The organism is Waltera acetigignens (assembly GCF_025567015.1).
Taxonomy (GTDB): Bacteria; Bacillota; Clostridia; order Lachnospirales; family Lachnospiraceae; genus Acetatifactor; species Acetatifactor acetigignens.
Genome location: NZ_JAOQJO010000004.1, coordinates 115,343 through 166,748, shown reverse-complemented (window position 1 = coordinate 166,748; position 51,406 = coordinate 115,343). Strand labels below are relative to the sequence as shown.

General features: G+C 42.6%; 45 protein-coding genes (1 of these 45 only partly in view). 43 read left to right on the top strand and 2 right to left on the bottom strand.

Features of this window, described 5'->3' with window-relative positions; translation table 11 throughout:
- Positions 1-104: 104 nt before the first annotated feature.
- The 36 genes from flgM to OCV96_RS06165 all read left to right on the top strand — a co-directional run bounded on the left by flgM (position 105) and on the right by OCV96_RS06165 (position 40,141).
- Positions 105-380 (top strand): flagellar biosynthesis anti-sigma factor FlgM, encoded by a 276-nt coding sequence (gene flgM / locus OCV96_RS06340; RefSeq protein WP_022312249.1) that lies wholly within the window; start codon positions 105-107, stop codon positions 378-380.
- Positions 381-384: 4 nt separating this feature from the next.
- A complete protein-coding gene (locus OCV96_RS06335; protein WP_022312250.1) occupies positions 385-903 on the top strand; it encodes a flagellar protein FlgN in 519 nt (172 codons plus the stop codon).
- A gap of 49 nt (positions 904-952) precedes the next feature.
- The gene (gene flgK / locus OCV96_RS06330) at positions 953-2,692 is read left to right on the top strand and encodes a flagellar hook-associated protein FlgK (protein ID WP_262593867.1); all 1,740 of its coding nucleotides are present in this window, start codon (positions 953-955) and stop codon (positions 2,690-2,692) included.
- A gap of 24 nt (positions 2,693-2,716) precedes the next feature.
- The gene (gene flgK / locus OCV96_RS06325) at positions 2,717-4,636 is read left to right on the top strand and encodes a flagellar hook-associated protein FlgK (protein WP_262593866.1); all 1,920 of its coding nucleotides are present in this window, start codon (positions 2,717-2,719) and stop codon (positions 4,634-4,636) included.
- 206 nt (positions 4,637-4,842) lie between these two features.
- Positions 4,843-6,414, top strand: a complete 1,572-nt coding sequence (flgL, locus tag OCV96_RS06320) for a flagellar hook-associated protein FlgL (RefSeq protein ID WP_262593865.1) — start codon at positions 4,843-4,845, stop codon at positions 6,412-6,414.
- 32 nt (positions 6,415-6,446) lie between these two features.
- The gene (fliW, locus tag OCV96_RS06315) at positions 6,447-6,905 is read left to right on the top strand and encodes a flagellar assembly protein FliW (protein WP_022313086.1); all 459 of its coding nucleotides are present in this window, start codon (positions 6,447-6,449) and stop codon (positions 6,903-6,905) included.
- 1 nt (position 6,906) lies between these two features.
- Positions 6,907-7,125, top strand: coding sequence for a carbon storage regulator CsrA (gene csrA, locus OCV96_RS06310; RefSeq protein WP_117464631.1), 219 nt, complete (start codon positions 6,907-6,909; stop codon positions 7,123-7,125).
- 341 nt (positions 7,126-7,466) lie between these two features.
- Positions 7,467-8,390: an RpnC/YadD family protein gene (locus OCV96_RS06305; RefSeq protein ID WP_022313087.1), complete on the top strand. Its 924-nt coding sequence runs from the start codon at positions 7,467-7,469 to the stop codon at positions 8,388-8,390.
- Positions 8,391-8,538: 148 nt separating this feature from the next.
- The gene (locus OCV96_RS06300) at positions 8,539-8,991 is read left to right on the top strand and encodes a flagellar protein FlaG (protein ID WP_262593864.1); all 453 of its coding nucleotides are present in this window, start codon (positions 8,539-8,541) and stop codon (positions 8,989-8,991) included.
- A gap of 12 nt (positions 8,992-9,003) precedes the next feature.
- On the top strand, positions 9,004-10,557 hold the full coding sequence (gene fliD / locus OCV96_RS06295; RefSeq protein ID WP_262593863.1) for a flagellar filament capping protein FliD: 1,554 nt from the start codon (positions 9,004-9,006) through the stop codon (positions 10,555-10,557).
- A 1-nt stretch (position 10,558) separates the two neighbouring features.
- Positions 10,559-10,945: a flagellar export chaperone FliS gene (gene fliS, locus OCV96_RS06290; RefSeq protein WP_178049957.1), complete on the top strand. Its 387-nt coding sequence runs from the start codon at positions 10,559-10,561 to the stop codon at positions 10,943-10,945.
- Positions 10,945-11,418 carry a flagellar protein FliT gene (locus OCV96_RS06285; protein WP_262593861.1) on the top strand — a complete coding sequence of 158 codons (474 nt, stop codon included), beginning with the start codon at positions 10,945-10,947 and terminating at the stop codon, positions 11,416-11,418. Before fliS ends, OCV96_RS06285 begins: the two co-directional genes overlap by 1 nt.
- 132 nt (positions 11,419-11,550) lie before the next feature.
- On the top strand, positions 11,551-12,774 hold the full coding sequence (locus tag OCV96_RS06280) for an ATP-binding protein (RefSeq protein ID WP_262593860.1): 1,224 nt from the start codon (positions 11,551-11,553) through the stop codon (positions 12,772-12,774).
- A gap of 524 nt (positions 12,775-13,298) precedes the next feature.
- Positions 13,299-13,823 carry a hypothetical protein gene (locus OCV96_RS06275; protein WP_262593859.1) on the top strand — a complete coding sequence of 175 codons (525 nt, stop codon included), beginning with the start codon at positions 13,299-13,301 and terminating at the stop codon, positions 13,821-13,823.
- A gap of 297 nt (positions 13,824-14,120) precedes the next feature.
- Positions 14,121-15,554, top strand: coding sequence for a flagellin N-terminal helical domain-containing protein (locus OCV96_RS06270; RefSeq protein WP_262593858.1), 1,434 nt, complete (start codon positions 14,121-14,123; stop codon positions 15,552-15,554).
- Positions 15,555-15,655: 101 nt separating this feature from the next.
- Positions 15,656-17,839, top strand: coding sequence for a glycosyltransferase (locus OCV96_RS06265; protein WP_262593857.1), 2,184 nt, complete (start codon positions 15,656-15,658; stop codon positions 17,837-17,839).
- Positions 17,840-17,863: 24 nt separating this feature from the next.
- On the top strand, positions 17,864-19,462 hold the full coding sequence (locus tag OCV96_RS06260; protein WP_262593856.1) for a glycosyltransferase family 2 protein: 1,599 nt from the start codon (positions 17,864-17,866) through the stop codon (positions 19,460-19,462).
- Between the two features lie 15 nt (positions 19,463-19,477).
- A complete protein-coding gene (locus tag OCV96_RS06255; protein ID WP_262593855.1) occupies positions 19,478-20,302 on the top strand; it encodes an N-acetylneuraminate synthase family protein in 825 nt (274 codons plus the stop codon).
- Positions 20,303-20,314: 12 nt separating this feature from the next.
- Entirely contained in the window at positions 20,315-21,376 is a 1,062-nt protein-coding gene (locus OCV96_RS06250) for an SIS domain-containing protein (RefSeq protein ID WP_262593854.1), read from the top strand.
- Positions 21,373-23,136: a thiamine pyrophosphate-binding protein gene (locus OCV96_RS06245; RefSeq protein ID WP_262593851.1), complete on the top strand. Its 1,764-nt coding sequence runs from the start codon at positions 21,373-21,375 to the stop codon at positions 23,134-23,136. Before OCV96_RS06250 ends, OCV96_RS06245 begins: the two co-directional genes overlap by 4 nt.
- A gap of 19 nt (positions 23,137-23,155) precedes the next feature.
- Positions 23,156-24,346: a class I SAM-dependent methyltransferase gene (locus tag OCV96_RS06240; protein WP_262593850.1), complete on the top strand. Its 1,191-nt coding sequence runs from the start codon at positions 23,156-23,158 to the stop codon at positions 24,344-24,346.
- A gap of 16 nt (positions 24,347-24,362) precedes the next feature.
- On the top strand, positions 24,363-25,640 hold the full coding sequence (locus tag OCV96_RS06235; protein WP_262593849.1) for a polysaccharide pyruvyl transferase family protein: 1,278 nt from the start codon (positions 24,363-24,365) through the stop codon (positions 25,638-25,640).
- A gap of 8 nt (positions 25,641-25,648) precedes the next feature.
- A complete protein-coding gene (locus OCV96_RS06230) occupies positions 25,649-26,818 on the top strand; it encodes a radical SAM family protein (RefSeq protein ID WP_262593847.1) in 1,170 nt (389 codons plus the stop codon).
- Positions 26,819-26,823: 5 nt separating this feature from the next.
- The gene (locus OCV96_RS06225) at positions 26,824-27,822 is read left to right on the top strand and encodes a radical SAM/SPASM domain-containing protein (protein WP_262593846.1); all 999 of its coding nucleotides are present in this window, start codon (positions 26,824-26,826) and stop codon (positions 27,820-27,822) included.
- Between the two features lie 81 nt (positions 27,823-27,903).
- Positions 27,904-28,620: an alpha/beta hydrolase gene (locus tag OCV96_RS06220; protein WP_262593845.1), complete on the top strand. Its 717-nt coding sequence runs from the start codon at positions 27,904-27,906 to the stop codon at positions 28,618-28,620.
- A gap of 145 nt (positions 28,621-28,765) precedes the next feature.
- Positions 28,766-29,065: a hypothetical protein gene (locus tag OCV96_RS06215; RefSeq protein WP_262593844.1), complete on the top strand. Its 300-nt coding sequence runs from the start codon at positions 28,766-28,768 to the stop codon at positions 29,063-29,065.
- On the top strand, positions 29,058-30,122 hold the full coding sequence (locus OCV96_RS06210; protein WP_262593843.1) for a polysaccharide pyruvyl transferase family protein: 1,065 nt from the start codon (positions 29,058-29,060) through the stop codon (positions 30,120-30,122). Before OCV96_RS06215 ends, OCV96_RS06210 begins: the two co-directional genes overlap by 8 nt.
- Entirely contained in the window at positions 30,115-30,516 is a 402-nt protein-coding gene (locus OCV96_RS06205; protein WP_262593842.1) for a nucleoside-diphosphate sugar epimerase/dehydratase, read from the top strand. The genes OCV96_RS06210 and OCV96_RS06205 overlap by 8 nt, the downstream gene beginning before the upstream one ends.
- A 1-nt stretch (position 30,517) precedes the next feature.
- Positions 30,518-31,867, top strand: coding sequence for a radical SAM protein (locus OCV96_RS06200; protein WP_262593841.1), 1,350 nt, complete (start codon positions 30,518-30,520; stop codon positions 31,865-31,867).
- Entirely contained in the window at positions 31,854-34,013 is a 2,160-nt protein-coding gene (locus tag OCV96_RS06195; RefSeq protein ID WP_262593840.1) for an HAD-IA family hydrolase, read from the top strand. Before OCV96_RS06200 ends, OCV96_RS06195 begins: the two co-directional genes overlap by 14 nt.
- 1 nt (position 34,014) lies before the next feature.
- On the top strand, positions 34,015-34,887 hold the full coding sequence (locus OCV96_RS06190; protein WP_262593839.1) for an NAD-dependent epimerase/dehydratase family protein: 873 nt from the start codon (positions 34,015-34,017) through the stop codon (positions 34,885-34,887).
- A 72-nt stretch (positions 34,888-34,959) separates the two neighbouring features.
- On the top strand, positions 34,960-35,736 hold the full coding sequence (rfbF, locus tag OCV96_RS06185) for a glucose-1-phosphate cytidylyltransferase (RefSeq protein WP_262593838.1): 777 nt from the start codon (positions 34,960-34,962) through the stop codon (positions 35,734-35,736).
- 6 nt (positions 35,737-35,742) lie between these two features.
- Positions 35,743-37,104, top strand: a complete 1,362-nt coding sequence (gene rfbH, locus OCV96_RS06180; protein ID WP_330672160.1) for a lipopolysaccharide biosynthesis protein RfbH — start codon at positions 35,743-35,745, stop codon at positions 37,102-37,104.
- A gap of 18 nt (positions 37,105-37,122) precedes the next feature.
- Positions 37,123-38,226, top strand: a complete 1,104-nt coding sequence (rfbG, locus tag OCV96_RS06175) for a CDP-glucose 4,6-dehydratase (RefSeq protein ID WP_262593837.1) — start codon at positions 37,123-37,125, stop codon at positions 38,224-38,226.
- Entirely contained in the window at positions 38,223-38,615 is a 393-nt protein-coding gene (locus tag OCV96_RS06170; protein WP_262593836.1) for a hypothetical protein, read from the top strand. The genes rfbG and OCV96_RS06170 overlap by 4 nt, the downstream gene beginning before the upstream one ends.
- 98 nt (positions 38,616-38,713) lie before the next feature.
- The gene (locus OCV96_RS06165) at positions 38,714-40,141 is read left to right on the top strand and encodes an ATP-binding protein (RefSeq protein ID WP_262593835.1); all 1,428 of its coding nucleotides are present in this window, start codon (positions 38,714-38,716) and stop codon (positions 40,139-40,141) included.
- Positions 40,142-40,302: 161 nt separating this feature from the next.
- On the opposite strand, the gene OCV96_RS06160 is transcribed toward OCV96_RS06165, so the two are convergent.
- A complete protein-coding gene (locus tag OCV96_RS06160) occupies positions 40,303-41,019 on the bottom strand; it encodes a hypothetical protein (RefSeq protein WP_262593833.1) in 717 nt (238 codons plus the stop codon).
- A gap of 196 nt (positions 41,020-41,215) precedes the next feature.
- On the opposite strand from OCV96_RS06160, the gene glnA reads away from it, so the two are divergent.
- From glnA to OCV96_RS06135, 5 genes are all read left to right on the top strand, one after another.
- Entirely contained in the window at positions 41,216-42,550 is a 1,335-nt protein-coding gene (gene glnA, locus OCV96_RS06155; RefSeq protein WP_262593831.1) for a type I glutamate--ammonia ligase, read from the top strand.
- A 57-nt stretch (positions 42,551-42,607) separates the two neighbouring features.
- Complete coding sequence (locus OCV96_RS06150; protein ID WP_022312869.1) at positions 42,608-43,156, top strand: ANTAR domain-containing response regulator; 549 nt, start codon at positions 42,608-42,610, stop codon at positions 43,154-43,156.
- An 84-nt stretch (positions 43,157-43,240) separates the two neighbouring features.
- Positions 43,241-44,128, top strand: a complete 888-nt coding sequence (gene dapF, locus OCV96_RS06145) for a diaminopimelate epimerase (protein ID WP_118537393.1) — start codon at positions 43,241-43,243, stop codon at positions 44,126-44,128.
- Positions 44,129-44,344: 216 nt separating this feature from the next.
- The gene (locus OCV96_RS06140; RefSeq protein ID WP_262593827.1) at positions 44,345-45,565 is read left to right on the top strand and encodes an LL-diaminopimelate aminotransferase; all 1,221 of its coding nucleotides are present in this window, start codon (positions 44,345-44,347) and stop codon (positions 45,563-45,565) included.
- A 38-nt stretch (positions 45,566-45,603) separates the two neighbouring features.
- Entirely contained in the window at positions 45,604-46,719 is a 1,116-nt protein-coding gene (locus tag OCV96_RS06135) for a DUF6056 family protein (protein ID WP_118537392.1), read from the top strand.
- A 76-nt stretch (positions 46,720-46,795) separates the two neighbouring features.
- Here OCV96_RS06135 and OCV96_RS06130 read toward each other — a convergent pair whose 3' ends face one another.
- Positions 46,796-47,644, bottom strand: coding sequence for a helix-turn-helix domain-containing protein (locus tag OCV96_RS06130; protein WP_262593826.1), 849 nt, complete (start codon positions 47,642-47,644; stop codon positions 46,796-46,798).
- Between the two features lie 309 nt (positions 47,645-47,953).
- On the opposite strand from OCV96_RS06130, the gene gnpA reads away from it, so the two are divergent.
- Positions 47,954-50,113 (top strand): 1,3-beta-galactosyl-N-acetylhexosamine phosphorylase, encoded by a 2,160-nt coding sequence (gnpA, locus tag OCV96_RS06125; protein WP_262593825.1) that lies wholly within the window; start codon positions 47,954-47,956, stop codon positions 50,111-50,113.
- A 70-nt stretch (positions 50,114-50,183) separates the two neighbouring features.
- Positions 50,184-51,406: the 5' portion of an ABC transporter substrate-binding protein gene (locus tag OCV96_RS06120; protein WP_262593824.1), read on the top strand. The gene runs 133 nt beyond the window's last position; the window shows 1,223 of its 1,356 coding nt (coding positions 1-1,223); its start codon is at positions 50,184-50,186; the stop codon falls past the right edge of the window.

Sequence of the window (51,406 nt, the reverse complement as noted above, 5' to 3'; positions counted from 1 at the left end):
GCGGTCCGGATCGTTACTTTTTTTCCATGAGGGCTAAAGTAATTGCAAATCCGTCCGATACATATTGTGAAACATCAAAAGACATTCGGGAAGGAGGAGTCGACATGCGTATTGAAGCGTATACACAGGTACAGCAGCTGTATCAGTCACAGAAGGTCAGCAGAACTCAGAAGACTCAGACAGCGTCACACACGGACAGACTGCAGATCAGCAGCCAGGGCAAGGATTTCCAGACCGCTAAGGCAGCAGTGGCAGCAGCACCTGACATCAGGGAAGAGTTAACGGCTCCCATTAAAGCAAGAATCCAGAACGGTACTTATGGAGTGGATAATGCAAGCTTTGCGGAGAAGCTGCTTCAAAAGCAGGAAGAAATGAGGTAGTTCCTTGGCTAGTTTAATGGAAAACCTGATAGATGTACTGGACAGAGAGAGTACGGAGTACGAAGCTCTGCTTCAGCTATCACAGCGCAAGACACCGATTATTGCAGGTGGTGATCTTGCAGAGTTACAAAAGATCACGGACGAGGAGCAGGAGCTGGTCAGCAGGATCCACAATCTGGACAAGCAGAGAGCGGGAGTGACTGCGGACATAGCCGATGTATTGAACAGGGATGTTAACGACTTGAAATTGCCGAATCTGATCACTATGTTATCTGCACGGCCTGCGGAACAGCAGGCACTGGCGGATTCCCACGACAGATTACAGGCAGCGGTCCGGGGACTGAAGCGCGTGAACGAGCAGAACAGTGAACTGTTAAACAGCGCGCTGGAGATGGTGGAATTCGAGATGAATCTCCTCCAGGCATCCAAGGCTGCACCCGAGACAGCGAATTACAACCGGGGAGCTTACAATGCAGGCAATACCATGGGGGTCATTGACCATGGATTCGATGCCAAGCAGTAAGACCGGATCCCGGGGATCTGAGGATCCCCTGATACAGAGGTGAAAGTTTATGCCATTAATGGGTAGTTTATATATAGGTTCGTCCGGATTACAGACAAGTCAGAATGCGCTGAATACCACAGCGCATAATCTTTCTAATGTGGACACCACCGGCTATACCAGACAACAGGTACAGCAGTCTAACAGAGCTTATGTCACATTATCGACAGACCCTAAGTCTATTTCCAACAAACAGACAGGTCTGGGTGTCACATATTCCCGCGTAAAACAGGTCAGAGATTATTTCCTGGACAAGACATACCGCAAGGAATCCGGACGTAGTATGTTCTATGAAGTGTCCACAGAAGTCATGGAAGAGGTAGAGAGCCAGCTGGGAGAATTGAACGGCGAGGCATTCCAGACCACCATGACAGACTTCTGGACCGCTATTCAGGAGCTTTCCAAGGATCCCAGCAGTTCTGTAACACAGGGCATGCTGGTGCAGAGAGCGGCGGAATTCGTACAGAGAGCCGGAGCAGTATACAGCGGATTGAGCTCCTACCAGAACAACCTGAACACACAGATTAAGCAGAATGTAGATAAAATCAATAAATACGGCAACCAGTTATTAACGCTGAACGATCAGATCCGTGCCATTGAGAGTGGCGGCATTGAACATGCCAACGACCTGAGAGACGCGAGAAATCAGATTCTGGATGAACTGGCAGAGCTGACCAACATGACCTTTTCCGAAGATCGATACGGCAGTGTATCCGTACAGATCGAGGGCGTGGATTTCGTAAAGGACGGAACCTGTTATGAGATCGCTCTGAAGACGGATGAAGCCACCGGCTTCTACACTCCGTTCTGGCCGCAGGATGCCACCTACACCGTCAGAGCTGACGGCACCAGAGATTATAATATTGACGGCGCAGAGGTATTTGATCTCTCCGTGGAGATTTCTTCCGACCTGAACACAGATATCGGCGGCCTGAAGGCAATGCTTCTGGCCAGAGGTGATCACAGAGCCAATTATACAGATCTGGCGGAAGGAAAATACGACAGTGTCTCCCAGTCCGTTGTCATGAATATTCAGGGTGAGTTCGACCAGATGATCCACAATGTGGTGACGAAGGTGAACGATATTCTGGCGAAGGCTGCAGGAGTACAGACCGGAGATCTGGAGTTGGCAGACGGTACTAAATTAGAAAATGCCCGTTACTGCACGGTAGACCCGGACGGTTACATGCGCATGGAGGATGGCAGCCCCATCCAGCTGTTCACCAAGGTTACAACGGATGGGTATGAGAAAGTAAGTGTGAAGGAAGCGGACGGATCACTTAAGGACTACTGGGTCATGAAGAAAGAAGATCCGGACAGCCCTGAGAGCCTGTATACCATCGGCAATCTTCAGGTAAATCCGGCGCTGACGAAGGAGCCTTCCAAGCTTGGATTCCGTTTGGCAGACGGTTCCGAGGATAAGGAGACCGCAGATGCTTTGAAAGCGGCATTTACCGAGGAAGCCTACACGCTGAATCCTAATGTACAGAAAAAGACTACTTTTGTAGATTATTATACCGACCTGGTATCGCAGGTATCCAATTCCGGCTATGTATTCCGGAGTATTTATGAGAATCAGGTCAGCACCGTGGAAGCTACACAGAGCGCCAGAGAACAGGTTATCGGTGTATCCACGGACGAGGAACTGTCCAATATGATCAAGTTCCAGAACGCATACAACGCATCCAGCCGTTATATCAACGTGATCAGTGAAATGTTGGAACACATTCTTTCCACGCTGGGTGTGTAATGTGTAAGAAATAGGAGGTAAGTTATGCCCTCACAGTTTTTTGGATTAAATATTGCATATACGGGACTTCTGGCCAGTAATGCTGCCATGAATACCACTTCCAATAATATCGCCAATGTACAGACGGAAGGCTACAGCAGACAGCAGGTAACACAGCAGGCATCCAATGCCCTGCGTGTATTCCAGACCTACGGCTGTGCCGGTGCCGGTGTAGAGACACTGGCCATTGAGCGTATCCGGGATGAATTCTATGACGGAAGATTCTGGGATAACAATGCACAGCTGGGCGAATACGATATGAAGCAGTATTACATGCAGCAGCTGGAGACGTATTTTGATGATGACGGCAAGAGTACCGGATTCAAGACTATCTTCGATCAGCTGATGATCACCGGTATGCAGGCTCTTTTAAAAGATCCCAACAGTGCCACAGCCAAATCCCAGTTCGTAGGCTATGCCGGAGCTTTGACAGAGTATTTCAACGGTATGGCGGGCAATCTGGAAAAAGTACAGAAGGATATCAACCAAGAGATCAAACTGAAGGTGGATCAGATCAATTCCCTTGCCGGTGAGATCGCCTCCCTGAATAAACAGATCAACACCATTGAACTGGCTGGAACAAAGGCCAATGAGCTGCGTGACCGCAGAACCCTGCTGATCGATGAATTATCCAAGATCGTGGATGTGGAAGTCAAGGAGACTCCGATCATCGATGCCAACAACGAGAACCGTGAGACTGGAGCCAACAGATACATGGTCAAGATCGCCGGAGGCCAGATGCTGGTAGACGGCAGTGATTACAACGGTCTCGAATGTGTGGCAAGAACCTCCTATGAGAAAGTAAACCAGACCGATATCGACGGTCTCTATGAAGTCTACTGGGCGGACGGGCAGAAGTTCAACCTGTACAATGCATCCATGGGCGGTGATCTGGCGGGACTGATCCAGATGCGTGACGGTAACAACGGCGAGAATTTCACCGGACAGGTGACCGCCACCGGCACGACGACCACGGCAGACGGCAAGACCCACGATACCGTAACCGTAAAAGTAACCAAGGCTTATCTGCAGGACCTGAATAAATGTAATCTGTCGGATCAGGGCGGTATCATCGATCTGGGCAATCAGGAATTCTATTATGATTCCTGGGAATATACCTGCGAATATGATGCGAACGGCAACGCCACTTATACGTATACTTTTACCTTATCGGACAGTGAGAAGAATCCCCGGGGAATTACCAATGACCGTGTAGGGAAAAAGGCAGAGATCGGTACCGACCTGTCCTATCAGGGCATCCCTTATTACATGAACCAGATGAATGAGTGGATCCGTACCTTCTCTCAGAAATTCAACGATATTCTCACCTCCGGCTACAGCGGAAACGGAGATCCCGGCGTGAAGATGTTCACCGGCAATAAGGCAACCAGCAGTGAGCAGTTTCTGTTGGATGATGCAGCCAAGAGATATGACAAGCAGGAGAAGAAAAACAGTAAAGTTACGGTAAAAGTCAACGATGACAGCTACTATCGTCTGACAGCGAAGAATTTCGATATTCTGGATGCCATGGAGCAGGATCCCAGCCTGATGGCAAACCGAAAAAATGCATCTGACGGCGTGGAACAGAATGACCTGTTGAACGATCTGAAGAATCTGGCTACGGATAAGAGCAAGATGAGCTTCCGCGGATGTAATGCTTCCGAATTTTTACAGTGTATCTTATCGGATGTGGCATTGAATGCTTCCAGAGCCAATACCTTCTATGCAAGCTTTAAAGACATTTCCAATACCATCGACAACCAGAGAATCTCCATCTCCGGTGTGGATGAGGATGAAGAAGCTGTGAATCTGGTAAAATACCAGAATGGATATAACCTGGCTTCCAAGATGATCCAGACACTGACGGAGATTTATGACAGACTGATTCTGGAGACCGGAGTCTAAACTAGAAAGGAGGCAGCTATTCGGATTCCCACATATGTTCGCAAAAACGCACGTATCCGTGCTTTCTCGCTGCTACGCAGCTAATTTTGCTCACGTGTGTGGTGACTCTATTCGAGTCACCATTCGAATCAGAAAACTGTTACTTATATGCAAGCATAACGTACCAGTTATTCTGATTTTTAGAATCCTGAATAGTTACGGAGAAAATGAGAATTACGAACAAGATCATGCAGCGTAATAATCTGTCCAATATCAATACGAACAAAGTATATCAGGATAAGCTGAGCACCCAGATGTCTACCCAGAAGAAGGTCAGCCGTCCTTCCGATGATCCTGTGGTATCCATTCGTGCCCTGCGTTTACGCAGCAATGTGACCGAGGTGACGCAGTATTACAGCAAGAACATTCCGGATGCGGAGAGCTGGCTGGACGTAACCGAGGATGCACTGAAGAACCTGACAGAGATCATCACGAATATGATCAGACAGTGCACCAAGGCATCTAACGGAGATCTGAAATCCGCGGACCGCCAGATCATTCTGGAGCAGCTGAAGGCACTGGGAGATGAAGTGTACAGCACCGGCGATGCAGACTATGCGGGCCGTTATGTGTTTACCGGATATCGTACCGATACTTCTCTGAGTTTTGATAAAGAATACAATACGAAATATGAGATCACCGAGCAGCTGGACAACAGCTCCATCACACAGCTGACAAAGGTGAATACCGGAAAACTGCTGGATATTACGGCGAATAACTATAATGATCAGAATCAGGACTACAAGGATATTACGGAAAATTCAGTCAGCTCCATAGATGTGTATCGTATCCGGCTGGCTTATGATGACTGCAGAGATGTGGATGCGAAACCTTCGATTTCTTTCTGGGAGAAAGATGCAAACGGTGCCTATAAAAAGGATATGACGACATGGGATTCCAAGATGTTCCAGACGGTCTCCTCTACCGCGGATCCTTATTCTATGGCAGCAAAGGATGATGATGCACTGATCTATGTACCGGATACCGGTGAGGTCCTGCTTGGTAAGAACCGTTATGAAAAGCTGATGTCCTGCAAGGACGATCCGTCCACTTCTGGCAAGAACGAAGGCGAGATCCGTGTGACCTACCAGAAGGATCATTGGGTCAAAGGTGATCTGAGACCTGAGCATTATTTTGCATGTACCAGTACGGATGCGGATCAGAAAGTAACGAAATATAATCAGGAATACCTCAAGGGTGATGCGGCAAAACAGGTCATCGAATATGATGTAGGCTTCAACCAGACCATTCAGGTGAATTCCACTGCAGATGAGTGCTTCCAGCACGGTATCGGACGTACGGTGGACGATCTGGTACAGGCCATGCAGGATGTAGTGGATCTGGAGAATGTGAAGACCAAGATCGAGGGACTGCAGGAGACTGCTACCGGTACGGATGCAGAGACCCTGACGAAGCAGATGGAAGCAGTAGAAAAAGCACTGACTCTGGCCAAGGACAAATGCCAGAAGATGTTCGAAAGCGGCATTACTACGTTCCAGGGATATCTGGATGATGCCAACCTGTGCGTTACCAACTGCGGTACCAGAAGCAGCAAACTGGAACTGATCGATAACCGCATGAAGAGCCAGAAGACCACCTTTGAGACCTTAAAGAGTGAAAACGAGGATATCGATGTTACCGAGACCGCCATTGATCTGAAGAGTGCGGAAATGACCTATGAAGCGGCACTGATGGCTACCGGTAAAGTAATGCAGACCACACTGTTGAATTTCATCTAGAACAACAGGTTACGGAAAGGCGTAGGTATTTTATGAAGATCAATACAAAATTTTTTGGAGAAGTTGAGATTGCGGATGACAAGATCATCACTTTTGACAAAGGTATTATCGGATTCCCGGAACTGAAGCATTTTACCATGCTCCACGATGAGGAGAAGGGCAGCAACGTAGGAATCCGCTATTTACAGTCTCTGGAAGAACCCGGATTCGCCATGCCGGTCATGGATCCGCTGCTGGTCAACCCTCAGTATGATCCGGAAGTGGATGACGAACTGCTCACTAGTGTAGGCAATCTGACTCCTGAGAACATTCTGGTCATGGTTACTGTGACGGTGCCTGCTGACCTGACGAAGATGACGGTGAACCTGCAGGGTCCCTTTGTGATCAACGTGGAAGAACGCAAGGCCTGCCAGATCATCCTTGAGGGAGATAAATACCCGGTAAAATATCCGGTATACGACATCCTGAAATCCGGAAAGGCGGGTGAGTAAGATGCTGGCATTGTCCCGTAAGAAGAACGAAGCAATCGTCATCAACAACGATATCGAGATCACCGTTCTGGAGGTCAAAGGTGATCAGGTCAAGATCGGCATCACCGCACCCAAGGAAGTGCCCATCTACCGCAAGGAAGTCTACCTCCAGATCCAGGAGGCCAACAAGGCCGCTGTGGATGCCGAAGGTATGGCAGCACTGAAGAACCTGTTGGGGTAAAAATAAATAAAAATAGGAAACGAAAGAGGCTCCGGATGCATAAATCCGGAGCTTTTATCCATTGTTGAAAAATAAGGGCACATTTTCCTGAAACTGCAAATATACGCATTGATACACCTTCGGAAAAAAGAACTTGAAAAGACGATAGGGTTATGCTATAGTTACAACATCTAAAGAATTCTTTATGACAATTTCTGACAATATCTTTTGTGTGTATTTCGGGCTTTTCGCCAAGAATTCAAACAAAATGACAAAACATAAGCAGGCGGAAAGGGAAATAGTGCATGGAACGGTTTCAGTTTTCCTGCTTAGGTAAGTTTAGTGTGCTTAAGGGAGAAAAAATGAGGGAAAACAGAGAGAAAAATGACCTTGTTACAAAGAATTTCGAGACATTTCCAGATGTTGCTGCAGACATTATTAATGCGTTGCTGCATAATGGAAAGCTTGTTGTGACCAAAGAAAATCTGTTGCCGGCACCGACGGAAAGTATTTATACGAGCGGAGAAAACAGGCTGCGAAACCAGTTACAGGATGTGGTGAAATACGAGATGGCAGGGGAACGGATCAGGGCACAATATATGATTGCCAACCAGACAACCACGGATGCTAAAATCGTATTGCGTAAGGCTGGTTATACTGGAGGGGGATACAGGGAGCAGTATGAAGGAAAAACAATAGATACCTTCCCTATTATAGAAATGATACTATACTGGGGAAGGGAGCATTGGGAGAAACAACCGGGAATCCATGAATTATGCTGTGGAAAAGTGCCGGAAGAACTTCGAAAATATGTGGATGATATCAAGGTACATATCTGGGAAATGCGTTACCTGCCCCAAGAGGTGCGGGAGAGATTTCATAGCGATATGAGAATTGTGCTGGATTATCTGGCAGAGGGCAATAATCTTCGTTCCGACCAGAAGGTGATACACAAAGCGGCATTGATCAGAATGATCAATGTATTATCCGGTGAAGAGGATTCCACAACAGAATCTGCTATTTTAAAGGAAATGAATATCAGAGAGGAGGATGAGATCACTATGTGTGAATTATTTGAGCAATATATAAGGATGGGAAAGCGCGAAGGGAGACAAGAAGGAAGACAAGAAGGAAGACAAGAAGAACGGCAGAGTGGTATTAAGGCATTGATCATAACATGCATTGAATTGGGGGCGGATTATAATACTACGGCTGAGAAAGTAAAGACTCGATTTCAACTGTCAGAAGAAAGCGTTACAGAGAATATGAACCTGTATTGGAATTAGAAAATAGAAAAATAGGAAATTAGGCATAGGAGGTGCAAATTTTTGCATCTTCTATTAATTTTTCGGGAGAATTTACCGATACAGTCCTTAGAGAAGCAAGGTCGTGCGCCCACGGAAGGCGCCTGTTTATCACACGGAGGTGACCATTATGACCATAGAACCGATTTCCAGTGTCATGACAGTGCAGGCACAGAATACAGCCGCTGCCAGGAACACTGCGACAAAAGTAACTACAGAGGAGAATCCCTCAGAATACAATCCTGCCAATGTAAAAGCAGCAGATAAACTTGACCAGACCACCGCAGTTGTTGAAAATGCGCAGAGCAAGGATCAGAATAATACTTCTGCCGATGCTAATAGCGAACAGCAACAGCAGGTGACCAACGAGCAGATCAAGAAAGCAGTAGAGAAGCTGAATAAGAACATGATGTCCCATTCAGAAGCTGTTTTCGGTATTCATGAGGCGACAAACCGCATAACGATCAAAATCATAGACAAGGATACCAAGAAAGTCATCAAAGAGCTTCCACCTGAGAAGACTTTGGACATGATCGCCAAAGTATGGGAGATGGCAGGCATCCTGGTGGATGAGAAGAGATAGGAGGATAACGATATGGCATCATCAACAATGAGATTATCCGGACTGATCTCCGGAATGGACACAGAGAGCATTATCCAGCAACTGGTGTCTGCGAAGCAGACCAAGGTGGACGATGCGAAAAAGGCACAGACCAAACAGGAATGGAAGCAGACCGCATGGAAAGAGCTGAATACCAAGATTAAAAATCTGCAGTCCAAGTTTGTTAATAATATGCGTTTTGAATCCGCATATAGCAAGAGAGTGACCAAAGTATCCGACAGCAATGCAGTCAGTGTCATCACCGGTGATGGCGCAATGACCGGTGTACAGAACCTCAAGGTATCACAGCTGGCCAAGACCGCCTATATGACCGGCGGCAAGCTGACCTTGAAGGATAATGTCACTGCGGATACCAAGCTGAATGCATTGACAAGATTGTCTGATCTGGGGATCAAGGGCAGTGATGGCAGCACCGTGGCCGGCATTACCACCGGAGACGATACAACGCTTAAAATCCAGAGTGGTGATACAAGCGTAGACCTGAATATTACCAAAGATACCACGATCTCTGATGTACTGTCCAAATTGAAGGAAGCCGGACTGAATGCAAACTTCGATACCACCCAGCAGAGATTCTATATCAGTGCAAAGGACTCCGGCGATGCCGGTAATTTCTCTATTACGGCAACCGGAACCGGTGCCGATGACCTGCTGAAGGGGCTGGGTATTACAGATGCCAACTATATCAAAGGGCAGGATTCTGTGATCACACTGAACAACACAGAGTATACCAGCAACTCCAATGTATTTTCCATCAATGGTCTGACCATTACAGCACTGAAAGAGACCGGAGCAGATGAAGAGATCACCCTGACCACACAGGATGACGTAGATGGTATCTACGATATGATCAAGAGCTTCCTGAAGGAATATAATACCCTGATCAACGAGATGGACAAGCTTTATAATGCGGATTCCGCCAGAGGATATGAGCCTCTGACCGACGATGAGAAGGATGCCATGTCCGATACCGAAGTAGAGAAGTATGAGACCAAGATTAAGGATGCCCTGCTCCGCAGAGACAGCAATCTGTCTACCGTAAGCTCTGCCTTAAAAGAAATCATGGCAGGCAGTGTGGAAGTAAACGGCAAGAACATGTATCTCAGCGATTTCGGTATTGAGACTTTGAGCTACTTTACCGCAGCGGAGAATGAGAAGAATGCCTACCACATTGATGGAGATGCAGATGACTCCAGCACCTCCGGTAATGCAGACAAGCTTAAGAGTATGATCAGCAGTGATCCCGATACGGTCGTAAGCTTTTTCTCTGGAATGTTCAAGAATTTATATACTAAAATGAGCGATCTCTCCAAGTCTGTAGAAGGTTATCGTACCTACGGTAATTTTTATGATGACAAAAAGATGAAATCGGATTATGATGATTATACAAGCAAGATCAAAGACTTGGAAGATAAGCTGAACGATTATGAAGACAAGTGGTATTCCAAGTTCTCCAAAATGGAGACGGCACTGGCAAAGCTGCAGAGCAATTCCAGCGCGGTGACCAGCTTGTTAGGAGGATCATGATATGGCATTACCCGGTGCTTATGCACAGTATAATAACAGCAAGGTTCTGACGGCTTCTCCGGCAGAACTGACATTGATGCTCTATGACGGAGCTATCAAGTTCTGCAATATTGCAGAGATGGCTGTGGAGAAATCCGATGTACCCAAGGCACATGAAAATATCCGCAAGGTGCAGAATATCATTGGATATCTGCATTCCACGCTGGACATGAAATACGAAGTCTCCAAGGACTTTGACAACATCTACACTTATCTTGAGAGACGTCTGGTAGAAGCCAATGTCAAAAAAGATAAGGAAATCCTCGAAGAGATCAATACCCACCTGCACGCTATCCGTGACAACTGGAAAGAAGTCATGAAGGCGGGAGCAAAGAAAGGAAATGACTGATGGAGAATCAGCTTACCATTTTGTCAGAGAGCCTGGACAAGAAGCTGGAAGTATTGCAGAAGATCCGGGAATATAACAAACGTCAGGAAGAGATCTTTTCCGCGGAAGAGGTGGATATGAGCCTGTTCGACGATGCTGTGGAGGAAAAACAGCGGCTTATTGATGAGGTGGTTCATCTGGATGAAGGCTTTGAAATCATGTATGAGAAGCTGGCAAGGGAACTGGAAGGCAACAGAGAACGCTACGCAGCACAGATCCGGGAACTTCAGAAGAAGGTCAACAGGGTGACAGAACTCAGTGTGACTGTACAGGCTCAGGAGGCCCGGAACAAAAAGCTGATCGAGAGCTATTTTGCGAAGGAACGTGCCGGAATTGGACAGAGACGGAAAAACGCCAAAAGTGCTTATGACTATTACAAGAGCATGAGCGGAGCAGGATACGTAGCACCGCAGATGTACGACAATAAAAAGTAAATACAACAGATGAAGGGGAGCTGACAGAGATATCGGCTTCCCTTTTTTATGACGGAATCAATGTGAAAGAATAAAAATGTGGTTTCGGCTAAAATACAATCAGAGTATAGATTAGCCGAAAGAGGGACTTTTATGAGTTATATCAAAAGAAATCTGGAGAATGTAGTAAGACAGGTAACCAGGGAATATCCGGTACTCCTGGTAACGGGACCGAAACAGGTAGGAAAGACGACAATGCTCCAAAAACTGATGGAGGGAACGGAGCGGGGATATGTAACACTGGATGATTTAAACGAAAGAAATATTGCAAAGACCGATCCGGAACTGTTTCTGCAACTGCATAAACCACCTGTATTGATTGATGAGGTTCAATATGCACCGGAACTGTTTACTTATATCAAGATAAATGCAGATAAAAACCATGAGCCGGGAGCATTTTGGCTTACGGGATCACAGGTGTTCAAATTGATGCAGGGAGTACAGGAGTCACTGGCAGGAAGAGTGGCAGTACTTTCACTTACATCCCTGTCACAGGCAGAGATATCCGGAGGAACGATGAAACCGTTTACGGTAGATCTGGAGGATTTAAACGAGAGGCAGAAAGAGAGAGAGCAAGCTGATACAAGAGAGATCTTTGAACGGATTTATCAAGGCTCCATGCCTGCGATCGTAAGCGGTATTAACAGTAACAGTCAGCTTTTTTACAGCAGTTATCTGTCTACTTATATTGAGCGGGATGTAAGAGAATTATCGGATGCCATAGATTCGCTTAAGTTCCTTCGGTTTATTACTGCGGTGGCAGCAAGATGTGGGCAGATGGTTAATGCAGCAGAGATTGCCAGAGATGCAGATATCAACCAGACGCAGGCGAAGGATTGGCTGACAATTCTGGAAACGCTGGGTATTATTTTTTATCTTCATCCGTATTCTAATAATTTGTTGAAGCGCCTTGTGAAAACGCCCAAACTGTATTTCTACGATACGGGTCTGGTGTGTTACCTGACGAAATGGAGCAGTGCGGAAACGTTAGAATGCGGTGCCATGAACGGGGCCATTTTGGAAAATTACGTGGTCGCGGAAATTCGGAAAACCTACCTGAATTGTGGAAAAGAGCCGTATTTGTACTATTATCGTGATAAAGATGCCAAGGAGATTGATATTATCCTGGAACATGATGGAATATTGAATCCGATTGAGATTAAGAAAACTGCAAATCCCGGAACAGAGCTGGTAAAGGTATTTGGATTACTCGACAAGGCATCAACGCCTCGTGCGAAGGGCGCAGTTATCTGCATGAAACCGGGACTTAGTGCGATTGACAGAGACAATTATATCGTACCAGTCTGGATAATCTAAAATACAGTCCCTGCCTGAATATCAGACAGGGACCTATAATTTCAAAAATGTTTTTGCGCATACGCCTTTGTCCCTAAATTTCCCTTACAAATTTCCACTTGTACAAGATGAATATTTGAAACAGCAAGAAATTCTTAGATCCCCGTTGTAGCATGAAATAAGCCGGAGATGTAAAAATTTCAAGAGTAACTTCCGCTTGAGAATTTGCCGAAGTAACTTCAGCTTTAGGGATAGATCGACCGGAATTTACTTTGGCAATTGAGGGGATTAATGCCCAGGCAGGACAATCCATGCTGACCCAGGCCAATCAGAGTAGTCAGAGCGTACTGCACAAATTATGATTGATTTATCGGTAACAATATGCTATTGTAAATTCACAGAATATCAATTCTGGCAGACAGACCAAATCTTAATTCAAATCAAAAAATTTTTAGGTGTATCACCATTGATTTCACTGGATGAGAAGGTAATAGAATGATAAAAATACTTTCTGATTGGAAAGAGTAATACTGAAAGGAAAACATATGAGTGAAGTAAAAGTAGTAAGAGATGAACAAGGTAATGCTATTGTTATAATACCGGATATTATATTTTGGAATAAACAGGACATTGACTGGGATGCAGTAAAAGAATACTTAAAGAAATACCTTGGTGAAATAATTGAGAATAAACAAACGAAAGAAAAAATAGAAATAGGAACTAAATTCGCAGATGAGTATACGGGCTCAAAGTATTCAGAACATATAAGGGGAGCGCGGGCAAAAGCCAAGGCAAATGCAGCACAAGGAATCCGAGAACTGGTAGAATCAGCTGCCAATAAAATACATAGTGAAAATAAGAAGAGTAAACATAAGAAAGACGCAAAAGGTGGCTGGAACTATTATACGGTCAGATTTGCGCTACCAGTTTATGATAACAATAGAAAGACAGAAGAATATAATGTTTACAAGGGGAGGCTGGTAGTAAATAGGACACAAGACGGAAAATTGTATTTATATGATTTGGTGGAAATAAAAAAGGAAGCAAGTACCCCACTCAAGAATACATAGTAAACAAGTGGTAAAAAACTGCTTCCTTTTTATATAATATATCTTAGCAAAATAAAAAAGTCAACATTTTTTGCAAAAAGGGGTTAAGTTTCTAAAATCCTCTCCGATATACTTAACAAGTAAAGCAAATAAAACAATTGCTTACCTAACCATTCTTCTGAATTAAAGGTTTCGCACGCCCAAGAGACGGAAGACAATGGCGATGAAAGTGACAGGATGTGCGAACTTGAAGCTGACATTGCCAAAGCAAATAACGGAGCGCAGGGAAGCGCTCGTCAATTCAAGGAGGAATATATTATGGTAGTACAACACAATCTTACCGCTATGAACTCTAACAGAATGTTAGGTTTGACTCAGAGCTCTCAGGCAAAGTCAACTGAGAAGCTGTCTTCCGGTTACAAGATCAACCGTGCAGCAGATGATGCAGCAGGATTATCCATCAGTGAGAAAATGAGAAAGCAGATCAGAGGACTGACACAGGCTTCCGCTAACGCAGAAGACGGTATCTCCACTGTACAGACCGCTGAAGGTGCACTGAACGAAGTTCAGGACATGTTGCAGAGAATGAACGAGCTGGCTGTTAAGGCTTCCAACGGAACCAATTCCGAGAATGATAGAACTTACATCCAGAACGAAATCGATCAGCTGACCACTGAAATTGATCGTGTTGCTGAGACAACCAAGTTCAACGAGACCTACCTGCTGAAGGGTGACAAGGATGCTGTTAAGGGTTACAGCTATTCTTATGGTAAGGCTACAGCCGCAGCAGCTACATTTGACGGACAAAAGAATATAACTTCTACAGGATCTAACACTGGTTCTAAGATTACCGTAACTGCAGCAGCTCCTGCAGATGATAAAGCGGCAGCAGCTCAGAATGAATTACTGAAAACTTTGCAGAAGAGTGGCGCAAGAGTGACTATCGCAGCAGGATTAACAGGCGGTAATGTTGCAATTGCTATTGATGGCTACGATGTTGACAAAGATGGTAAAGTATCTAAGGATGGCGTTGACACGGGCATCACTCTGACAGCTTCTGCCGGAAACGATAATACCAATGGTACCGTTGCACTGTCCGATACTTTGACTTTGGATTCCAAGGCTGTAAATAAGGCTGCTACAGGAACACATGCTGCATACTATGACAAGGATGGCAACAAGCTTTCTGAGAATGCATTGAGCAATTATTTTACAAGCACTACAGCTACTAATGGAACTATTACCACGACCCAGCTGAAGGACAAGACTTTATATGATGAGTTTGGTAATGTGGCAAAAGTAGATCCTGCTAAAAATATTCAGACCGCTCAGGATCAGGTTGGAAGCTTGAAACTTTCCCTGCATGTTGGTGCCGATGCTACTTCCAACAATAAGATTGAACTGAATCTGGATGCAATGTCCGCTAAGGGTCTTGGTGTAAACGGCTTAAGAGTAGACGGAGCTACGTCTACCAATGCAGATAATGCTGTCGAGACCATTAAGGAAGCTATCCAGAAGGTATCTACTCAGAGATCTGCTCTCGGTGCTGTTCAGAACAGATTGGAGCACACCATCAGCAACCTGGATAACGTTGTAGAGAACACCACAAGTGCTGAATCTGCTATCCGTGATACAGATATGGCTACTGAGATGGTTAAGTACTCCAACAACAACATCCTGTCTCAGGCAGGTCAGGCAATGTTGGCTCAGGCTAACCAGTCCAACCAGGGCGTACTGTCTCTGTTACAGTAATCAAATAGTTAGAGCATCTAACATAGCAATAGGAAGAGGGCTCGGCTTTGCAGCCGGGCTCTTTTCTCTATGTAAAATGTAAAGCGGAAAGGATTCCAGACATGAACAAGGAACATATCTTATTATCTATTTCCATGTTGATCTCAGGAAGAGACGAGATGGAGAAAAGCCTGAACTCACTTCTTTATTTCAAAAATGCATTTCCTACGGAAATCATATTAGTAGATACCGGATGCAATGAAAAGCAACGTGCACTGGCAGAACAATATGCGGATAAAATCATTAACTTCACATGGTGTAATGATTTTGGAGCAGCTAGAAATGCCGGATTAAAGAAAGCGCAAGGTGAATGGTTCATGTATCTGGATGATGACGAGTGGTTTGAAAATCCGCAGGAAATTATAAGTTTTTTTACGACAGGAGAATATCGGAAATATAATTCAGCATCTTATATTGTAAGAAACTATATGGATCCGTATGGAAATAATTATGTGGACTCATATCCTTCCAGAATGGTTAAATTGAATTCTACTATTCATTTTGTGGGAAAAATTCACGAATATTTAGATCCTTTTCTTGAACCAAGAAAAGAATTTAATAATTTTGTACATCATTATGGATATGTGTATAAGAATGAACAGGAACGTATAAAGCATGCATGGAGAAATATTCAACCATTATTGGAAATCCGAAAAGAATATCCCGGAGATCCTAGATGGATTATGCAGTTAGATCAAGAATATTTTTGTATCTGTAATTATGAGAATGTGATTGCGGCGAGTATAGAAGGGCTGAAAGAATGGGAAAAATATAGAAAAAAATTAACATATATGCCCATCCATATTGGAGCGATATATGCGTATCTTTTACTGGCATTTGAAGGATTGGGCAGATATCAAGAGGAAGAGGAATGGTTGAAACGAGCTTCTTCAGAACCCTTAAACGAATTAGATACTATGGAGATATGTATTGCTTTTTACAATATGATGGGAGCAAGAGTATATGGGTGCCTCGATAATGATGATTTGTGTATTGAGTACTATAAAAAATATAAGAGTAATTACAATAAATTAAAGAGTGACAGAACTGCAATGGAATCTAAAACGGCAGGAGCAGTTACAGATGTATTCAGTAATATTTATTTTGCAGAAACATTTATGATGTGTTTGCCCGCATTCATGAAACGAAAAGAATGGAAAATAATTCAAGAGAATATTTTAATAGTAGACTGGAAGCAAATAGAAAGCTTTTCGGATGATATAAAAAATAAAAAAGTATTAGAAACAATGTGTACAACGGAATATCATGGATTATACACGGAGTTAGCAGAGAAAATGCTGGGAGACGGCAATTATTTTCATACTCTATATCCTACAATACAAGCGTTGCAGAAAGAGTATGAATTGGAAGGAAAAAAAGACGAAATACATAACTTATGTCACATTGTAGCAACGTTACCAAGTAAGCATTTTTATATTATTACATCGAAAATTTTATGGAAAAATGCTCAAAAAGAAAGTGGAATAGAAGAATGTTATGAGGAATTATTCCTTAAATATGCAGATAACATATTGGAAATAGAGGATAATATCTGGGACATAGCAGAAGAACGAAAAATAGAAATAGAACTGTTTTTTATGCAAATGGATTACCGTACCTGGCGCAGAGCACTGGAGAGTATGGAACATTGGGGATCCAGTGAAGACTGGGATAAATGGAATTCCAGAATCCAGAAATGGAAAAGTACAGAAGACATTCGATATGATCTCTTTGATATAAAGTATATGGGAAGCAATTTGGCAAAGATAACGAAGAAGACAGAAAGTTTGTCAGAGCTTGAGAATCAGCTTTGGCCGTATGCGGATATGGTATATGAATTCTACCAGCCTTATTACAGGGAAGATGTGTTACAAGAGAATTCCATGGGACTTCCGGATGAACTGCAGTTAGCATTGGAATTGAGAAATTTGCGAGGCTATCGCAAATCCGGACAGGAAAGCAAAGAACTGGAAACCATGAAGAAATGTCTGGGAGTTTATCCGAAGCTGGATAAAACTATGCTTGTCTATGCGAAGATGCTTCGGGATGAAATGAAGCGACAGACGACGGAAGCTGCTGAAGCACAAAAGGAATTGCAGCAGATGGTTATATACATGAAAAATCTTGCGGAAACAAGAATAGAGCGTGAGGAACTTGATGCGGCAAGGGCAATATTGAGTCAGATACAGCAGTTTGCACCTGATGATGAGGAAATTAAGAGGTTATTAGATCAAATAAAGCAATAATTCGATGGGAAGGAAACAATGCCTATGGACACAGAATTGGCTTATAGTATTTTGGAAATCATGCAGACTATGGAAGATGCTGCAAAAGAGATGAAATTGAAATACATAGCCGGAGATATACAAGGTTTTAACAGTCTTAGTATGGATTTATGGGATGGAATATCTGCAGTCAGGGATGTGGCGCGGCAGAATGTGCCGAACGGAAGCAGAATCCGTTTAGAGGATGCATGTACCTGTGCATTGGAATCCTTGAAAGATATTAAACTGCTCGTAATTACTAATCCGGAGAAAGTAGAATGGAAACTGGAGTATGAATTGATGCCGCTGATAGAGAGCGGGGCGATGCAGTTTTATTATTGGGCTATTGTGGGCGGACATCCGGAGAAAGAGGAGGAATACCAGGCTTTTTTGAAGAAGACGGATATTTTTGGGCTTCTTCAAATACCGGTAGAACAGCGGAAATATGAGGTAGATCTTGCAATTACAATCATTGCTTATAATCATCTGGATTATACTATGCAGTGTGTGGCAAGTGTTTTGAATAATTTACCGAAAAATATAAAAACAGAAATTATTCTGTTAAATCATGGTTCTCAGGATGGCACAAAAGAATATTTTGAAAAAATGAAAGAAGTGAAAGTGATAAATGTAGCTGTAAATGGTGCAGCACCGTGTGTAAATTTAAAAGCAATGTCACGTGGTAAATACTTCTTGAATATAAGCAATGATATTGTTATAGGTGATAATGCTATATGGAATTTATACCGTTGTGTAAAAGAACATAGCGATTATGGCTACGTTGTGCCGACTACTCCGGCTGTCAGCAATCTTCAGACAATTGAGGCATGTTATAGTACCCCGGATGAATTAAAGGCTTTTACCAAGAAAAATAATATATATGATGAAAGACGCCACGAGCAAAGAGTTAGATTATGCAATCCGTTATGTATTTATCCAACAGATATAATAATACAATTACTTTTTGAAATGTATGAAGATAGATGCTGCGTGAAAAGTGTAATGTCTTTTCCAGATGACAAAAATTCTCTCTGGATGCGGCGAAACGGATATAAATGTATATTAGCGAAGGATGCTTATTGCCATCATTTCGGCTCTGTAACATTAAAGCATGATTTGGGGAAACAGGAAGAACAGCGACGTTTTTATTTGGAAGGACGTATTGATTTCTTGAATAGATATGGAGTGGATCCATGGGGAACCGGCTTTTGCTATGATTATAACTTGTTTCTGAACTGGAATATTCCCGGAATAGATGGGGCAAATATACTTGGAATCAATTGTGGGTTAGGCAGTAACTCTCTGAAAATAAAGGAAGTCATGAGAGAAAAAGGTGCAATTAATGTTACTTTATATAACGGAACCCAGGAGAAAAGATTTTTAGAAGATTTAAAAGGTGTTTCAGACAAGGTGTTTGTTTTTACAAAGCTAACAGAAATCAAAGATAAAACCGGTCGTGATTATTTTGACTATATCATAATAGATGAAACATTAGAGAATATAGAAGCAAAAGATATAGAACAGCAAGTTCGGAAGGCAAAATTGCAATTTAAAGAACTGGCATATCGAATTTCGGATAATGAGTGGACGGTTATAGAATATTAAACAGGAGGAATTATCATGAGCGTATTTATTACAGCCGAGATCGGAATCAATCATAACGGAGATTTACAGCTTGCCAAGAGGCTGATCGATGCAGCGGTGGTTGCAGGATGTGATGCTGTGAAATTTCAGAAGAGAACAGTGAATAAGGTGTATACACAGGAATATCTGGACAGCCCCAGAAAGAGTCCCTGGGGTGAAACCCAGCGTGCCCAGAAGGAAGGGCTGGAATTCGGCAAGGAAGAGTACGATGAGATTGACAGATACTGTAAGGAGAAGGGGATCGTGTGGTATGCCTCTGCATGGGATGTAGATTCCCAGATTTTCCTGAGACAATATGATCTGAAGTACAATAAAGTGGCATCTGCCATGCTGACCAACGATGAGCTATTACAGGAGATTACCTCCGAAGGAAAATATACATTTATTGCAACGGGCATGAGCACGTTGGATGAAATCGATCATGCAGTAGATATCTTTGAACAGGCAGGATGTCCTTATGAATTGATGCATTGTAACAGCACTTATCCAATGCCGATGGAGGACGCAAATCTGAAACTGATCCGTGTACTGGCAGATATTTATAAATGTAAAGTAGGTTACAGCGGACATGAAGCCGGTACTTTGGTCAGCACCTGTGCTGTGGCAGCCGGAGCAACGTCCATAGAGCGTCACATTACGATGGACAAGACAATGTACGGCTCTGACCAGAAGGCGTCTATCGAACCGTATGAGCTGTGCAAACTTGTTAAGGATATCCGTGACACAGAGAAGATCATGGGGACAGGTAAGAAAGTACTCACGCCTGCGGAAGAAGAAGTCAAGAAAAAGCTCAGAGGATAGGATACAACAATCATGATCAGACTGGTAGTATTTGACATTGACGGAGTCATAACGGATGGCACGGTAATCGTCGATGTAAACGGAACAGAACAAAAAAAGATTAACCTGAAGGATGTGGATGCCATCTTTGAACTTCATAGGGAAGGATTCAGATTGGCCGCTATCACCGGAGAAAAGACAGAGATTGTTCGGTATTTCGAAAACAGATTTCCATGGGATTACTTTTACTGTGGAGCAAAGAAAAAGACGGAAATCCTGCAAGAGATAGAACAGAAAGAACAGATACTGCCGGAAGAAATCTGTTATGTCGGAGATGGCAAGTACGATGTAGAGCCGTTGGAGCATGCGGGTTTGGGAATATGCCCGGCAGATGCGATAGATCGTGCAAAACAGGCAGCAAATATGATCCTGCAAAAGGATGGAGGTCAGGGCTGCCTCTGGGAACTGGTTCATATTTTGCAAAATTATAATTCTGAAGAACGCCCGGTGAACTATTTTTATCAAAGACTGGAAGAACATGAGGACATCTTTAAGAAGATGGCAACAAACGAGCAATTGACAGATACTGTGATGAATGTGGCAGAAGAGATCTGTACCATGTTCGGACGGGAAGGTCAGTTATTCCTGTGTGGAAACGGTGGCAGTGCAGCAGATGCACAGCACATTGCCACGGAGTTTGTCAGCCGTTTCTATAAGGAGCGTCCGGCTATGAATGCTGAGGCATTGACTGTCAATACTTCTACCCTGACTGCTATCGGGAATGACTATAGCTATGAACGTGTATTTGCCAGACAATTAGAGGCGAAAGCAAAACAGGGCGATATGCTGATTGCTATCTCTACCAGCGGAACATCGAAGAATGTGTTAGAAGCACTGCGCTATGCGAAAAAGCAGGGGATCAAAACAGTTCTTTTGATGGGAGATCATGAAGTACCGGAACTTAAGGATATCTGTGACTATGTGGTAAAGGTTCCGTCCAAGATCACACCGCGTATCCAGGAAGCACATATCTTTATAGGACATACCATTGCGGAATATGTAGAACATAAATTATTTGGAGAACAAAAGTTATGATGAAATTATCGGATTATGTATTTCAGTTTTTACAGGAGAAAGGTGTACAGCATGCGTTTATGCTTCCCGGCGGAGGCGCGATGCACCTGGATGATTCGATTGGAAGATCGGGAATACAATATATCTGCACCTTACATGAACAGGCAGCGGCAGTAGCGGCAGAAGCATATGCACAGCATACGAATCGAATCGGAGTCTGCCTGACGACCTCCGGACCGGGAGCTACGAATGCAATCACCGGTGTGACTGCAGGATGGATTGATTCTACACCGATGTTCATCATATCCGGACAGGCAAAGCGTTCTGACCTTATAGGAGAGACCGGAGTCAGACAGATCGGTTCCCAGGAAGTACAGATCATAGATATGGTCAGACCTATTACGAAATACGCAGTCCAGATCATGGATCCTTCTGAAATCCGGTATCATATGGAAAGAGCCTATTATGAAGCTACGAATGGCAGACCGGGCCCCGTATGGTTGTCCATTCCACTGGATGTGCAGGCGACCATGGTAGAACCGGAAAAGTTGGAAGGTTATGTTCCGAAGATGGTGGCAAAGCCGGATCTCGCTGAAACGGTAGCAAAGACGGTCAGTCTTCTGCAACAGGCGAAGAAACCGGTGATTCTGGCAGGAAACGGTATCAAACTGGCAGGAGCAACCGAAGATTTCTATAAATTATTGGAAGTACTTCCGATTCCGGTACTTACAACATGGAAAACCATAGATATGATGGGAGAGGAAGATGAACTTTATGTAGGACATCCCGGAGGTATGGGAGACCGTGGTGCGAATCTGATCTTACAGTCTGCGGATGCACTTTTGTCTATCGGAAGTCGGTTGGACACCAGTTTAACAGCTTTCAATGAGCCTCATTTTGGAATGTCGGCAAAAAAGATCATCATTGATATTGATCAGCATGAACTCGACAGAATGAAGCTGGAACAGGTGGAGGCAATGCAGGCTTGTGATGCGGGAGACTATATACGCAGTCTGTACCATACAGTAGCGACAGACGAGAAGATCAAAGAGCAAAGTGCGGAATGGAAGAAGTGGAATGCCTATGGTCATGAGTTGAGGGCGAAATATCCGTCTGTTACAGCAGAATACAGAAACAGACAGGGAGTAGTCAGTGCTTACTATTTCACAGAACTGATCTGTAGGCATACCACCACAGAAGATGTAATCGTACCGGAGAGCTCCGGAGCGGCAGGAGAGATTACTTATCAGGCTTTTTCTCCCAAACGCGGACAGAAGATGAAGAATGCAGCGGGTCTGGGATCCATGGGATTTGGACTGCCTTATGCTATCGGAGCCTGTCTGGCCAATCAAGGACGCAGAACCATTCTAATCAATGGAGATGGTGCATTCCAGATGAACATTCAGGAACTGGAGACTCTGGTGCGCTTACAGCTCCCGGTGAAAATCTTTATCTGGAATAATCAGGGATATGCAAGTATCCGTTCTATGCAGAACAATAATTTCGGAGGATTCCAGGTGGCAAGCGGAGAGTCCAGCGGCTTAAGCATGCCGGACACGGTAAAGGTAGCCGAAGCCTATGGGCTGAAGACCTTCCGAATCGCAGACAACCGGCAACTGGAACAGCAGATAGAGAACGTACTGAATGAGGAAGGACCGGTGCTGTGTGAACTGATGATCTCACCGGATGAAGCTGTGTCGCCCAGGACCAAGACCATCATACATGAGGATGGAACCATGGAGTCGTATCCTTTGGAGAAGATGTGGCCTTGTGTAGAATAAATTAAATAAGGTAAAAAATATGAAGAAATTGATTAGAAGATGTCCTATTTGTAATAATGAATATGGAGAAGTATATAAAACAATTAAAATGAAACTTCCCCAAGATGTAAGATTACCAGATGAATATGATGTTGTGACGTGTGAAAAATGTGGTTTTGCTTACGCAGATGTGGATGCTACTCAAGATACATATAATACATATTATTCGTGTAATAATATGTATAGTGCAGATGCAAAATTAAAAGAAAAAATAGTGGATACTATAGCGGACGAAAGAGAAGTTTTTTTTGAAAAGAATATTAGTAAAAAAGCTAAAATATTAGATATGGGATGTGGCTCAGGAGCTTTACTGGTTAAATTAAAGAAAAAAGGATTCTATAATTTGTTTGGGATGGATCCATCGCAAGAGTCAATAGATATTATACAGAAGTATGGAATTAGTGCGCAAAGAGGAAATGTATTTGGTGATATTCCGCAAGAATTATTACATAAATTTGATATTGTATGCTTTACAGCGGTTTTAGAACATATATATGAACTCAATAGATGCATAGAGCAATTGAAAGGGTATTTAACGAAGGGAGGAATGATATACTTAAGTGTTCCTTCTGTTGAAGAGTTTGGGAAAAAATATAGACCATTAGCGCATTATTTTAATCATGAACATATTAACTATTTTAGCTCAATTTCTTTGGATAATTTAATGCGACAACATGGATTTACGGTGTATATACAACAACCAAAGGAATATTTTGCTCAAAGACAAAGGCAGGAGCAAGAAATGGATATTTCATCTTTATATCAATATGTTGGGGAGGGAATAAAAGATGAAATAAACAAGGACTATATAGCGAGAAATTCTATTGTAAGTTATTTAGAGCTGGAAAAAGAAAATGAAACGAAAATTTATAATAGGGTTTTGGATTTTATAATGTCTAGTAAACAGAAAATAATCATATGGGGAACGGGTTCATATACTTTGCAGATGATTGCCAATTTTCCCCAATTGAGTGATAAAATATTATTTTTTGTTGATAACAATCCTTTAAAAATTGGAAAAGAAATTGTAGGGAAAAAGGTTGTTACACCTTCTCAAATTGTACAAGTTGGGCAAGATTATCCCATAATGATATGTGCTATCCGGGGGGCAAAAGATATAGAAAAGATGTTACTTGAAATGAATATAGAAAATGAATATATTGTTTTATAAAACGAGGTTTATCGAAATGAAGTATGCAAATATTCGTAGGCTAGGTTATAAAGATGGAATAAATAGAATTGGAATTGGGGATTATATTCAGTTATTGGCTATTGATAATATATATAATGAAATGAACATTCTATCAAAGATAACATATTTGGATTTATGGGATATTAGAAATTACTGTGGAGAAAAAGTGGTTTTGCCGGTGAATCAATTGCTTGGTGGAGAACCATGGTTTGACGAAAAAGGAAATTTTTGTATTTCAGAAAACATTATTCCCATTTTTATAGGGGTTAGCTTGCGAAAGGGATTCTTTAGTTACTCTGAACAAAATATGGAATATTTAAAGAGAAATGAACCCATAGGGTGTCGGGACTATTATACTTTTCAGCAATTAAGAGAACATCATATTAAGGCATATATGGCTGGATGTATTACAATGACGTTGCCTAAGCGTAAATGTGGTGAGTCAAAAGAGCAGAAAGTTTTCTTGGTAGATGCTCCTAAAGGGATGAAAAAGCATATTTTTTCTCAAATTAATTTCGAGTCAGAAATAGTACATCATACATTTGAGGTGGAAAAAAAATATTTTGAAGATGCTGATTATGCCAGGAACATGACAATTGAGATATTCAAAAGATATTGGAAAGAATCATCACTGATTGTCACATCAAGGTTACACTGTGCGGCACCGTGTATTGCTATGGGAATCCCCGTTATTATTGCAAAACAATATTGCGGATATACGTTCGACTGGATACAAAATTTTGTTCCTGTATATACAGAAGTAGATTATTCGCATATCAATTGGGACATACATAGTATAGAAGTAGAAAGTTATAAAGAACTGGCAAAGAATGTTGTAAAAAAAAGAATTAAAGGCGAGAATGCAACAGAAGCAATAGAAAAACTGAATGATTTTTATATGAAAAAGTACGATGAAAATTATAAGCCTGGAGAAATGACAATTGATCATTTTGTAAATGAAATAAATAATAGATACACAGGAAAAGATAAATTTGATTATGCTATCTGGGGGGTATCGGATGTGGCAGAAGAAATATACAAGTACTTGTTGCGCAATTTTCCAAATGCAAGATTGGTAAAAGTGATAGATTCCTTCTCTACTAAGTGCTTTCATAATGTGACATCTGAAAAACCTGATGTGTTGCAGAAAGAAGATTCGTTTGTCACAATTGTGGCAACGATTAATTGCATGGATAGTGGAGCCAAACCATTGTTTAAAAAATTAGGAAAATCAGAACATCAGTACATATATGCGGCAGATTCTTTTATATAGAAGCTTGTATGATTAATAATTATATAATAAGACAGGTAGTAAAAATGATAAAGAAAAATAAGGAAAATCGTGCTATTGTATTATACGGAGCTGGAACACAGAATCTTAGAATGGTGTATCAGCCATTGGTTTCTTCAGGAAACACTGTAGAATATATATGTGATGCCGATGAGCATAAGCAAGGGAAAAAATTTGAAAATGTGAAGATAATTTCCCCGTTAGAGTTAGAACAACTGGCTGAAAAACAATTACTGGAGATCATAATAACAGTTCGGACAGAACAAGTGGTGAGGAAAATAAAATCTTGGTTAGGACATTTACCCAATTCGATTATATATACCTTTAATGAATTTATTGAAGAATGGAAACCAAATTGCAACTTAAGAAGATTCTCTTGTGTGATGTTTCATCTTACAGATCATTGCAATTTGAGTTGTGTTAGGTGCTCTCATTTTTCACCACTGGCTAAAAGTAGTTTTTTTATAGATGTGCATTTATTTGAAAGAGATTGCTGCAGGTTAGCAGAATTGACAGGGGGAGATGTTGATGAAATTCAGCTATCTGGAGGAGAACCATTATTACATCCAGAAGTAGAAAAGTTTCCCTATATTGTACGAAAATATTTTCCTAAAACCAAGATAATTATTATTACGAATGCAACTAGATTAAAATTTATGAAAAATTCTTTTTTTCAAGCCTGTGTAGAAAATAAGGTAGAGGTTTGGATTTCTCAATATCCGATAAATCTGCCCTATGAAGAAATTGAGAAAATGCTTGACAGTAAGGGCATAAACGTTACATATGGAAATTCAGGGAACACGCTAGACAAGCCTAAACAAATGTGGGGGGTCCCTTTGAAAATTCAAGGAGGCTTGAATGGACAGCAGAATTTTGAAGACTGCTTGTGTATGCAATACATACTTAGAGATGGGAGAATGTATCCTTGTGCTAATAGTGCATATATTGATTTGTTCAATGAGTATTTTGACAAAAGATTGCCGGGACCTACATGCAATGGAGTAGATATATTTGGAGTTAAGACATTGGAAGAATTGACCCAAGAACTGTCAAAATCCATTCCTCTGTGTGAATATTGTGATGCTAAACACAGAATGGATGGGATACCGTGGAAAATTTCTGAAAAGAAGATATGTGAATGGGCATTGGATGAAAGGTAAATGTTATGAATCGTGACAGACTAGAATATGCAAATACAAGAAATATATTAAGTGAAGTAGTTCCGTTAGATACTCCGTATGTGCTTTTTTTGGACCCCTGTGGAGCTTGCAATTTTAAATGCAAATTTTGTCCCTGTAATAATAGTGATTATTTGTCACAACAACGTCATGAAGTAATGGATATGGAATTATTTCAAAAGATTTTAGCAGATATTGAAGAATTTCCGCAGCAAATAAAAGTTATTAATTTATATGGATTTGGTGAACCTCTTTTACATCGAAATTATGTAGAAATGGCTAAAGAAATAAAAGACAGGAATTTATGCAGAGAATTAAGATGCACGACAAATGGTTATATGTTGTCTCCTGAATTAAACAGAAAGCTTGTAAGCACAGGTATTGATATGATTCGAATATCGGTGGAAGCCTTAACAAATGAGGATTATGGGGATATTTGTGATGTATCTATGGATTTTAATAAATTTGTTGAGAATATTCGAGATCTTTATGAGGTAAGCCGTGGAACGAATACTAAAGTGTCAGTCAAAATATTGAATGTTGCCTTAAGGGATGAGAAAGATGCGGAACATTTTTATGATATTTTTGAACCTATTTCCGATTATACATATATACAGGACACAACGCAGGCATGGGCAGAGTTTGAGGCGTATGTTCCCAAGGGAAATTATGAAGCAGGAAATATTGGAGACATGATGGATGAAGATAAAATATGCTCATTTTCATTAACGAATATGGCAATACATTCTAACGGAAGTGTCGGTGTGTGTCCACAAGATTGGAAATTTGCTACAGAATATGGTAATGTCAGGAAAACAGCATTGTTGGAATTGTGGAATTCTAAAAAGCTTAGAGGATTTCAAATAGCACATTTATCAGGAAACAGAAGGAAGATACCGTATTGCAGAGATTGTGATGTGTGTGTGTCAAATGATGATGTACGAAAGTACGCAGATAAAATTATTGAGCGTATAAAACATGCTTAGCCAATAGGAGATATAAACGTTGTATGTGATTGAAAGAGATAGAATCTATGGTTTTGAAAATGACACGGAGGCAAAGCTATCATGTTTCTTAAATACTACATTGAGGAGTATAGGATAGTATTGCCGGGAGGAGAATACAGCAAAATACAGGAACGTGAAGCAGAACCGGTAGCTATCAGGTATCAGGGATATGGATTACAATGTTTTGTACTTCAATATTCTGTAGCCCGGAGTGATTGCTACATTAAAGCTTTAAAACAGTTGGGAGAAAGTATTGCATTAATAAGGAAAAACAGCGAGCAATGGGACATTGATCCAGAAAGAATTGTGTTATGCGGGTTTTCAGCGGGAGCACATTTGGCTGCGAGTCTTGGCTGTTATTGGAAGCAGATATCAGAATGGTTGTCGGCGGAAGTTTATCCTAATGCTTTACTACTGGGTTATCCGGTTGTGACGGCAGGAAAGCTCTGCCATAGGGAATCTGTAAATAACTGTCTTTCGCAAAAGTTTGGAGTTAATGAAGATGTGCTTAGTATAGAAAAAAACATAGGTGAAGAGATGCCACCTGTTTTCTTATGGGCTTGTGCGGAAGATAAAGAGGTCTCTGTCCAAAATGCTTTATTGTTGGCAGAAGAATTATCAAAAAAGCGAATTCCATATGACCTTCATGTTTTTTCCGGAGGAGGACATGGATACTCTTTAGGCGATGAATGTAGTGTACGTATAGAGGAACAGATAAATGAACGGTATGCTGGCTGGGTGGCACTATCATTGGACTGGCTTGGAGAGGTTATGTAATGCAGAAGCAGGAAATGTATTTGTCGCCTATTAGACAAAATGACAATATAAATAATAATATTCAGCATTTTTTAGAGACAACAAAAAAAGATATATATATGGTAGTGGTCTTCAGGCGGCAGTATGTTTGGGAATATTTCGAGATATGAAAATTGATATTGCAGGGGTGATTTTGCCACCGGGGGCATCTTTATCAAGATTAAAAGGATACTGGGGAAGACTTTTTAGGAAAATTCCGATAATCTCCGTACAGAAAATGGATGACATAGAAAAACGGCAGGCATATGTGATGATGGCTGTTCCAAGAGAAGAATATGAAGCAGTACAGGGTTATTTAGTTGGCATTGGAGTTACGGATATTATAGAGTGTTGCTGGAAACATAATAGTGATATTATGGATATTTGTTATGATGTATGGAAAAAACAGGAGTACAATAATGAGTAATATATTAATCACTACACTTCACTTTTATAATAATTTTGGATCTGTGTTGCAAGCTTACGCATTAAAAACGATTTTAGAAAAAAAGGGAAACCGTGTTACTATAATGCCGTATAGACCCTGTATTCCACAATATAAATATTTTCAGACGGAAAATCTAAATATAAAGTATGCAGAAAAGATACAGAAATTTGATCTGTTTCGTATAAAATATTTAGAAATAAAAAATGAAACAAAAGCGACAGCAGAAGAATGGCAAGAATATGATGGATATATTGTAGGTAGTGATATTGTATGGGGAAAAGAGTTTTCAAATTTAGATCCGGTTTATTTTTTACAATTTGCCCCGGAAAGTAGCATAAAAATAGCTTATGCTGCAAGTACCATTTTGTCTGAAAATGGGCTGACTGAAAATGATGAATTATTTTCGAAATATTTGCCGACCTTTGATGCAATAGCTGTTAGGGAAAAATCAGCAGTAAAAAAAATGCAAAGTTTTGTTTCAGGTAAAGTGGTAGATGTATTGGATCCTACATTACTTTTAGCAAAGGAAGAATATACTTTGTTAGAAGTAGAGACTCCAGATATGTACAAAAAGCCATATATATTATCTTACTTTTTAACACACGACCCAGCAGTGGTAGATTATACTAATATGATTGCAGAGAAACTGGGACTTCGTGTAATACATTATTTTGCAGATTATCCTGACAGGGTTTTTGACACTGATGCCGGTTGTTTTGCGTTTGCAGGTCCAGGAGAATTTTTGGGGTATATTAAAAATGCCCAATATGTTTTTACAAATTCATTTCATGGGACATGTTTTTCTATGATATATAGAAAGGCATTTAGTACATATACTGCCAAAAGAGCGATGATTTCAAGAGTGAAAGATATGGTAGAAAATCTTGGAATGGAAGCGCAATGTTTTGAAAATTTTCGTGATTTATCCAAGATTTCAATGAAAATAGATTATACACAATTTGAAAAAAAACTGAAGGAAAAACAACTAGAATCGATAGCTTTTTTAGAGGGAGCTTTGAAAAGAGAAAATGTATAATGGTGTTTATACAATAGAACAATATGCGTATATGCATGATACCTTGATGAAATGGTTAAAAAATAAGATAAACGGAAAAAGTCTTGGACAGAGGCTTTTAGAAATGGATATTAGCAAAGTAGCAATATATGGAGCAAATGAATTAGGAAAGATGGTATATAATGACATTAAGGAAAGTGATGTACGGGTAGAATGTTTTGTAGACAAAAATGCCGATAAGTATTCTTCTAGCGCAGAAGAAATCCCGGTTATTAAACCTTCTGAAATATCATTATTAGAGAAAGAAAGTTATGTTCTGATTACTCCAGAATATTATTTTTATGAAATATTGACTGATTTACGAGAGAAAGGAATAACGCAGGAAAGAATCATTTCACTTGCGATGATTGTTTAATATGTATACAATGAAGGAATTTTTACAGAATATAGTGGATAAGAATAAAAACATACTGTGTTTTGGCACGGGCTTAATGGCGAGAGAAGTACTTGAATATGAAGAAATTTGTGCCAGAACACACTACTTGATTGATAATGATGTTTGGAAACAGGGGAAAATTATGGAAATTAATGGAAAAGATTTTCTGGTAATTTCTCCGGAACAGATGATAGAGTTTTTGGATGAGAAAACAGTAATAATTTTGGCATCAGGCTTTTTCAAAGAAATAAAAAGACAACTTCAGAAACTGGGTATAACACAGGATACAGAAATAGTGGAATACCCGATAATGAGAGTAAATTATTTGTCTGACAGTGAGGAATTTTTTGAGCAAAGAATATTGAAAGAATGCTTGAAAGAATATGAAGTTGTGTTGGAACAATATCACATTGAAGGAGAAGAAAGACAGCGCAGGTTACGTGAGAAGGAGAAGTACATAAGAGGGAGCAAGGATGGAAAACGTCCTTTAGTTTTACCAAGAATTATGGTGATGCCTACTACAAGATGTAATATGAGATGTAAGGGATGTTCTTCATTATTACCTTATTTTAAAAATCCTAAAGATGTTTCTATTGAACAGATTCTCAAGGATTTTGAGCTTTTTTTCTCTGGAATTGATGAATGTATGCGAATAACAATAGGAGGAGAACCTTTTCTGTATCCACATTTACAAGAAATAGTGGAATATCTAATAGGACAGAAGAAAGTGTTGGGAATTATGCTAATAACCAACAGTACTATTATGCCGGCACCTCAAGTATTAGAGCTACTCAGGAATCCTAAAGTATTTGTCGAGATTAGTGACTATGGTCATTTAGAAAAAATGAGTCATTTGATTTCGGTGTTGGAGAGTATAGGAGTAAACTTTACTGTCTTAACTGAACAAAAGTGGACAGATATGGGAGGAATACAGTGTCGTAATCGGTCTGAAGAAGAATTAAAATTTCAATATTTAAATTGTGATCAGGGAAAAGTGATAAAAGGTATGCATGATGGAAAGTTTTATACCTGCGCCCGAGGGGCGAGAATGGCAGCATTAGGGGTGTATACTTCAGAACACGATTACTTTGATTTGAAGGAAACAGAAAAGGGCAGTGTGATTCGTGAAAAAATAAAGGCATTGTATTATAGCGAAAAGGCAGATGCATGCAATTATTGTGATTTAGCTACCTTACCAACCAAGGTGATAGAAGCTGGGATCCAAATGAATGGAGGATTTCAAAAATCTGAATATACTATTGTCAAGCGTGAGGAGTATGAGCAGTTAAAAAGGCAAGCTCAGATGAAGGAAACGTATGGAAGATCATAATTATGGAGAGGAACAAAAATTGGTAGTAAACTCTTTTCAACAGGGGTTTACAAATAAAAGAAATCAAAAAATTGTTTTGTATGGAATAGGGAAAAATACAGAAGCAATTTTACGGAAAACAAAAGGTTTTCAATTTTGCGGATTAATGGATCAGAATACAGTAGGGCAGACATTTTTTCAGCAAAAAGTGCTAAGTGAAGAAGAAGTTATAAAATTACATCCGGTTATTGTAATTATTGCAAGAGAGTCTGTTATAAGCATTATTTTTAAACGTATTCAATACCTGTATGTGGAACATGGCATAAACATTTTTAATTATAAGGGAGAAATGTTAGGCAAGGAGCAACAGACATATCAAAATGAAGAATTACCTTACTGGAATGTTTCGGAAAAAGATATATTACGGGTAATTAAAAAGCATGACATAATATCATTTGATATTTTTGATACATTGCTTATGAGAAGAGTTTTACAACCGGAAGATGTTTTTACACTGGTAGAAAAAAAACTAAAGGAAAAAGGAATAGCATGTTCTTTTCGGGAAAAAAGAATAGAAGCAGAAAGATCATTGGTAAACTGTCCTAATTTGGATGAAATATATGATAATCTAGCAGACATATGCGGATGGAATTACGAGGTAAAAGAAGAAGTAAAGGCGATAGAATGCTTGACGGATTATGATGTAATAGTTCCAAGAAAGAAAATGTGTGAAGTTTTTAGATATGCTACTAAGCTTGGGAAGAAAATTTACTTAATATCCGATATGTACTATTCCAAAAAGGATATGAAAAAGATTTTGGAAAAGAACGGGATAACGGGTTATGAAGATGTTTTTATATCATGTGATATAAAGAGGCAGAAAAGTGATGGCACATTGTATAAATGGTTTTTAGCGCACTGTGGTGAAAATGCAAAGGTGTTACATATTGGTGATAACCGACGAGTAGATATAGAAAAGGCAAGGGAATGCGGTTTAGATTCGTTTCATGTGTATAGTTCCTATGAAATACTTATGGCATCGGCTATGCAAGACATATTGGTTGATATAAAAACTATTCGCGAAAAATGTATAGTGGGATTGGTTATTTCTGAAATATATAATAATCCGTTTGTAATGTATGGATCCAGAGGATATTATAATATTCACAAAGGGAAAGACGTAGGGTATAGTTTTATAGGACCATTTATGATGGAATATATACAATGGTTTCAACAGAAAGTAAAGGAAAACCATATTGAACAGGTGCTATTCCCGTCGAGAGATGGATATTTAATACAGAAAATATATAAACAGCAAAAAGAACAGATAGATAATGTATATTTTAGAGTGTCACGTCGTGCAGCTACGGTGGCAGGCATCACTGATTTGCGGGATATACAAAGAGTGGCACAAAGGGCGTATCAGGGGAATTATGGAGACTTTTTGAAAAACCGTTTTGGCATAGCCATGAGAAAAGATGACCTGAGAGCAGAAAATGATGTTAATAAAAGGAAGGATTTGTTAAATCAGATATTGACTGACTACGAAGCAGAGATATTGCAGGAAGCCAGAGAAGAGAGAAAAAGTTATTTTAAGTATCTTGATAAGAAAAAAATAATAAATAGAAAAAAGCAGGTGATATTTGACTTTGTTGCAGGTGGTACTGTGCAGTACAATTTTGGAAAATTATTACAGAAGGATTTAAAGGGGATGTATTTTGCAACGATGAATCTTCCAAATGATATGTATAAACAGGATACTGGCATGATAGATACTGCGTATGGAAATATACAGTCTTATGGAACAAATAATAATTTAGCCAAATATTATCTGTTATTAGAAACTATTCTGGTGGATGGAAAAGCAACTTTTTCACACATAGATGATAAAGGACATGAAATATATGAGACATCTGATAGGGAAGTAAGTAAATATCCCGAAATTAAAAAAGTACAACAGGCAGTAATGTATTATTGTGATTTATGGAAGAAAAGTTTTTATTTGCTAAATAATGAAAAACCGGCGTTACAGTTTGTGGATCAATTGTTGGGGATGTTGTTTACCAGAAGATGTATAGTGGATGATGATGTAAAGAATATATTTTATAATGATGATATTTACGATGGTGTCAGTGTATATTCTTTATGGCCAGACGAAGGGGCGTAAGATGAAACGTATTTTATTAACTGGAGCAAGTGGATTTATAGGTAAAAACATTAAAGAGACATTAAACAGTAAATATGACATATGGAGCCCGTCAAGCCAGGAGCTGGATTTAAAAGATACCGAATGCGTTGAAGCATATTTGAAGCAGCATTCTTTCGATGTAATATTGCATGCAGCAAATTGTAATGATACAAGGAATTCCATATCAGCATACGATGTACTCAATGGAAATCTCAGAATGTTTTTTAACCTAGAGAGATGTTCTCACTATTATGGAAAAATGATTTATTTTGGGTCTGGGGCAGAATATGACAGAAGTAATAACATCCCTAATATGTCAGAGGACTATTTTGATACCAGTGTTCCGAAAGATGCTTACGGACTTTCAAAATATATTATGGCAAAAGCCTGTTTAAATCAGAAGAACATTTATGAATTGTGTTTATTTGGAGTATACGGAAAATATGAGGAATGGGAGAGAAGATTTATCTCTAATGCGATATGTCGTGCATTAAAGGGTATGGATATTACGCTTCATAAAAATGTATACTTTGATTATTTGTGGGTAGATGACCTCATAAAAATTATTTCTTTTTTCATTGAGAAAGATAACTTGAGGTACAAGAGGTACAATGTGTGTAGAGGCGAGAAGGTTGATCTATATTCGCTGGCAGTACAGGTAAAGAAGACTTTGGATAGCGAATGTTCAATATTAGTTGGTGAGCCTGGATGGAAGAGGGAGTATACTGCGGATAACAATAGAATGTTGAACGAAATGAATGGTTTATCTTTTACAAAACTGGAAGTGACGATAGCTGAATTGTGTGAATATTATAAAGAGCATTTATCAGAAATAGTTACTGAAAAATTGTAAAAGAAATTACAGGTTAGATAAACACTGTATTTTAACGTTCTGGGAGAACGAAAGCGTTGCAAGGAGGCACATATGAAGGTAGTATTGTTAGCGGGGGGTATGGGAACCCGCATTTCTGAAGAGACGGGATATCGTCCCAAACCGATGATCGAGATCGGTGGAATGCCTATTCTGTGGCATATCATGAAAGAATATTCCTACTATGGTTTTAATGAATTTATTATATGTGCCGGATATAAGCAACACATTATTAAGGAGTGGTTTGCGGATTATTTTCTGCATACGTCGGATATCACCTTTGACCTGACCAAAGGTAACGACATTATTATTCATGACAGACATACGGAACCCTGGAAGGTTACAGTGGTGGATACCGGGTTGAATACATTGACGGGCGGCCGTCTGAAGCGTGTGCAGAAATACATAGGCAATGAGCCTTTTATGATGACTTATGGTGATGGTGTCTGTGATGTTAATATTGCGGATATCGTGAAATTCCATAAGCAGCATGGGAAAATGGCAACGCTTACCTCGGTGAAAATGGTACAGGAAAAAGGCGTGCTGGATATTGGAATAGATAGTTCTGTAAGAGCATTCCGTGAAAAAAATGCGCATGACGATTCCCCAATTAACGCAGGATATATGGTTCTGGAGCCGGAAGTACTGGATTATATTGAAGGGGACAATACGGCCTTTGAGAGGGATGTATTGGAAAAGTTGGCAGATCAGGGAGAACTGATGTCTTATCAGCATACCGGTTTCTGGCAGTGCATGGACAATCAGTGCGAGAAGAAAATATTGGAAGACTTGTGGAGCAGTGGACAGGCACCATGGAAGGTATGGGAATAGAGCAGGATGAGCGGGACAGGAATTTTTGAAGGAAAAACAGAAGAGCAGGCAAGGGAACAGATTCTGTCGCAGGTACGGGAGTATTGTGATGAATTTCATAAGAAAAAAACGTATAAGGAGGGAGATAGAATCTCTTATGCAGGACGAGTTTATGATGCAGAGGAAATGGTGAATCTGGTGGACTCCGCTCTCGAATTTTGGCTGACCTCCGGCAGATACACGGAACAGTTTGAACGTGGATTGGCGAAATATCTGCAGGTGAAATATTGTTCAGCGGTAAATTCTGGATCCTCGGCGAATCTGTTGGCGTTTATGACGCTGACATCGCCATTGCTGGGGGAGCGCAGGATTTTACCCGGGGACGAAGTGATCACAGTGGCTGCCGGATTTCCAACGACGGTTACGCCGATGTTACAGTATGGGGCAGTACCGGTATTCGTGGATGTAACAATTCCTCAGTACAATATAGACACAGACAGATTGGAAGAAGCTTTTTCTCCGAAGACCAAAGCAGTTATGATTGCACATACCTTAGGCAATCCGTTTGACTTGAAGAAGGTAAAAGACTTCTGTGACCGACATGATCTGTGGCTGGTAGAGGATAATTGTGATGCGCTTGGCAGCCGGTATTGTATGAATGGTGAATGGAGATTTACCGGAACTATTGGTGACATTGGAACTTCCAGCTTTTATCCCCCTCATCACATGACGATGGGAGAAGGTGGTGCTGTTTATACCAATAATGCTTTATTACATAAGATCATTCGTTCCCTTCGTGACTGGGGACGGGACTGTGTATGCTCCTCCGGACGGGATAATATGTGTGGACACCGGTTTGATGGGCAGTATGGAGAACTGCCCATGGGCTACGATCATAAATATGTCTACTCCCATTTTGGTTATAATCTTAAAGTGACGGATATGCAGGCTGCTATAGGATGTGCACAACTACAGAAGCTGCCGGGATTTGTAGAGGCAAGACGTAGAAATTTTGCATATTTATCAGAACGATTACAGTGTGTGAGAGAGTATTTTATATTGCCGGAGGTCTGTGAGAATTCAGAGCCCAGTTGGTTTGGATTCATGATCACCTGTAGAGAAAGTGTGGATAAAAATAAGGTAGTACGGTATCTGGAAGAGAATGGAATCCAGACCCGTATGCTGTTTGCCGGAAACCTGACCAAACAGCCCTGTTTTGATGAAATGCGTAAAACCGGTGTTGGATATCGCATAGTCGGTGAACTTACGAATACGGATCATATTATGGAGAATACGTTTTGGATTGGTGTATATCCGGGTATGACAACAGAGATGTTAAATTATATGGTTGAAAAAATAACGGAGACAGTTTCCATGCCATGTGATTAACGCAAGTGGAAGAGAAGTATGAGAATAGACAGAGATTTTTATAAAAACAGGAAAATTCTTATCACGGGTCATACCGGGTTCAAGGGTACTTGGATGTGCCAGGTATTGTTGGAGCTTGGAGCAGAGGTAACCGGGTATGCGTTGCAGCCACCCACAGATCCCAGCCTGTTTTCCCTTACCGGAATGGCGGAGCAAATGCAATCGATTGAGGGAGACGTTAGGGATCTGGAGCATCTTCTTCGGGTATTTGAGGAGATGCAGCCGGAAATCGTGATTCATATGGCGGCACAGCCAATCGTACGGGAGAGTTATGCGAATCCGGTATATACTTATGATGTGAATGTCATGGGGACGGTGAATGTCCTGGAGTGTGTCCGCAGGACAGCTTCTGTACGATCCTTTGTGAATGTAACGACGGATAAAGTGTATAAAAATCGTGAATGGGAGTGGGGATATCGGGAGAATGAGGAATTGAATGGTTTTGATCCCTATTCTAACAGTAAATCCTGTTCCGAACTGGTTACATACAGTTATCGGAATTCTTTCTTTTCAGATGGGCGTGTGGCAATCTCTACAGCCAGAGCTGGAAATGTGATAGGCGGAGGTGATTTCGCAGCAGACAGAATCGTACCGGATTGTATGCGGGCGGTAATGCGAGAGAAGGAGATCGTACTTCGTAATCCGGCATCTACCAGACCTTATCAGCATGTGCTGGAGCCGGTGATGGCATATTTGCTGATCGCAGAGAAACAATACCGGGATGGAAAATACGCAGGATGCTATAATGTGGGACCGGAGGAAACCTCCTGTCTGACAACAGGAGAACTGGTTGCGATGTTCTGCCGGCAGTGGAAAGAGAGGATGGGCATCGAACCTGTCTGTATGATTGCTGCTCAGGGTGGCCCGCATGAGGCGAATTTCCTGAAACTGGATTGCTCCAGGATCAAGAGCAGATTAGGGTGGAGACCGGTCTGGAATGCAGAGAAGATGATGGAAGCTACAGTAGAGTGGATTGTGGCATATAACAGACAGGAGAATGTTCATGAAGTAATGAAGAAACAGATCTATGAATATTTATCCTATGTTCAGACAGGGACACCAAAGGGAAGAATGGATCTATGATGCAGAAAATACTGATTCTTACATCTCCGAATAATCAATATGCCAAAGACTTACAGAAAAGCCTCTCCCCCCGTTATGACATCCAAAGCCTGGAGATCGCTCATCGAAGAGATTTTCCTCATGAGTTGTTGGGAACAGAGCACTTTGCTCTGATCATTACATTTGATCTGGTCGGTTTCGAGCAGACGACGCTGATGGATGGAATATTATATAATCTGGTCAGCAGTAAGTTTTTGAATTTTATGCTGCGGAAAAATCTTGCAAACGAAAAGTTTCTATCCAGACAGTTAAGTATCTCTATGTTCTTTTATTGCAGAGGTGTTTTTTGCAAGTACAAATTACCTTTAGGTATTTTTATTATACAAGAAACAGTGTGGAATAGAAAATAGAAAAAATGATTGCATAACATAGGAATTCATGCTAAAGTTTATTCAGAAAGATTTTGTTAAAAACAATTTGAATAAAACATTTTTTAACAAAGACGGAGGTGATTCCTATATTTATCGGCAGAGAAAGAGAACTGACATCGTTAAAGGAATTCTATGAAAAAGATGGAATTGGTATGACGGTGATATATGGCCGCAGGCGCATTGGAAAATCTACTCTTATTACGGAATTTGTTAAGGACAAGAAGACTATTTTTTATACAGCCACAAAAGTCGGAAAAAATAGAAATCTGGAACTGTTTTCAAAGCAGGTAGTTGATCTGCTTATGCCGGGGGTGGAGAGTATCAGCTTTCACACTACGGAGGCTGTTTTTGATTTTATAGATAAAAATATCGGAGACGAGAAGCTTGTGCTTGTTATAGATGAGCTGCCATATTGGGCGGAGAGAGATGAGGCACTCTTATCTATCTTGCAGAAATACATGGATACGGTTTGGAAGGATAAGAATCTTAAAGTGATTTTATGCGGCTCTGCGCTCAGCTTTATGGAAAGGAAGGTACTCAGTGAAAAGAGCCCCTTGTTTGGAAGACGTGATTCTCAGATCAAACTGGAAGCATTTAACTATCTGGATGCGGCAAAATTTGTCCCGGAGTATTCTAACGAGGATAAGGCAATATGTTATGGAATTACCGGTGGCGTTGCAAAGTATCTTTCGATGATCGATCCCCGGAAGAGTATTGATGAAAACATCATAAGACTGTTCTTTAGAACGGACGGGTATCTATATGATGAAACGAGGAATCTACTGACCCAGGAATTTTCGGATATAGCGGTTGTAAATAACATTGTTGAGCAGATCGCATCTGGTGAGAATACCCTGAATACAATTGCAGGAAAAATTGGGGAAAAAGAACAGACGATACTATATTCATTAGATAAACTGATAAATGTTGGACTGGTTGAAAAGAAGAAATGTATCACGGAGGAGAAGAACAAAAAGAAGACCCAGTATGTTTTAAAGGATTATATGTTCAAATTCTGGTATGAGTTTATTCCGAAAGCTACCAGTGTAATTGAAATGGGACAGGGAGAGATTTATTATGAAAAGGCAGTGAAGCCGGTACTACATTCTTTCATGGGTTCCGTGTTTGAAGAAATGTGCAGATATTATACGTTAATGAAGGGAATAACAGGCGAGTATGGCTGCTTTATTACTTCTGTAGGCACTTGGTGGGGCGTAGAGAATATTGCGGATAAGAATGGAAATATAAGAGCACAATCTGCGGATATAGATGTTGTTGCCTTGTCTGATATAGACAAGAGGGCTGTTATAGGAGAATGTAAATTCAAAAACGAAAAGATTGATAAGGGTATTTATGAAACTTTAATCAGAAGGGGAAGTCTTATTACCGCTAAATATAAGATTTCAAAATATATTTTCTTTTCCTTATCAGGATATACGGATTGGTTTGAAACATTGTCAGATGAGAACGTATTACTGCTCACACTGGATTCGCTTTATGAATAATTTTCCCTTGCATCTCCTCTGCAAATAGTATAAAATAAACCCAGTGTTGCAAACAAAATATTACAATAAAACGCACAACGGGGTGCATGCCGGGAGGCATGCGCCCTTTTTTGCGTTAAGCGGGAATTTTCGCGTGTCGCGTAAACCGTGCGCCTGGCTCTCTATGCCGCAGGATTGATATCCGCCGTCGGCACCTTTGTCGGCTCCGCTGTTTTCCCATCCGTTTCCGGTGAAGTGGCCGCTGAATTCTCCGGGGAAGCTGCCGGGGTGGAGGTTGCTTCCGGCGTGGCACTGGGCTTTGCTTTTTCCAGTGAAGCCTTAACGGCTTCCAGCAGCACCAGGGAAGTATATCTGGTCTCCGCAGAATACGTCACCTGACTCAGATCCTGCGTCTCGCAGATCTGCTCACTCAGGGAATCCATGGTGGGCTCCAGCAGTGGATACATGGTGGTCAGGGTCTCATCGGGATCTGCCAGGCTTAAAGATGTGATGGCGTGGTCGTTTACGATGACCTCTACATTCACGGTCTCGCTGCCGAGGATCAGCTCCGTGGTGTAGATCCCCGGGATATATGTATTATCAGTACCGACAGGCCCGGAAGCATTATCCAGAACAGCATCGGTATCGGCAACGGCCCCGGTGGAGACATCCTCCGTCTGTGCGGATTGCGGGATGCGTCCGAGATCCGCCACATTGTCCGGCATAACGGTCTCGGCAGTACTGTCAGGGGAATCCGGTGTCCCGGAGGTATCCGCAGCTTTTCCGGGCAGCAATAACATTAACAGTAATATGACGAACAGCACTCCCAGCGCAGCGAAGATTCCGGTATACAGCAGCTCTTTTCTGCGAAGGACAACGATCTTTGTATTTGCACTCATTCTTAAGTCTCCTTGGAATGATGGGATGATCTTTATAAATAGTATGCGGAGGCCGGTACTCATAGTACAGCAAATAAGGAGAACTTCACATTGACAAGACAAAACAGGCATTGCTATAGTTAAGACAAGTATTTTTCACGGATGCGTCCGCCCCGTGGAAAAGGAGCAGACAGGCGGCGCAGAAACGAGGGTAACGATGAATAATTATACCAAGGAAGACATCATCCGTCTTGTGGAAGAAGAGGATGTGGAATTTATCCGTCTGCAGTTCACGGATCTGTTCGGCAATCTGAAAAATATTGCGGTGACAGCCAGCCAGCTGGACCGCGTATTGAGCAATAAATGTATGTTTGACGGTTCGGCTATTGACGGTTTTGCACGGATTGAAGAATCCGACATGTATCTGTATCCGGATCTGTCGACACTGGAGATTTTCCCCTGGAGACCCCAGCAGGGCAAAGTGGCCCGTATGATCTGCGATGTATATCGTCCCAACGGACAGCCTTTCGAGGGAGATCCTCGTTATGTGTTAAAGCGTGCGGTGCAGCAGGCAGAGGACATGGGATATACTTTTGAGGTAGGCCCCGAGTGTGAATTTTTCTTATTTAATACGGACGAAAATACCATGCCTACCACCAACACCCATGAGCAGGCAGGGTATTTCGACATCGGTCCCCTGGATTTCGGCGAAAATGCCCGTCGTGACATTGTCATGAATCTGGAGGATATGGGATTTGTCATCGAGGCTTCCCATCACGAGATGGCTCCGGCCCAGCATGAGATTGATTTCAGATACGATGAGGCATTAAATACCGCAGACAACATCATGACCTTCAAGATGGCCGTACGCACCATTGCGAGACGTCATGGATTGCACGCTACTTTTATGCCGAAGCCCAAGTTCGGTGTCAACGGTTCCGGCATGCACATCAATATGTCCTTGCAGAAGGATGGAAAAAACATTTTCCAGGATGCTTCCGATCCCAATGGTCTGAGCGAAGAGGCTTACTATTTCATCGGCGGTATCATGAGACATATCAAAGGAATGGCAGCCATTACGAATCCGCTGGTGAATTCCTACAAGCGTCTGGTACCCGGTTTCGAGGCACCGGTCTACATTGCATGGAGCACGACGAACCGCAGCCCCTTAATCCGTATTCCGGCTGCTGCAGACGGAGAGGGCACCCGTATCGAGCTGCGTAGTCCCGATTCTGCTGCTAACCCTTATCTGACACTGGCAGTCTGCCTGAGTGCAGGATTAGAGGGCATCCGGGAGAAAATAGAGCCGCCTCAGAGCATCAATGCCAATATTTTTGCCCTGTCAGAAAAAGAGCGTGAGGAATTGCATATCGATCAGCTGCCCGGCACACTTCTGGAGGCAGTGGAGGAACTGGAGAAGGATACTTTCATTCAGAAAGTGCTTGGAGATCATATTGCCGGAAAATACATCGATGCCAAGCGGAAAGAGTGGCATGAGTACCGTTCTCAGGTATCCGAATGGGAGATTCAGGAGTATCTGTATAAGTATTAAAAGAGTCCTTTCTTTTGTAGGATGATATAAAAAACACAGAAGAAAGGAGGTGGGCCGATGACGAACATTATTGTCGTACTGCCGAAGCTGGAGGAAGCCAAAGGCGTCAAGAATATTCTGGTGCGCAGTGGCTTTCAGGTCACGGGTATCTGTACCACAGGCACTCAGGCTATCAGTCAGGCGGACGGTCTGAACGACGGTATTGTGATCTGCAGCTACAAGCTGGCGGACATGATATACACAGAACTACATGAAGATCTGCCGGAAGGTTTCGAGATGCTGCTGATGGCATCCCAGAATCTGATCAGTGAATGCTATGGCAATGGCATTGTATGTCTTTCCATGCCGTTAAAGGTACAGGACCTGATCAATACCGTGAACCTGATGGTGGAAGGTGTGGAACGCCGCAGAAGAAAACGCCGTATGCAGCCGAAAGTGCGGAATGCAGCGGATGAAAAAGCAATCAAGGATGCCAAGGAATTACTGATGGCACGAAATCATATGACGGAAGAAGAAGCCCACCGCTACCTTCAGAAGACCAGTATGGACAGTGGTACCAATCTGGTGGAGACGGCACAGATGGTATTGTCCATGATGACGGAGTAAGCAGGACGGCCCGGAAATGCTTACAGGGATCCGGGCGTTACAGACAGGATATGTGAAAGAGAACAACAGGAGGAACAGCAATCCATGAAATTTACAAAAATGCAGGGCTGCGGCAACGATTATGTATATGTCAACGGCTTTACGGAGAAGCTTTCACCGGAAGAGAAGCCGGAGATCGTAAGAAGCTTAAGTGACAGACATTTCGGAATCGGCGGCGACGGTGTGATCTTTATCAATCCGGCGGAAGAAGCGGATTTTGAGATGGAAATGTACAATGCGGACGGCAGCCGTTCGGAGATGTGCGGCAACGGCATCCGCTGCGTGGCAAAATATGTCTACGACAAGGGACTGACGGACAAGAAGGACATTACCATCGTCAGCGCCGGAAAAATAAAATATCTGAAACTCACCGTGGAGGGAAAGACCGCCACGGACAGAGGACAGGTGACGCTGGTACAGGTGAACATGGGAAATCCCATCCTTGCTCCGGCAGAGGTGCCGGTAACAGTGGAAGCCACACAGGAGACGGCAGACGGACCGGCGGTAGTGAATGCTCCCATCATGGTAGACGACACGGAATACCACATGACATGTGTATCCATGGGCAATCCCCATGCCATCGTATTTATGGAAGGGGTAAAGGATCTTGACATTGAGAAGATCGGCCCGAAGTTTGAGCATCATACCTGTTTTCCTAACCGGACCAATACCGAATTCGTAGAGATTCTGGATCGGAAAAATGTGTTTATGCGCGTCTGGGAGAGAGGCACCGGGGAGACCCTTGCCTGTGGTACCGGATGTTGCGCCACGGCGGTGGCTTGTGTACTAAATGGTTTGACGGACGAGGAAATAACTGTTAAACTATTAGGCGGTGAACTGCACATCAAATGGGACCGCAAGGAGAATCTGGTCTACATGACCGGTCCTGCGAAGATCGTATTTGAAGGTGAAGTGGACCCGTACTCCATCTGATAGAATAAACGCCTCCATAGTAACACAGATTGACTGCTTGCAGGCAAAGATGTGTTGCTATGAGAGGAGTAAACGAACATAAGTAAGTAGGGCGATCAGCCCGGATTACGAATGTTCGTTGCAATTTTGAGAGCACGTAGTGCGGAAAAATTGCTTATTTACGACAACAAGGTGACAGCAATACTGCACCAGGGATAATAGAGAGGAGAACGTACTATGTTTAAAGTAAACGACAACTATTTAAAACTTCCCGGAAGCTATTTATTTTCCACCATCGGCAAAAAGGTAAGTGCGTATTCCGCAGCACACCCGGACAAGAAGATCATCCGTCTGGGCATCGGTGACGTGACACAGCCTTTGGCACCCGCTATCATTGATGCGCTGCACGGTGCAGTGGATGAGATGGGAAAAGCGGAGACTTTTCATGGTTACGCTCCCGACCTTGGTTATGAATTCCTGCGCAATGCCATTGCAGAGAATGATTATAAGGCAAGAGGCTGTGACATTGCACCGGACGAGATCTTTGTATCGGACGGAGCAAAATGTGACTGCGGCAATATTCAGGAGATATTCAGTCTGGACAACAAGATTGCAGTATGTGACCCCGTTTACCCCGTATACGTAGATTCTAATGTTATGGCGGGCAGAACCGGCACTTACGATCCGAAGTCCGAGACCTGGAGTGATGTGATCTATATGCCCTGTCTGGCAGAGAACGGTTTTGCACCGGAGCTGCCGAAGGAGACCCCGGATCTGATCTATCTGTGCTTCCCCAATAATCCTACCGGTGCCACCATTACCAAGGCGCAGTTGCAGGAGTGGGTGGACTATGCCAATAAGGTAGGCGCTGTCATTCTCTATGATGCGGCATACGAAGCATATATTTCCGAACCGGATGTGCCTCACAGTATCTATGAATGTGAAGGAGCCAGAACCTGTGCCATCGAGTTCCGTTCCTTCTCCAAGAATGCCGGCTTTACCGGAGTGCGTCTGGGCTTTACCGTGATCCCCAAGGATTTAAAGAGAGGGGATGTGAGCCTCCATGCACTGTGGGCAAGAAGACACGGCACCAAATACAATGGAGCACCCTATATCGTACAGCGCGCCGGTGAGGCAGTATACTCTGCAGCAGGCAAGGCACAGCTGAAGGAGCAGGTTGCTTATTACATGAACAACGCACAGTATATCCTGAAGGGCTTGCAGGAAGCGGGCTTCACGGTATCCGGCGGTGTGAACGCTCCCTATATCTGGCTGAAAGCGCCTAACGGCATGACCAGCTGGGAGTTCTTCGATTACCTTCTGGAGAATGTCAACGTGGTGGGTACGCCCGGATCCGGTTTCGGACCCAGCGGAGAGCATTATTTCCGTCTGACGGCTTTCGGAAGCTATGAGAATACCGTGGAGGCAGTGGATCGTCTGAAGAAGATTCAGTTATAGGCAGCCGTTCTTTGCCATAAGAGGAATGGAGCAGATATATGCAGGAAAAGCAGAAAAAAGCAATCCGGTGGATCAGCCCGGTACTGATCGCATTGACAGCACTGATCGTGTGGCGCGTCAACTATGAGATCGAATTTATGATGGATGATGAGTGGTATTCGACGGTATTGTATGCGGATACACCGATCCGGAATCTCAGTGACATTATCCGTGCGCAGATCTGGCATTATTTCAACTGGGGCGGCAGAAGCATGGCGCATGCACTGCTGCAGCTGATCCTGCTGGCCGGAGAACACTGGGCGGATATCCTGAATACAGGAATGACACTGCTGTTGGGATGGCTGGCCTGCATGATAGCAGACAGACGTAAGCTCCCGTACTGGTTTGCAGCGTTGGGGATGATCCTGGGGCTGAATGCCAACTGGAAAATGAGTATGTTCTGGGAAGCCGGAGCAGCGAATTATCTGTATATGGCGGGTTTTCTGCTGGCATTTTTGTTCTGTTACCTGAAATATGAGGAGAAAAATCTGCCGGGGATCGTCATCTGGATCCTTCCACTGGGACTGATCGCAGGCTGGAGCAATGAGAATATGGGGCCTGCGGTATGGCTCCTGAGTCTTCTGGTGATCCTGTTAAGACACAGAGAGCACAAAAAAGCTCCGGTGTGGATGTATCTGGGAAACATCAGCTGCCTGGCGGGAACTATTCTGATGATCGCTGCACCGGGCAATTTTGTCCGCAGCGGGGAGACGGGGGAAGAAGCCTACAGCCTGCTGTGGAGAATGTATCTGCGCTGCTACGCAGAAGCGAAGGGAGTTATGGAGTATCTGTTCCCTGCCCTGCTGCTTACGGTATTTGCACTGATCGTCTGCAAAGGCATTCTGAAAGAAAACCTGGGCAGAAATACAGTGCTGTTATTGCTGGGGGCACTGTTGTCCTGGGGTGCCATGATCCTGTCCCCACACTATCCGGATCGGGCGGCTTTCGGAACGATGGTTTTGTTGATTTGTGCGATTTTATCCATGGCAGGGAAAATCGCAGACAGGCAGAAAGAAAATGTCTGGATGTTCTATGGCTGTGCCGTGCTGATATGGCTGCGGGGGATGTATTTTCTGGTGGAATATCTGGGATTATGCTGGGGCTGGATCAAATAAGTGAATAAATGTCCATTATAAAAGACCTCACTGCCGGCGCATCTGCCGACTGTGAGGTCTTTTATGAGTGTACACATTATTTTCTGGCATACCGTCTCCGGTACTGGCGCGGTGTCATGCCGGTCTTTTTGCGGAAGATCTGTGAGAAATAAGACTGCGAAGAAAACCCGACACTGGTGGCTACCTGCGCTACCGACAGATTGGAGGATACCAGAAGCTCCTTACAGGCTTCCAGTCTCCGGTCTGTCAGGTAATTGATCGGAGACTGTCCGACACATTCGGTAAAGGAGTGTGCCAGATAGAATTTGTTGATATGCGTGATCTCCGCCAGGGAATCCAAAGTAATGTTCTGGGAATAATTGGAGTCGATATAGCGTTTCGCCAGAGCACATTCCTTGGATAATTGGAAGGAGGAGTCGGAGATGACAGACAGGTTCTGCTTCCGGGAAATATATACCAGGAGCACCTGAAGCAGTCCGTGACATACCTGTTCAAAACCGGGAAGCTTGTCGCGGAATTCCTGCATCATCAGCTGGGCAAAGTTGATGAACTGTTTTTTATCAGATCCGTAGCTGTAGAAGCTGTAGCCCTTCGGGTTGTCCTGCCCTGCACCGGAAAAGGAAAATGCGAGCCCTTCCACACCGAATACGATATATTCCATGGGATCGTTGGGAAGGGTTTTCTCCGTGTGCTCTACATAAGGGTTGATGATGACCAGATCGTCCGTCTTCACAGGCACCTTTTCATTCTCTATATAGAAGGCTCCCTCACCCCGCAGGACATAGAACAGTTCTGAAAAGTGATGGGTATGCGGAAGGGACTGCCAGTCACCTTCGTATTTGGAGATGGAGATGTAACGCAGCTGGAAATGTTCCGGAGAACTGTTTGCGTTTGCAGAATCAATATTGATAAATTCATTACTCATAACTAGACACCTTCTTTATCTTATTTTATTGTGCACTTTTTCAAGTCTATCGTATTTTTTTATATTGAATATATAAAAAGAACAACATTTCACAAAAACATTCGTAAAAAAGACGAAAAAATAAAAATATGTATGATCTGGATAAGCATATTATACATAATCATTTCAAAAAATCCACCATTTTAGTAACAAAATAGCAATAAACATAATAAAACAAGCAACAAAGAAATTGATATCAGGTCCGGAAGTCGATATACTTTAATCATCAGCTGCAAGATAGTACAAAAGCGATGGGGAGGAAAACATGCGATGACAGGAAGACTGACGCTGCCGACCGATGCAGACATCATTGACGAAACAATACGGTTAAAAAATCTTCTGGGCGCAGACGCGTTAAGAGACTGTGACGGAACCGAAATGCCGGAAGCACTTTTGTCAGAGCCGGTGAAGAAATATGCAACTTATTATACCACGCGAAAGGATAATGCGTGGGCAATGAAGCATCCGGAGGAGATCCAGCAGGAATACCTGATCAGCAACCGCATCACCGCTAGAGGGAAAACACTCCGCATCCGACTGATGGAAGGCTTCCATACGGAGCAGCTTAAGGTCAACACGCTGGACGATCCGAAGCGTTGGTGGGAAGTGATCGACAGAACGACCGGTGAAGTGGTGCCGACGGATGCATGGGAATTTGATGAGGCATCCGGTGAAGTGGAGATCCGTACGATCCCCTATCATGAGTATACGGTAAGCTTTCTGGCATTTTTGATCTGGGATCCGGTACACATGTACAATTTCATCACGAATGACTGGAAGGATACACCGCATCAGCTCACTTACGATGTGAGACAGCCCAAGACCAGACAGTATGTGAAAGACAAGCTGAGAAAATGGTGTGAAGACAATCCTCATATCGATGTGGTCCGCTTCACTACCTTTTTCCATCAGTTTACACTGACCTTCGATGACAAGAAGCGGGAAAAATTTGTAGAGTGGTTTGGATACAGCGCAAGTGTGAGCCCCTATATCCTGGAACAGTTTGAAAAATGGGCAGGTTACAAATTCCGCCCGGAGTACATTGTGGATCAGGGATATCACAACAGCATGTTCCGCGTTCCCAGCAAACAGTTCCTGGATTTCATAGAGTTCCAGCAGATCGAGGTATGTGCGCTGGCGAAGGAGCTGGTAGACATTGTACATTCTTATGGCAAGGAAGCTATGATGTTCCTCGGAGATCATTGGATCGGAACAGAGCCCTACGGTAAATATTTCGCAGGCATCGGACTGGATGCAGTGGTAGGCTCTGTCGGAAGCGGTGTGACACTCCGCATGATCTCTGATATCAAGGGAGTGGATTATACCGAAGGACGGCTGTTACCTTACTTTTTCCCGGATGTGTTCTGCGAGGGCGGTGACCCGATCGGAGAGGCAAGGGATAACTGGAGAAAAGCAAGACGTGCATTACTCAGGTCTCCTCTGGACAGGATCGGATACGGAGGTTATCTGAAGCTGGCAAGTAATTGGCCCGGTTTCATTGAGGAAATCCAGAATGTAGTAACACAGTTTCGGGAGATCCATGAAAATATGCAGGGGACAGCTTCCTATGTGGCACCCTTCAAGGTGGCGATCCTGAACTGCTGGGGCAGTCAGAGAAGGTGGATGTCCAATCAGGTACATCATGCGATCTGGCACAGGGAAACTTATTCCGCAGAGGGAGTACTGGAATGCTTAAGCGGAATGCCTTTTGAGGTCGAGTTCATTTCCTTTGATGATGTCAGGAACGGCATCCCTGAGGAAATCAAGGTCATCATTAATGTCGGGGATGCGTACACAGCATTCAGCGGCGCGGAGAACTGGATCGACGAAAAGGTCCTGACCAATATCAGACGCTTTGTGGATCAGGGAGGTGGCTTCATCGGTGTGGGTGAGCCTACCGCTTATCAGTATCAGGGAAGATATTTCCAATTGTCCGATGTGCTCGGTGTAGACCGCGAGATGTGCTTCTCTCTCAGTACAGACAAATATAATGAGAAAAATGACGATCACTTTATCTTAGAGGATATTGAAGGAGCCTTGGATTTCGGAGAGGGCACCAGCCGCGTCTATGCGCAGGGCGGACATTATCAGATCCTTGCGATGGATGGGGAATACAGCCAGCTGGTAGTCAATGAATATGGCAGAGGACACAGCGTATATTTTGCAGGTCTTCCGTATTCTCCCCAGAACTGCAGGCTTCTGCTTCGGGCAATCTATTATGCAGCCGGCATGGAGCAGGAGATGAAGCGTTACTATGTAACGAATGTGGATACCGAAGTAACGGTATTCCAGAAGACCGGCAAGATCGCAGTGATCAACAACTCTGCACAGGCACAGCACACAGAGCTGTATATCAAAGGAAAATGTGCGTATGTGCTGGATCTGAAGCCCGGCGAAATGCGTTGGGTGGACGATATGGAAGACAGGTAACTTATGGAAAGCAAAAAGCATTTCATATTTTATAAGGTAGTACTTTACAAGTATAAGGAGGTTATTTAAGATGAAAAAGAAAGTATTAAGCGTGCTTTTAGCAGCGGCAATGACCGTGTCCATGCTGACCGGCTGTGGCAGCAAGCCTGCCGGCAATGATGCGCAGAGCGCAGCACCCAGCGAGGCATCCAAGGAAACAGAGGCAGCAGCAGAAACGACTGCTTCCGCAGAAGACGAGACACTGACCGTATGGTGCTGGGATCCTAACTTCAATGTCTATGCAATGAAGCAGGCAGAGAAGGCATATCAGGTGGATCATCCCAACTTCAAGTTAGACATTCAGGAGAAGGTATATAGCGATATCGAGACTGCTCTGATCACAGCGGCTGAAGCTGGTGATTACAGCACTTTACCTGATATCTTCCTGATGCAGGATTATTCCTTCCACAAAAATGCAACCAATTATCCCGGAATCTTCACAGCACTGGATGACTGCGGAATTGATTTCTCCCAGTTCTCTATGGGTAAGCTGGCTGACTCCACTGTAGATGGAACACATTATGGTATTCCTTTTGATAATGGTGCTACCATCATGGCGATCCGTTCCGATATGGTAGAAGCAGCAGGCCTTAAGGTAGAAGATTTCAAGGATACCACATGGTCTGAGTTCATGGAGCTGTCTAAGAAGGTAATGGCTGCGAATGATGTTCCTATGCTGACCTGCTCCGGCGGTTCTGAGATCGTGATCGAAATGTTACAGTCTGCAGGTGCTTCCCCCATGGTAGATGGCAAAGTATCCCTGGTAGACAACAAAGCGCTGAAGAAAGCGATCGAGACCTACAAGCAGCTGATCGATGAAGGAATCATGGCTGATTATACCGACTGGGATCAGTATATCGCTTCCATGAACAAGGGTACCGCTGCAGGCGTTATCCAGGGCTGCTGGATCATGTCCTCCATTCAGGCAGCAGATGACCAGGCAGGCAAATGGGCAATCGTAAACATGCCTAAGTTAGATGATGTAGAAGGCGCAACCAACTACGCTAACTGCGGAGGCGCCAGCTGGGCAGTATCTTCTAACTGCAAAAATACCGATCTGGCATTTGATTTCCTGAACGCTACCTTTGGTGCGGATGTAGATTTATACGATGATCTGCTGGTAAATGCAGGAGCAATCGCAAGTTACCTGCCCGCAGCACAGTCTGAGACCTATAATGAGGGCAATGAGTTCTACGGCGGTCAGGCAGTGTACAAGGATATCGTAGAGTTCGCCGGACATGTTCCCGGAATTGA

Coding starts and splice junctions, on each gene's coding strand:
- OCV96_RS06130 (WP_262593826.1), bottom strand. CDS start 47,644: ATGAGTAATGAATTTATCAATATTGATTCTGCAAACGCAAACAGTTCT.
- flgK (WP_262593867.1), top strand. CDS start 953: ATGCCATTAATGGGTAGTTTATATATAGGTTCGTCCGGATTACAGACA.
- OCV96_RS06250 (WP_262593854.1), top strand. CDS start 20,315: ATGATCAGACTGGTAGTATTTGACATTGACGGAGTCATAACGGATGGC.
- OCV96_RS06235 (WP_262593849.1), top strand. CDS start 24,363: ATGAAGTATGCAAATATTCGTAGGCTAGGTTATAAAGATGGAATAAAT.
- OCV96_RS06245 (WP_262593851.1), top strand. CDS start 21,373: ATGATGAAATTATCGGATTATGTATTTCAGTTTTTACAGGAGAAAGGT.
- OCV96_RS06150 (WP_022312869.1), top strand. CDS start 42,608: ATGACGAACATTATTGTCGTACTGCCGAAGCTGGAGGAAGCCAAAGGC.
- rfbH (WP_330672160.1), top strand. CDS start 35,743: ATGAGCGGGACAGGAATTTTTGAAGGAAAAACAGAAGAGCAGGCAAGG.
- OCV96_RS06305 (WP_022313087.1), top strand. CDS start 7,467: ATGAGGGAAAACAGAGAGAAAAATGACCTTGTTACAAAGAATTTCGAG.
- fliW (WP_022313086.1), top strand. CDS start 6,447: ATGAAGATCAATACAAAATTTTTTGGAGAAGTTGAGATTGCGGATGAC.
- OCV96_RS06275 (WP_262593859.1), top strand. CDS start 13,299: ATGAGTGAAGTAAAAGTAGTAAGAGATGAACAAGGTAATGCTATTGTT.
- OCV96_RS06225 (WP_262593846.1), top strand. CDS start 26,824: ATGAATCGTGACAGACTAGAATATGCAAATACAAGAAATATATTAAGT.
- fliD (WP_262593863.1), top strand. CDS start 9,004: ATGGCATCATCAACAATGAGATTATCCGGACTGATCTCCGGAATGGAC.
- OCV96_RS06280 (WP_262593860.1), top strand. CDS start 11,551: ATGAGTTATATCAAAAGAAATCTGGAGAATGTAGTAAGACAGGTAACC.
- OCV96_RS06265 (WP_262593857.1), top strand. CDS start 15,656: ATGAACAAGGAACATATCTTATTATCTATTTCCATGTTGATCTCAGGA.
- OCV96_RS06160 (WP_262593833.1), bottom strand. CDS start 41,019: ATGAGTGCAAATACAAAGATCGTTGTCCTTCGCAGAAAAGAGCTGCTG.
- fliS (WP_178049957.1), top strand. CDS start 10,559: ATGGCATTACCCGGTGCTTATGCACAGTATAATAACAGCAAGGTTCTG.
- csrA (WP_117464631.1), top strand. CDS start 6,907: ATGCTGGCATTGTCCCGTAAGAAGAACGAAGCAATCGTCATCAACAAC.
- flgM (WP_022312249.1), top strand. CDS start 105: ATGCGTATTGAAGCGTATACACAGGTACAGCAGCTGTATCAGTCACAG.
- dapF (WP_118537393.1), top strand. CDS start 43,241: ATGAAATTTACAAAAATGCAGGGCTGCGGCAACGATTATGTATATGTC.
- OCV96_RS06240 (WP_262593850.1), top strand. CDS start 23,156: ATGAAGAAATTGATTAGAAGATGTCCTATTTGTAATAATGAATATGGA.
- rfbG (WP_262593837.1), top strand. CDS start 37,123: ATGAGAATAGACAGAGATTTTTATAAAAACAGGAAAATTCTTATCACG.
- OCV96_RS06220 (WP_262593845.1), top strand. CDS start 27,904: ATGTTTCTTAAATACTACATTGAGGAGTATAGGATAGTATTGCCGGGA.
- OCV96_RS06190 (WP_262593839.1), top strand. CDS start 34,015: ATGAAACGTATTTTATTAACTGGAGCAAGTGGATTTATAGGTAAAAAC.
- rfbF (WP_262593838.1), top strand. CDS start 34,960: ATGAAGGTAGTATTGTTAGCGGGGGGTATGGGAACCCGCATTTCTGAA.
- flgK (WP_262593866.1), top strand. CDS start 2,717: ATGCCCTCACAGTTTTTTGGATTAAATATTGCATATACGGGACTTCTG.
- OCV96_RS06205 (WP_262593842.1), top strand. CDS start 30,115: ATGTATAATGGTGTTTATACAATAGAACAATATGCGTATATGCATGAT.
- OCV96_RS06200 (WP_262593841.1), top strand. CDS start 30,518: ATGTATACAATGAAGGAATTTTTACAGAATATAGTGGATAAGAATAAA.
- flgL (WP_262593865.1), top strand. CDS start 4,843: ATGAGAATTACGAACAAGATCATGCAGCGTAATAATCTGTCCAATATC.
- gnpA (WP_262593825.1), top strand. CDS start 47,954: ATGACAGGAAGACTGACGCTGCCGACCGATGCAGACATCATTGACGAA.
- OCV96_RS06135 (WP_118537392.1), top strand. CDS start 45,604: ATGCAGGAAAAGCAGAAAAAAGCAATCCGGTGGATCAGCCCGGTACTG.
- glnA (WP_262593831.1), top strand. CDS start 41,216: ATGAATAATTATACCAAGGAAGACATCATCCGTCTTGTGGAAGAAGAG.
- OCV96_RS06260 (WP_262593856.1), top strand. CDS start 17,864: ATGGACACAGAATTGGCTTATAGTATTTTGGAAATCATGCAGACTATG.
- OCV96_RS06300 (WP_262593864.1), top strand. CDS start 8,539: ATGACCATAGAACCGATTTCCAGTGTCATGACAGTGCAGGCACAGAAT.
- OCV96_RS06195 (WP_262593840.1), top strand. CDS start 31,854: ATGGAAGATCATAATTATGGAGAGGAACAAAAATTGGTAGTAAACTCT.
- OCV96_RS06285 (WP_262593861.1), top strand. CDS start 10,945: ATGGAGAATCAGCTTACCATTTTGTCAGAGAGCCTGGACAAGAAGCTG.
- OCV96_RS06270 (WP_262593858.1), top strand. CDS start 14,121: ATGGTAGTACAACACAATCTTACCGCTATGAACTCTAACAGAATGTTA.
- OCV96_RS06230 (WP_262593847.1), top strand. CDS start 25,649: ATGATTAATAATTATATAATAAGACAGGTAGTAAAAATGATAAAGAAA.
- OCV96_RS06215 (WP_262593844.1), top strand. CDS start 28,766: ATGAAAATTGATATTGCAGGGGTGATTTTGCCACCGGGGGCATCTTTA.
- OCV96_RS06140 (WP_262593827.1), top strand. CDS start 44,345: ATGTTTAAAGTAAACGACAACTATTTAAAACTTCCCGGAAGCTATTTA.
- OCV96_RS06170 (WP_262593836.1), top strand. CDS start 38,223: ATGATGCAGAAAATACTGATTCTTACATCTCCGAATAATCAATATGCC.
- OCV96_RS06255 (WP_262593855.1), top strand. CDS start 19,478: ATGAGCGTATTTATTACAGCCGAGATCGGAATCAATCATAACGGAGAT.
- OCV96_RS06210 (WP_262593843.1), top strand. CDS start 29,058: ATGAGTAATATATTAATCACTACACTTCACTTTTATAATAATTTTGGA.